Genomic DNA, 55,701 nt, shown 5'->3' with positions numbered 1-55,701 from the left:
GTCGCGAACCGACCGTGTGGGACCTGCCGCCGCACGTCAGCGAAGCCGTCTCCGTCCCCATGTGGGGCCCCGCGCCCGGGGGTTCGGCCCCGCGCGGGCGCCAGGAGCGACGTCTGATGGCCGCGTACGAACGCTTCCTCACCGCGCTGCTCGACCCCTCGGCGGAGAGCGGGTTCGGCCCCGCGCTCTACGAGCTGGCCCGGGCCGCCCGCGACGGGCAGCTCAGCCCCGCCCTGCGCGGCGACGCGGCGATACAGGTCATGACCGAGGTGTGGAACAGGCCCGGGCTCGCCGTGCGCGAGGCCCGGCCCACCCTGCACGACGCGGTCACCGCGACCGGGCTCCTGGAACACGCGCTGCGGCCGCTCGCCGCGATACCGCCGAGCCAGGGCGTGTCCCACGCCGTCAGCGGCGGCGTGGCCGTGCTTCCCGGGCTCGTCGGCGCCGAACTGCACGGCGTGCCGCTGCTGTTGACCGAGCACGGGGTCTATCTGCGCGAGCGCTACCTGGGTTACCGGACCGCCCCCTACCGCTGGCCGGTCAAGGCGGTGCTGCTCGGGTTCTTCCGGCTGCTCGCGGAGGAGACGTACCGGCGCGCCGCACTGATCACACCGGGCAATCAGTACAACCGGCTGTGGGAGGAGCAGGGCGGGGCCGACCCGGGGCTCATACGCACCGTGTACAACGGCGTCGACCCGGCGGCCTTCCCGCCGGCCGGGCCCGAGCCGGCCGCCCCGACCCTCAGCTGGGCCGGGCGGGTCGATCCCATCAAGGACCTGGAGACGCTGATCCGCGCCTTCGCCACGGTGCGCGGCGAACTCCCGGCGGCCACCCTGCGTCTGTTCGGCGGCACGCCCCGGGGCGGTGAGGCCTACCGTGAGCGCTGCGAAGCGCTCGCCGCCTCCCTCGGCCAGGGCGACGCGGTCACCTTCGAGGGCCGGGTCGAGGACATCAGGGACGCCTACGCCGCGGGCAACGTGGTGATGCTGTCCAGCATCAGCGAGGGCTTCCCCTTCACGCTGATCGAGGCCATGAGCTGTGGCCGGGCGACCGTCTCCACGGATGTGGGCGGGGTGCGCGAGGCGGTCGGCCCCACCGGGCTCGTGGTGCCGCCGCGCGATCCGGGCGCGATGGCCGCGGCCGCCCTCGAGCTGCTGGGTGACCCGGCGCGCCGGGCCGCGATGGGGGAAGCGGCGCGGCTTCGGGTGGTCGAGCAGTTCACCCTGCGCCAGACCGTGGACACCTTCCGGGCCATCTACCTCGAACTCTCCGTGCGCGGCGCGACCGTTCCCGCGCGGCGAAGCGGCGCCGCCGACACCACCACGGCCCTGCGCCTGGTGCCGGCCGGGCCGGGGCCCGACGAGCTGAGCCGGGTGGCCGGATGAGCGGGCCCATCCGCCTTGAGCCGCACGACGGCCGCGAGGACACGCTGACACTCCGGCTCGCCACCGAATCCACGGTGACGCTGCGCCTGCCGGGCCGGCGGGCCGCGCGGTGGGGCAAGGACGCCGCCGTGGACCGGCTCGCCGCCGAACTCGCCGAGCAGATAGGGCCCGCCGTCCACGCCTACGAAGTGGCGGCGGTCCTGGAGTCGGAGGGCCTGACGGCCCAGCAGATCGCGGACGAGTACGGGCACCGCAACCTGTTCTCGCTCGCCGAGGACCTGTACAAGCGGGTGCCGCGCAGCTTCCCCGAACCGCCGCTCGCCGCCGACCCGTGGGCGCCCGACCCGGTGCGCTGCGCGCTGCGCGGCGCGCTGTTCGCGCTGCCCGGCCTCGCCTACCCCCTGACCGCCCGGCTGTGGCAGAGCGAGCGCGCGGTGCTCGCCCTGATCGTGGCGGGCCTCATCTCCTGGGCCTGGGGGCAGGGTCTTGGCCACCGGGCCTATCTGCGGATGGCGTCCGGCCGGCGTGAGGCGGCCCGTACGCTGCTGGCCGGGGCGCCGCTCGGCGCGCTGCTCTCCGGCGTGACGGGACTGGCCATCGTGGGCCCGGGACCCGCCGACTTCTTCGTGGTGGGCCAGTCCTGCTATCTGGCGGCGGCCGGCATCCTGCTGGTCCTGGCGCGCGAGCGGCTGCTGCTCGCCGCGCTGTCCCCCTTGATCCTGGGAGCGGCGGTGCTGCCCTTCAGGGAGCCGGGACCGTTCCTTCGCGTCGGGCTCTCCTCGCTCGCCCTCGCCCTGGTGATCGGTGCGGTCGCGCACTGTCTGCGCGAGGTCCTCACACAGCCCGCGGCGACCGCGCCGGTGCGACCCCGGCTCGTGGCGTCGCTGCCGTACGGTCTGTTCGGCCTCGCCGCCGGGGTGCTCGTCGCTTTCGCGGGACAGCGCCATCCGCTCGCGGTGATCGCGCTGACGCTCAGCATGGGCCCGGCCGAGTGGCTGCTGTACCGCTTCCGCGGCCTGTCCGTCGCCGCGCTGCGGGCCACCGCCACCCCGGCGGCCTTCCGGTGGCGCTCGGCGGCCATCCTCACGGGCTGCCTCCTGGTCTATCTGCTGCCCCTGATCCCCGCGGCACTCCTCACCGGCGCCGAGCCCGCCCCGCTGCTCGCGCTCGCGGCCCTGCTGTGGACGGCGCTGCTGCTCCAGGCGTTCGGCATCGCCTGGCTGCCGGCCGCCGTCACCCTGTCGGCGGCGGCCGGTGTCGCCGCCCTGGGCCTGCCCGCGCAGCCGAGCCCGCTGGACCAGTACGTCTGCTGTACGGCCGCCGCGCTCGCTCTGACCGGCGCCACCCTGCACCTGCTCGGGCGGCCCACCGTCCACGCCTGACCCCCGCACCACGGCCCGAACGGCACCACCCGCACCACGGGCCTCACCGAACGCACCTGAACGATCACCGCACGTTTCGGCACTTCGATGTACCGAACCACCTTGGAAGGAGCGGAAGTTGACCTCCGCACCGCTTGTCGCCGTCACCGGAGCCGAAGGCTTCATCGGATCGCACCTCACCGAGGCCCTGGTCGCCTCCGGGCACCGGGTCCGCGCGATGGCCCAGTACAACTCCTTCTCCTCCTACGGCTGGCTCGAGACCCTGTCCGCCGACGTCCTGGACCAGGTGGAGATCGTCCTGGGCGATGTCCGCGACCCGGGCTCGGTGCGCGCCCTGGCCGAAGGCGCCGAGGCCGTCTACCACTTGGCGGCCCTCATCGCGATCCCGTACTCCTATCAGGCCCCGCACAGCTATGTGGACACCAACGTCACCGGCACCCTCAACGTCCTGGAGGCCGTCCGCGCCCTGGAGACGCCGCGCCTGGTGCACACCTCGACCAGCGAGACGTACGGCACCGCGCGGACCGTGCCGATCACCGAGGACCACCCCATCAACACCCAGTCGCCGTATGCCGCTTCGAAGGCGGGCGGAGACCGGCTCGCGGACAGCTACTACGCCAGCTTCGCCACCCCGGTCGTCACGCTGCGCCCCTTCAACACCTATGGCCCGCGCCAGTCGATGCGGGCGGTGATCCCCACCGTCATCGGCCAGGTCGCGGCGGGTTCGCGCACCATCACACTCGGCGACCTGCGCCCCACGCGTGACTTCACCTTCGCCGTCGACACCGCGCGGGCCTTCCTCGCCGTGGGCACCGCCCCCGCCGAGCGCGTGGTGGGGCGGACCTTCAACGCGGGGACCGGCACCGAGATATCGGTGGGCGACCTGGTGCGCCTGATCGGCAAGGTGATGGGCGCCGAACTCGACGTCCAGGAGGACGGACAGCGCATCAGGCCGGCCAACTCCGAGGTGATGCGGCTGGTCGCGGACGCGAGCCGGCTCACCGAAGCGACCGGCTGGCAGCCGGAGTTCAGCCTCGAAGCCGGCCTTGAGCGCACTGCGGAGTTCTTCCGCGACCCGGGCAACCTGGCCCGCTACAAGACCGGCATCTACAACATCTGACTTCGCGGTCCCCACTCTCAGGGAGGCACCCATGCATGTAGTGATACTCGCCGGAGGCAAGGGAGTCCGGCTGCGGCCGTACACCACGGCGCTGCCCAAACCTCTGGTCCCGATCGGCGACCAGCACGCGATCCTGGAGATCGTGCTGCGCCAGCTCGCGGCCGCCGGCTTCACCAGCTGCACCATCGCCATCGGCCATCTCGGCCACATCATCCGCGCCTACGTGGGTGACGGCGAACGCTGGGGTCTGAAGGTCGACTACAGCACCGAGGAGAGCCCGCTGGGCACCATCGGCCCGCTCCTGACGATGCGCGACCGGCTGCCCGAGTCCTTCCTCGTCATGAACGGGGACATCCTGACCGACCTCGACTACGCGGACGTGCTCACCCGCCACCGCGCCAGCGGCGCGCCGCTGACCATCGCCACCTACGCCCGCAAGGTGCACATCGACTTCGGGGTGCTGACCACCGACGACACCAAGGTCGTCGGCTTCACCGAGAAGCCCAGCATGGACTACCGGGTGTCGATGGGGGTCTACGGCCTCACCCGCGACACGCTCGCCGGCTACACCGAGGGGCTTCCGCTGGGCTTCGACGAGCTGGTCCTGGACCTCCTCAAGGCCAAGACCCCGCCGCACGCCTACGCCTTCGACGGCTATTGGCTCGACATAGGGCGCCCGGACGACTACGACCGGGCCAACGCGGAGTTCACGACGTACCGCTCGTTGCTCCTCAAGGGGGCCTGAGGCGTCCATGCGCATCCTCGTACTGGGCCACAGCGGCTACCTGGGCGGCCATGTCGCCCGGGAGCTGCGCGAGATGCCCGGTGTGCGGTTCCTCACCGGGGGGCGGGGGCCGCTGGCGGACCTCGCCGTGGACCTCGCCACCGTCACCCCGGGGCCGCTCGCCGAGCGGCTCTTCGCGCTCGCGCCCGACGCCGTGATCAACTGCGCCGGCGCGGTGGGCCCGCAGCCGGTGGCGCTGGCCGAGGTCAACGTCCGGGCGCCCGCCGTGCTGTGTGCGGCGCTGCGCGAGGCCGTGCCCGCCGTCCGGCTCGTCCATCTCGGCTCGGCGGCCGAGTACGGGCCGGCCGGCATCGGTGAGCGCGTCACCGAGCAGTCACCGGCCCGCCCGACAACGCTGTACGGCGCCACCAAACTGGCGGGCACCATGGCCGTCACCACCAGCGGCCTTGACGCCGTGGTGCTGCGGATCACCAACCCCGTCGGTCCCGGCGCGCCCGCCGCCGGTCTGCCGGGACGGCTCGCCCGGCAGCTGGGGGACCTCGGCCCCGACGCCGTGGTGCGCCTCGGTGACCTGTCCGCGCACCGTGACTTCGTCGACGCGCGGGACGTCGCCCACGCCGCCGTCCTGGCCGCGACCGGCGCGAGCCCGCTGCCGCCGGTGCTCAACATCGCCAGTGGACGGGCCGTTCCGGTACGGGAGTTGGTGGGTGAACTGGTCCGGGCCGCCGGATTCCGGGGCCGGATCGAGGAGGACGCCGGGGGCTCGGAGCGCTCCGCCGACGTGCCCTGGCAGTGCTCCGACCCGGGCGCCGCCCGCACCACGCTCGGCTGGTCGGCCCGGCGTTCGCTCGCCGACTCGGTGTCCGCGCTGTGGGCGGCCGTACGCTCGGGTCCCGACCGGGAACCGGTGCGCTGATGCTGCTCGTTCCGCTCTACGTCCACCCCGCCGAGGACCCGGTCGCCTGGCAGCGGCTCACCGAGGCGGCGGCCGGCCTCTACGGGGTGGTCCTGAACGCGGCGGACGGGCCCGGCGCCGTCCCCGACCCGGCGTTCGCGGGGCCGGTGGGAGCGCTGCGCGCGGCCGGCGTCCGGGTGCTCGGCTATGTCGACCTCGACTACGGCGCCCGGCCGCCGGCCGCCGTTCTGCGGGACATCGAGCGCCACCGCGACTGGTACGGGGCCGACGGGTTCTTCTTCGACCGCGCCCCCGCCGACCGCACCGGCCTGCCGTTCGTGCGGCAGGCCACCCGCGCGGCCCGGCGCTCCGGCGGGAGCGTCGTGGTGCTCAACCCCGGTGTGCATCCCGCGCCCGGATATCTGAAGGTCGCCGATCTCATCGTCACGTTCGAGGGACACTGGACGACGTATGTGTCCGCCTTCACGCGGCCCGGCTGGGCCGACCGTCAGCCACCGGAGCGTCTGTGCCATTTGGTGTACGGGGTGCCCGACGCGCTGCTCGCGCTCGCCCTGCGCACCACGGGCGAACGCGGCGCGGGTGTGTGCTGTGTCGTGGGGCGCGAACTACCCAATCCTTGGGCGGAGTTGCCGCCCGTGCTCCCCGGGAAGACGACATGAACCACTCCCCCGCGCGTTCCTCGAAGGCGCTGCTGTGCGCCGCCGCCGCGCTGCTGCTGCTCGCCACCGCTTGTTCGTCCGAGGCGTCCGACGACGACGCGGACGGCCCGGACGGGCCCACCCCCACCGCGCATGCGCCCACTCCCTCCGCCACCCGCGGCTCGCCTTCGCCCAGCGGGCCCGCCGCGTCCCCCTCCGCCGGCTCCCCCTCCGCGTCCGCCTCGCCGAGCGGTGGGGCCCCGGCGAAGATCTGGCAGCCCAAGCCGGGCACCGCCTGGCAGTGGCAGCTCAACGGCCGGGTGCAGGAGGGGCCCGATGTGCCGGTGTACGACATCGACGGGTTCGAGAACACCGCGGCCGACGTCGCCAAGCTGCACAGCCAGGGCCGCAAGGCGATCTGCTACATCAACGCCGGTGCCTGGGAGAACTTCCGGCCCGACAAGGAGTCCTTCCCGCGCGAGGTCCAGGGCGGGAGCAACGGGTGGGACGGTGAGCGCTGGCTCGACATCCGCAGGATCGACGTGCTGCGGCCGCTGATGGAGCGCCGTTTCGACATGTGCAAGGAGAAGGGCTTCGACGGCGTCGAGCCGGATCTCATGGACGGCTACCTCAACAAGACGGGGTTTCCGCTCAAGGCGGCGGACCAGCTGGCCTACAACCGTATGCTCGCCACGATCGCCCATGCCCGGGGCCTCTCGGTGGGGCTCAAGAACGATCTCCAGCAGATCCCGGAGCTGGTGGATTCCTTCGACTTCGCCGTCAACGAGCAGTGCGCGCAGTACGACGAGTGCGCCCAGCTGACCCCCTTCGTGAAGGCGGACAAGGCGGTGTTCCACGTCGAGTACGAGCTGCCCACCAAGGACTTCTGCGCCGAGTCCGACAAGCTCGGGCTCTCCTCGATGCGCAAGAACCTCAAGCTGGACGTCTGGCGCCAGCCCTGCTGACGCGGCGGCCGGTTCAGCCCAGAAGGACCGCGATCAAGGACAGGGACGCCATCGACAGGAGGGTCGAGAGCAGGACGGCGTCCCGGGGCAGCGCGGTGTCGAGGCGGTATTCGGAGGCGAAGATGAACGCGTTCTGCGCCGTGGGCAGCCCGGCGCAGAGCACCACCGCGAACAGATCGTGCCCGCCGAGCCCGAAGACCCACTTACCCAGGGCGTAGGCGAGCAGCGGCTGGACGGCGGTCTTCAGCGTGACGAGCAGGGCCCGCTCGGCCCGCTCCCCGGGGTCGGCCGCGGCCCGCGCGGTGAGCGACATACCGAGCGCGAACAGGGCCGCTGGGACCCCGGCGCCGCCCAGGATGGTCAGCGGCGAGGTCACCTCGTCGGGCAGGTGGAGCCCGAGCGCCGCGACGAGGACACCGGCGGCCGACGCCCCCACCACCGGGTTGCGGACGGGGAGTTGGAGCATCCGGAGCCGGCGGCCGCCCGTGTCGCGGCGTACGTCGAGTTCTATGAGGACCAGGATCAGGGGCGTGATGAACAGCATCTGGAACAGGGCGGCGGCGACGATGAACGACGTGTCGTGCAGGACGTGCACAGCGACCGGGATGCCGAGGTTCGCGGAGTTCACATAGGACGCGGCCATCGCGCCGATCGCCCGCTCGGCCTTCTTGCGCCGAAACAGCCGCCCGCTCGCGAACAGTCCCGCGGCGAAGACGGCGAGCAGGCTGATGGCGAAGACCGCCACCCCGGGCTGCGCGAGCTCGCCCGGCCGCGACTTCGCCATCGTCAGGAACAGCAGTGAGGGCATCGCGAAGGTGAACGCGAACCGTCCGAGCACCTGCCCGGCCTGATCGCCGAGCAGGTTGAACCGGCCGGCCGCCCAGCCGAACGCGGTGATGATCCAGATGGGCAGGAAACCGGATACGACCGAGTGCACCGGCTCAGGATGCCTGACGGGTGTCCGCCGCTCGCGCCCGGGGTCGCACGGTGGCGACGGCCCCGGCAGGCCCGGTCAGAAGGGGTGGTCCGCCGGTTCGCGGCGCACGGTGGTCCAGCGCAGTTCGGTGAAGGCGTCCAGATTGGCCGAACCGCCGAAGCGGGCTCCGGTCCCGGACGCCGCGACCCCGCCGAACGGCGCCACCGCCTCGTCGTTGACCGTCTGGTCGTTGATGTGGACGATCCCGGTGGGGATCCGGTCGGCGAGTTCCAGACCGAGCGCGGTGTCGCGCGTGACGATGCCGAGCGAGAGTCCGTAGGGACCGTCTGCCGCCAGGGCCGCGGCCTCGTCCAGGGTCGCGAAGGACCGTACCGGCGCGACGGGGCCGAAGACCTCCTCGGCGTAGGCGGGGGTGTCGTCGTCGACGTCGGCGAGCACGGTGGGGCGGTGGAAGAGGCCGCGGTGGGTGCCGCCTGCGGCGAGCCGGGCGCCGCGCGCGGTACTCGACTCCACCAGGCGCTCGATCTTGGCGAGTTGGGTGTGGTCGATGACGGGTCCGAGGTGGACCTGTTCGCGGTACGGGTCGCCCACGGCCAGCGCGTCCGCCCGGGCGGCAAGCCTCTCCACGTACTCGTCGTACAAGGAGTCGTGCACCAGGTGGCGCCCGGTGGTCATGCAGATCTGGCCCTGGTGGAAGAAGGAGCCCCAGGTGGCCTGGGCGAGCGCGCCCTCCAGGTCCGCGTCGGCCAGCACGATCAGCGCGGAATTGCCGCCCAACTCCAGGTGGGCGCGCTTGAGTTGACGCCCGGCCGCCTCCGCGACCCGGCGTCCGGCGGCGGTCGATCCGGTGAAGGAGATGACGGGGACGCGAGGATCGGCGACGAGGGCCTGTCCGGTCTCGGGGCCACCCGGCAGGATGTGCAGCAGGTGCTCGGGCAGCCCCGCCTCGGCGAAGACGGCCCCGAGCGCGAGCCCTCCGCACACGGCGGTGCGCGGGTCGGGCTTGAGCAGGACCGCGTTACCGAGTGCTAGCGCGGGGGCGACGGAACGGATGGAGAGAATGAGCGGGGCGTTGAACGGGGCTATCACGCCCGTCACGCCGACCGGCGCGCGGCGGGTGTAGGAGAGCCGTGGCTGCTCGCTGGACAGCACCTCGCCGAGCGGCCGCGAGGCCAGGGCCGCGGCCTCGTAGCACTCCTGCGCGGCGACGTGCAGCTCGAAGTCCGCCTTTCCCGGCACCGAGCCTGACTCGCGGACGAGCCAGGCGCGCAGTTCGTCGGCGTGCTCGGCGAAGAGGTCGCCGGCGCGGCGCAGGACGGCCGCGCGCACGACGTGCGGGGTGCGCGCCCAGGCGGTCTGGGCCCGGGCGGCGGCCCGGGCGGCGGCCTCCACGTCCTCACCTGCGGCCAGGGTGAGCGCGCCCAGCGACTCCCCGGTGGCGGGCTCCACGATCTCCCGCTCACCCCCGAAGAGCTGTGTGGGCTGCCACGCCTTGGGGTCGAGCAGGGCCATGGAACAACTCCAGTCACTCGGTCGTCCGAAGGGATCTCCCTCAGGGCGCAGAGTAGTGGGGGCGCGGTCGGCGCCGTCCACCGGCGGGGTCGCCGCATTCCGCCGGTGGAACCTCAATCGCCGTGACGGATGCGCCGGTTCAGCGTTCCAGGACGAGGGCGAGGCCCTGGCCCACGCCGATGCACAGGGCCGCGAGACCCGTGCCGGAACCGGCGGCGGCGAGCTGGTGGGCGACGGCTCCGGCGAGCCGGGCGCCGGACGCGCCGAGCGGGTGGCCGATCGCGATGGCGCCGCCGCGCGGGTTGACCACGGCGGGGTCGAGGTCGGGCCATGCCGCGAGGCAGCCGAGGGCCTGGGCGGCGAACGCCTCGTTCAGCTCGAAGGTGGTGAGGTCGCCGAAGCCCTTGCCCGCCTTGGCGAGCGCCTTGCGGACGGCCCCGACGGGGCCAAGACCGAAGAGCTGGGGTTCGATGCCGGTCACGGCGGAGCTGCGGATGCGGGCAAGCGGCTCGCGGCCGGTGGCGCGCAGCCCCTCCTCGTCGACGAGGAGCAGAGCCGCCGCTCCGTCGTTGAGCGGGGAGGCGTTGCCCGCGGTCACCGAACCGTCCGGGCGAAAGGCGGGCTTGAGCCGGGCCAGCGCCTCCAGGGACGAGGACTCTCGGACGCACTCGTCGCGGACGAGATCGACCCCTTCGTACGGGACGACCTCGCCGTCGTAGCTGCCCTTGGCCCACGCCTCGGCGGCCTTGCGGTGGCTGTCCAGCGCGAAGGCGTCCTGCTGGTCGCGGGTGATGCCGTGCCGGTCCGCGATGAGTTCGGCGCCCTCGCCGAGCGCGACCGTCCACTCGGCGGGCATCCTCGGGTTGGTCATGCGCCAGCCGAGCGTGGTCGAGTACATCTGCTGGTGGCCGGCGGGGAAGGCGCGCTCGGGTTTCTGGACGACGAAGGGGGCGCGCGACATCGATTCGACGCCGCCCGCCACCGCGATCGAGGCGTCACCGACAGCGATGGCACGGGCCGCCTGGATCACGGCTTCGAGGCCGGAGCCGCAGAGGCGGTTGACGGTGACACCGGGCACCGAGACGGGGAGCCCGGCGAGGAGCACCGCCATGCGGGCCACATCGCGGTTGTCCTCTCCCGCGCCGTTCGCGTCTCCGAAGTACACGTCGTCGATGCGGGCCGGGTCGAGTTCCGGGGCGCGCTCCACCAGAGACTTCACCACGTGCGCTGCGAGGTCGTCGGGCCGCACGGAGGCGAGCGCGCCCCCGAACTTGCCGATCGGGGTGCGGACGGCGTCGACGATGTACACGTCGCGGATGCTCATCGGGTCTCTCCCACGGATCTCTCCACCGCACGGGACCCGTCACAGCAGGGTTGTTCGCCCAGTGAAGTGATGTTCATGAATGGCTGCGCCCGAGTCTCTGCCCCCCACCGTCCGCTGTCAACGGGCCTCCAAAGGCCCCGGCCTCAGCCGTGCGCGGGGCCCGGGACCTCCCTGACCACCGCGGTCAGACCGATGTCGAGTTCGGAGCCGTCGACCAGCAGGGCCTCCACCGCGTGGGAGGCGGCGTCGATCTCGGCCTCGATGCCGTGCCCCGCGTACCGGGGGTACCCCGAGACCCCGCTCTCGCCGGTCGCCTCGACGACCGCGGACCGTACGGCGCTGTCCGCGACCGAGGCGCCGCCCCGGTCCTCGACGTGTTCGGGCACCAGGAAGATCTCGAAGCGCCGGGGGTGACGGCTCGTGTGCCACGGTTGAGTGCTCATGCTCCGACGCTAGACACCCGGGGCGCCCGGCGCACGCCATCCCGCACCTCATTCGCCCCACGCGCCACACCGGCCCCGATGACGTGACCCACGGGCGGGGACCGGCCGGTGGACGGTGCGGTAGCCGAGCGGGCCGGCGGCGCCCGGAGCTGCCGGGGCCCGCTCTCACCCGGGTCAGCGGCAGCGGCCTCGGGGTGTCGGTCAGCTCGATTCGCGCGGCAGCGCCCGCGCGCCCATCAGGTCGTGCCGCTCGGGGGCGCCGTCCGGGTCGCGGACGACGCGATCGACCAGTTCGGCCAGGTGCCGTCCGGTCACCATCTCCACGTGGACCGTGCTGAGCCGGGGACGCAGCAGCCTGCCGAGCAGCAGATCGTCGGCGCCGATCACGGCGGTGTCACCGGGGACACCGATGTCGGCGTCCTGGAGGGCGCGCATCAGGAGCATCGCGTACTCGTCGTTGTAGGCGAAGATCGCGTCGAGCCCCAACTCCCGCCAGCGGCCCGCCAGTTCGGCCGCGGATTCCTCCGTGTACGCCATCGTCACGGGCTCGACCGACGCGTCGGCGCCGCGCGCGGCCCTGCGGGCGCCGGCCAGGCGCGGTTCGGAGAAGAGTCCGAGGCCTGGCTCGGCGGGCATCAGCACGCCGACGCGGCGCCGCCCCCGCTCAAGGAGGTGGGCGACAGCGCTCTCGCCGATCTCGCGCTGGTCCATGACGAGCGAGTGGGCCCCCTCGACGCGCTGCGGACCCAGCGTTATGACCGCCCGGGCGCCCGAGCGCTTGAGGAGCTGTACGCCCTGGGCGGTCAGGGCGATCTCGCCGAGTGACACCACGGCGACGGGCCGCAGCTCGGCCCACGCGCGGGCCGCTTCCTCCGCGCCGAGACCGAGGCTGCCGTACTGCACGACCGTGTAACCGAGCCGGCGCAGCTCCCACTGGAGCTCGCTGAAGAACCGGCTGTAGAGCGGCCCCACCGGGATGTGCGCGGTAGGAAGCAGCACGATCCGGGTGTGTCCCGCGCGCAGGCTGCGGGCCGCGGCGTGCGGCACGTACCCCAGCTCCTCGGCGGCGGCGCGGACCCTGATCCGGGTGGGCTCGCTGATCCGCACGGCCGAGGTGTTGTTGAGCACGTAGCTCACGGTGGCCCGCGAGACCCCGGCCAGGCGGGCGACATCGGCGCTCGTCGGAACGGGACGGTCGGCGGGCTGCTTGGGTGTCTGGCTCATGGCGCTCGGCATCTTTCCAGACGCGTGCGGGCCAGGGGCTGGCGGATGGCCGGATTCCAGTGCTAGACAGTGCTCATACCCATACTTACACGTGTCACCACGGGAAAGGCAGGACCGTGCGGCTCCACACCCACACCTGGGGAGACGGCGAGCGCGTCGCGCTCCTGATTCACGGGATCATGTCCGACCACCGCACGTGGCGGAAGGTGGGCCCCGCGCTCGCCGCGCGGGGTTACCGGGTGCTCGCGGTGGACCTGCGCGGCCACGGAGCGAGCGGGCGCGGCGCGTACACCACGGAGCTCTTCGCCGCCGATCTCGTCGAGACCCTTCCGGCCGGTGCCGAGCTCGCGATCGGCCACTCGCTCGGCGGGCTCTGCCTCTCGCTCGCCGTCGACCGGCTCAGGCCGTCCCGCGCGGTGTACTCCGACCCGGCCTGGTCGGTCGACTCCCGCCGGAGCGGAGCCGGTTCAATATCCATCACTCCGGAGGTCTTCGCCCAGTTCAAGCCGGCCACCAGGGAGATGATCGCCGGGTTCAATCCGCGCTGGGAGCAGGAGGACGTCGAGATCGAATGTGAGACCCTGCGGCTCTGGGACGAGAACACCGCCCACGGCCTGGCCCCGATGTTCGGCGCGGATCTGGCGCCCGCCGAAGCCGTCGTCCCCTCGCTCGTCCAGTTCGCCGACGCGAGTTTCCTGTACGAGGCGGACGAGGTGGCCCGCCTGCGAGCGCGCGGCTTCGAGGTCCGAACCGTCAAGGGTGCGGGCCACACCATCCACCGCGACGACTTCGCGGGGTTCATGGCCTCGCTCGACGGCTGGATCTGACCCGCGTGGCCGACGGGCACCCGGGCCGCCGGCCCGCGGGGCCGCCGGTCTGAGTTCCGGCCGCCCGGAATTCAGACCGGCAGAGCGTCCACCGTGGGGAGGACCATGCCGAACAGGTCGGTGACCATCGTGAGCGCGGCCGCCCCGAGCGCGGCGGCGGACAGGACGGTGCCGTCGGGAGCCGCCAGCGCGCGGGTGGCGGTGGCCTCGGCGACGACGGTGGGCCGGTAGCCGAGGTTGAAGGCGCCCTGCGCGGTGTAGTTGACGCACATGTGGGTCATGAACCCGGCGATGACCAGGTCCTTCCCGCTGCCCGGCGCGGCGCCGAGACCGATCAGGGTCTTCGCGAGGGCGGTCTGGTGGAAGGAGTCGGGGAACTGCTTGACCACCACGGGCTCGCCGTCCCTCGGGGCGACCTCATCGCTGATGGCGCCGATGTGGGCGCGGATGTCGTACGGGGTGTTCTCGCCCCCGTCGTTGATGATGTGCACGACAGGGGCGCCGGCGTCCCTGGCCCGCTCCAGGAGCCGCGCTCCGGCCGCCAGGGCCTGCTCTGCGCCGTCCAGGGCCATCACGCCCGTGCGGTAGGTGTTCTGGAAGTCGATCATGACCAGGACGGATTCGCTCAGCTTCGCAGGCCGGCCGTCCAAGCCCACGACCTCGCGCAGGGTGGCGGAGGGAACGGGAACGGGAACGGGAACGGGAACGGAGGGAACGTTCGCGGAAGGCTGCTGGGTGCTCATCGGGGGCCTCTCGTAAGGGAGTTGGGGGCGGGCGGGCAAGAGATGCGGTTCGACGGGGTGGAAAGGTGTGCCGGACTTCAGGGCAGGGCGGAGCCGTCCAGCCCGACGGCGCGGATGAGGTCCGGGGTGCGGGCGGAGGGCCGGGCCGTGCGGGCGAAGGGCCGTGTGTGCGCGGCCGGGCTCAGGGCCGTGCGGGCTCAGGGCCGTGCGGCATGCGGGCGGGCGGGCGAAGGGCCGTGCGGGCGGAGAACCGGGTCGTGCGGGCGGAGGACCGGTGTGTGGGCGGAGGACCGGGTCGTGCGGGCGAAGGACCGGGTCGTGCGGGCGAAGGGCCATGCGGGCTCAGGGCCGTGCGGCGCGGCCGGGCGGTGTCAGGCGGCCTGGGCGCGGAAGCGTCTGCGGTAGGCGGCCGGTGTGGTGGTGAGCCGGCGCCTGAACGCCCGGTGCAGCGTCTCGACCGAGCCGAGCCCGGCGCCCTCCGCCACCTCGTCGAGCGGGGCGTCGGTGGTCTCCAGGAGCCGGCGGGCCATCTCGACCCGCGCGGCCTCGACATAGGCGGCGGGGCCGACGCCGGTCTCCTGGGTGAAGACGCGGGCGAAGTGCCGCTCGCTCAGGCACATCCGCGCGGCGAGCGCCCGCGCCGAAAGGTCCTCGTCGAGGTGGTCGGTGATCCACAGGCACAGCTCGTCGAGGTCGCGCCGGGACGTCGCGGGCCGGCTGAGCGGCACGGAGAACTGGCTCTGGCCGCCCTGCCGTCTCAGGTACATCACCAGCTGCCTGGCCACCGCGAGCGCGGTGTCCTCGCCCTGGTCCTCGGCCACGAGCGCGAGGGCGAGGTCGAGACAGGCGCTGATTCCGGCGCCGGTCCACAGCCGCCCCCGGTCCGTCCGCACGAAGATCGGGTCCGGGTCGACCGTGACGGCGGGGTGTTCGGCGGCCAGTTGGGCGGCGGTCGACCAGTGTGTGGTCGCCGTCCGCCCGTCGAGCAGTCCCGCCGCCGCGAGCACATGGGCGCCCACACACACCGACGCCACCCGCCTGGCGTGCGGGGCGGTTTCCTTCACCCAGGCCACCACGTCCTGGTCGACGCGGGCGACGGGCCCGGCGTCGGTCAGGTCCACCGCGCCGGGGACGAGCAGGGTGTCCACCCGCGCGCCGGCCTCGGCGAAGGACAGATCGGCGACCAGCCGCACACCGGCCGATGTGCGCACCTCGCCGCCGTCCGGTCCTGCCAGCCGGACCTCGTATCCGGCGCGGCCCGAGGTCACCCGGTTGGCCAGGGCGAAGACCTCGGCCGGCCCGGTGACGTCGAGGAGGTCGACATCGGGGAAGACCGCGATGACGACCCGGTGTGAAGGGGACATGCCCCCATCCTCACCGCCGCGTCCGGGGGGCCGCAATGACGATTCCCTGTCACATCCGGACATGGGCCGGGGTTCCCGGGCGAGGCCGGTCCTTCGTCGGTCAGGCGGTGACTTCCTCCGGTGGCGTCGGCTCCAGGTACTCCTCGTGGATCTCGCGCGGCCCGAACGGCCACACCTTTTCGAGGCGTGCCCACACGGCGAAGGCGAGAACGCCGAGCGCCAGCCAGGCCAGCGACCACTCGATGGGGTGGCGGCCCGGCGAGTTCTTGTCGGAGTAGCCGTAGATGGTGAGCCAGCCGATGAGGGCGACGAGGCTGGGCAGCGGGTAGAGCCACATCCGGTAGGGGCGGCGCAGGTCCGGCTGGCGCTTGCGCAGCACGGTGACGGCGAGGATCTGCGCGAGCGCCTGGACGATGACCATCACCGTGGTCAGGAGCTGGATGAGCGTGGTCAGATCGGTACGACGGCCGATCATGAACCCGACGGCGGTGATGACGCCCATGGTGGCGAGGCCCAGCATCGGGAAGCGGTGGCGGGGGTGCAGCTTGGCGTAGGGACTGAAGAACACCCGGTCGCGCGCGGCGTCGTAGGGGACGCGTGAGCCGCCGAGCAGTCCGGCGAAGACGGAGGCGAACGCGGTGACCAGGATGAGCACGGTCACCACATCGGCGGCGCCCTTGCCCCATGCCTTCTCAAGGACGGCGGATGCGACCGAGGACGAGGCGATGTCACCCGGGTCCAGCATCCGGTGGTAGTCGATCACGCCGAGGGTGCCGATCTGGAGCAGTAGGTAGATCGCCATGATGCCGAAGATGGAGTAGATGATGGAGCGCGGCAGGGTGCGTCCGGGGTCTTTGATCTCGGCGCCCATGTAGGCGGTGGTGTTGTAGCCGAGATAGTCGTAGATGCCGATGGTCAGGCCGCCCGCGAAGCCGATCCAGAACTGACTGCTCGTCAACTCGAAGGCTCCTGACGGGTAGTCGAAGGCGAGGTGCGGGCTGAAGTCGGTGGCGGCGGCGATGATGACGAGCCCCACCGAGGCGATCATCACGGCCCACATGACGGCGGTGATCCTGGCGATGTTCTCGATGCCGCGCCAGAGCAGCAGGATCACCAGGGCGATCATGCCGAGCCCGATCAGGTCGCCCGCGCCGCGCCCGAGCCCCGGCGCCAGATAGCCGAGGTACTGCACGAAGCCCACGACGCCGGTGGACATGGCCAGCGGGATGAAGAGCATCGCCGTCCACACGAACAGGAACGGCATGAGACGGCCCGTACGGTACTGGAACGCCTGGCGCAGATACACGTAACTGCCGCCGGATCCGGGCAGCGAGGCCCCGAGTTCGGCCCAGATCAGACCGTCGGCCAGCGCCAGGATCGCGCCGGCGACGAAGCCGAGCACGGCTTGGGGACCCCCGAAGGCGGCGACCATCAGCGGGATGGTGACGAACGGTCCGATGCCGCACATCTGGCTCATGTTGATGGCGGTGGCCTGGAAGAGCCCGATCCGGCGGACGAAGCCGCCGACGGGCGGTGGGGTTGCGGACACGGGGTCCTCCCTGGGCTGGTGTCGGGGAATGGAAGCTACTGCCGACGCACCGGCGGGGGGACTCCCTCGGCGGGGGCGTGATTAAGTTAGGTACCTTTACTTTCAGGGTCAAGGGGTCATCGCCTTCAGGGTCAAGGGGGCATCGCCTTCAGGGTCAAGGGGTCGTCGGTGAGATCCGGAGACCCATGCGTGACAATGAGGCGATGAGCAGCAGCGACGAGGGCGGCGATCTGCCCTGGAACCCGCAGCGGCAGCGCAGTTCCAACGAACGTCTGCTGCTCGACCGGCTGCGCGCCCAGGGGCCCGCCTCCCGGGCCCAACTGGCGCGTGACACCGGCCTGTCCAAGCCCACCGTGTCCAGCGCCCTCGCCTCGCTCGAAGGTGCGGGTCTGGTCCGCGAGGCGGGCACGGTCGTGCCCGGGCGCGGCCGGGCCGCCGTGCTGTACGCCCCCGACCCGACCGCCGGTTACGCCCTCGGCATCGACATCGGCCGGGCCTGGCTGCGGATCGCCCTGGCCGACCTGGACGGCTCGGTGGTGGCGCGCGCCGAGGTCCGCAACCACGCCCGCACCTCGGCCGCCCTGGCCTCTCTCGTCGTCGCCGGCGCGCACGGGCTCGTCGAGGAGTCGGGGGTCGACGCGGGCCGGGTCGCCCAGGCGGTGGTGGGCACGCCGGGCGTCTTCGACGCCGACAAGCGCCGTGTGCGCTACGCCCAGCACCTGCCGGGCTGGGGCAGGCCCGGCCTGTTCGACCAGATGCGGGAACGGCTCGGCATGCCGCTCGCGGTGCACAACGACGCCAACCTCGCCGCGCTCGGCGAGTACACCTTCGGCGCCGGCGCCGGCAGCCGGCTCTTCGTGTACGTCATGATCGGCACGGGGCTCGGCATGGGGGTGGTGAGCGAGGGCCGGCTCTTCACCGGCGCGCACGGCGGCGCCGGTGAGATCGGTTTCCTGCCGTGGCCCGGGCGCCAGAAGCCGGACACGCTTGAGGACGCGGTCTCCGGCGACGCGGTCGTGGAAGCGGCCCGCTCGCTGGGCATGGCGGGCCCGCTCACCGCCAAGGACGTCTTCGACGCGGCGCGGGCCGGAACGCGCCCGGCGGTCGCGGCGGTCCAGCTGGAGGGCGAGCGGATCGCGCACACCGTCGCGGTGGTCGCCGCCGTCCTCGACCCCGACCTCGTGGTGCTCGGCGGCGGCGTGGGCCGAGGCGCCGACCTGCTCCTTCGTCCCGTACGCGAGACGCTGCGCACGCTCACCCCGCTCCGCCCCAAGGTGGCCCCGAGTTCCCTCGGCGAGGACGCGGTGCTGCTCGGCGCGGTGGCGACGGCCCTGGGCACGGCGCGGGATGTCGCCTTCGAGCGGCGCTCGGCGCGCTGACCGCGACGCGCCGGACCGGCCTCCTACGTTTGACGCGTGGACCTGACCAGGGTGCAGGAGGAGACCCCGTGGACAGCAAGACCTTCGTGTACACCACCTACATCCGCGCCACGCCCGAGCAGGTCTGGCGGGCGCTGACCGATCCCGCCCTCACCGAGCGGTACTGGGGCGTGCGCCTGGAGAGCGACTGGACCCAGGAATCGCCCCTGGCGTGGACGCAGGCGGGGGTCACGGTGGCCGGCCCGGAGCAGATCGTCCTCGCCGCCGTTCCCGGCCGCCGGCTCGCCTACACCTGGCACACGTTCACCGAGCGGTGGGCGGAGTCGGTCGGCCTCGGCGAGGACGTGCGGGCGGCGATCGCGGCCGAGCGCCGCTCCTCGGTGACGTTCACCATCGAACCCCTCAACGGCCAGGTGAAGCTGACGGTCACCCATGACTTCGATCCTGCGGGCCGGGTGTACGCCCTGTGCGAGGATGGCTGGCCGACCGTCCTGTCCAGCCTCAAGTCCCTCCTGGAGACGGGCGAGCCCCTGCCCGCGCCTTGAACGGGAGCGCTCGCGTCGGCCCTCACACCCGGGCGAGCACCGGCCACAGCCCCGGGTCCTCGAAGTTGAGGGCCCACAGCGCCGTGTCGCGGATGCCGTAGCGGCGCAGCACCGGCAGGTCCGCCGCCACGCCCGTGGCGTCCTGGTACCAGACCTGCCGGACGCTGTCGCCCTCCTCGTACGTGAAATGGGGTGTCTGCGAGACGGGGTCCAGCTGGTAGGGGACGCCCTTGGCCGCGCGCAGTGCCTCGGCCTCCTTCCAGGTGACGTGGCGGGTCGTGCCGCCCGGCACCCAGTCCCAGCCGTAGGCGGGCAGGCCCATCTCCAGTTTCGCGGCGGGGATCAGCGCGGTGGCCCGGCGCATGATCTCCTCGTACCACTGCGGGGTGGCGAGCGGGCCGGGGTCGCCGCCCCGCCAGTGGAGGTCGTACCCCATCACGCGGACCTTGTCGGCGGCCCGGCCGAGCGCCGGGTAGTCCCAGACGCGGCCGGTCCGAGCGGTCTGCGGGGAGACGGTGAGTACGCAGGTCTTGCCCAACTCGCGCAATTTCGCGCACAGTTGGGTGGCGAAGGCGGCGTAGGCGGCGCGCACCGCGACATACGCGGCGTCGCCGGTGGGGGCGATGGACTCGTAGTCGATGTCGAGCCCGTCGTACGTCCGGGCGCGTACGACACCCAGCAGGGTCTCGACGTGGGTGGCGCGCGCGGCCGGGTCGGTCAGGATCGCGGCGAGCTCGCCGGGTTTCATCGTCTCCATGACGGTCGGTACGACCTTGATGCCGGCGGCGTGCAGTCCGTCGATGACGCGCGCGTCGCCCGCGCCCGGGTGGCCCTCGATCCGGTCGGACGCCGCCGCCCGGTACCAGAACGGGCTGACGGTGTGGAGCTGCGCGGCGTGGCGCAGCGCGTCCTGGTAGGCGCCTTCCTGGTCCCAGTACGGGAGCCAGCCGGAGACCGTGCGCGCGGGGGGCGCGTCGGCCAGGGCCCGGGGCGGCGCGAGGGCGGCGAGCAGGACCGTGGCAAGGCACAGCGCGGACAGGCGTACCAGTGCGGCGAAGCGTTGGATCATGGTCCTGAGCCTGCGGCGCGCTCGCCCGGCCCGCCCCACGAGCTGGGCCGTACAGGGGGCCGGTGGTCGCGCCGGGACGCTGTGGCCGGGCGGCGCGGGGGGACGGTCAGGTCGTCGCGCAGGCGGCGCGAGGCGTGCGCCCGGGACCTGCCGCGCTCCACGCCGGTCAGGGACCGGCCACGGCAGCGCTATGGCCGGCGCTCGGCGTCCGGGAGGCGCGTGTGGTTCCTGAACGCGTCCGCGAAGGCGCCGCGTGTGGTCAGGTCACGGGTGCGGTCCAGGACCGCGAAGACCACCTCGTCGAAGTGGCCCGCGAACCGGCCGTCCCCGGTGAGGTGCCCGTGGAAGGCCTCGGCCACCCGGGCCGGGTCGTTGCAAAAGACGCCACAGCCCCACGCGCCGAGCACCAGGCGCCGGTAGCCGCACCGGGCGGCGGTCTCCAGGACGCGTTCGGCGCGCGCGTCGAGCACCGGGCCGACGCGGTGGGCCTGATGGGGCGTGCGGCTCCTGATGACCCCGGCGTTCGGCGCGGGCGAGGTCAGGAACCCGGCGAGGAACGGCTCGTCGAGGAGCCGGCCCCGGTCGTCACGGAGGACGGGGACCCCGGGCGAGTGGATGACCCGGTCGGTGTAGAACACATCGCGCTCGGCGCGGTGGTGGGCGTAGAACTCCGGCACGCGCAGCAACGTGGCGTACAGCGCGGATGACCGGCACAGCGCTTCCTCCTGGGCCTGGGCGCCGTTGAGGAAGCCGCCGCCGGGGTTGCGGGCCGAGGCGAAGGTGAGGACGGCGACGTCACCGGGGGCCGCGCCCACCATGCGGCGCGCGGCTTCGAGGCTGCTCTCGCCGGTGACCGTGATGTGCGTCACCCGGTCCCGGTCTACAGTGACGGTGAGGGGCGCCGGGCCGAACAGGGCGGTGCCCGCGAGTGCGGCGGCCACCTGAGCTTCGATCGAGACGTGGCGGCCGGCGTGGCTCTCGTACCTGCCGTTGGCGGTGATCGCGGTGGTCTGGCGCGCGATGTCGCGCAGTCGTGCACTCATGCCGGTCAGCATGATCGTCGGCGGCAGGCGGCCGCAATCGGATATCCCGGCCGTGAAGGCGCTCTTGTGCGACGCGGCGCCGAAGACTTAGGTGGGACGGCATGTGTATCAGGACCTTGAGAAAGGTGCGCTTTCGCCCATGACCGCACGTGAGTTGACCGAGACGGCAGCCGACGACCTGCTGCGATGTATCTGCTTCAAGACGGGCCCGCCACGCTCCGTCGGCGTGGAGCTGGAATGGCTCGTCCACGATGGGGCCCGGCCCGGGCTCCGTGTCCCGCACGACCGTCTGGAATCCGCTTTCGCCGCGTTGCGCACTCTGCCGCTTCGCTCGGCGCTCACCTTCGAACCCGGCGGCCAGCTGGAGCTCAGCTCGCTGCCCGCCGCATCCCTCATGGAGTGTGTCTCAGGCGTCTCGGCCGACCTGGTCGCGGTGCGCGCCGCGCTGCGCGAGCGTGGGCTCACGCTCGTCGGCGCAGGTCAGGACCCCGTGCATCCCCCGCGCCGCATGCTGCGTCAGGCTCGGTACGACGCGATGGAGGCGCATCTGGACCGGACGGGTCCTGCCGGCCGGGCCATGATGTGTTCCTCCGCGTCCGTGCAGGTCTGCGTCGACGCCGGATATGAGGAGCCCGGTCCGCTCGGCTACGGGCGGCGCTGGCTGATGGCGCACCTTCTGGGCGCCGTCCTGGTCGCCGCGTTCGCCAACTCCCCCGCCAGTGAAGGACGGTTGACCGGATGGCGGTCGACCCGACAGGCCAACTGGGCCGCTCTCGACCCGGTGTGCGCGCTGGCCCCCGCTCTCGACGCGGCGCCGCGTGCGGCCTGGGCCGCGCATGTGCTGGACGCCCCGGTCATGTGCGTACGCGCCGACCACGGCCCCTGGTCGGCTCCGCCGGGGCTCACCTTCCGGCAGTGGCTGCGCACCGGGCTGCCGCGGCCCCCGACCCGCGCCGATCTCGACTACCACCTCACCACCCTCTTCCCGCCCGTGCGGCCGCGCGGGCATCTGGAACTGCGCATGATCGACGCGCAGCCCGGCGACGACGGCTGGAGTGTGCCGCTCGCCGTGACCAGCGCGCTCTTCGACGATCCCCAGGCGGCCGAGATGGCCTATCGCACCGTCAAACCCCTTGCGGAGCGCGCGGGTTCGCTGCCAGCCCCGCGCAATCCGCTGTGGCGGTCGGCCGCCAGGGACGGCCTGGCCGATCCCGAGCTGCGCGAGGCGGCCACGGCCTGCTTCGCCGCGGCGCTCGACGCGCTCCCCCGCCTCGGCGCGTCCCGCGAGCTCCAGGACCGGGTCGCCGCCTTCGCCGAGCACTACGTCCTGCTGGGCCGGTGCCCCGCCGACGACGCCCCCTCACCCGCCGCACCGAAGGACCTCCTGCCATGACCGACCCGGAGCTGCTGAGGGAACGCGCCCTGGTGGCGCTGACCGCCGCACGCGCCCGTACCGGTGTGCTCACCTCCAGCGTCGACGACCACGAACTGACCGCCCAGCACTCGCCGTTGATGTCACCGCTCGTCTGGGACCTCGCCCACATCGGCAACCAGGAGGAGCAGTGGCTGCTGCGCGCCGTCGCGGGCCAGGACGCGATCCGCCCCGAGATCGACTCCCTGTACGACGCCTTCGAGCATCCGCGCGCCGCCCGCCCCTCCCTGCCGTTGCTCGCCCCCGCCGAGGCGCGCCGTTACGCGGCCGATGTGCGTTCCAAAGCGCTCGACGTCCTGGAGCACACCCCGTTGCGCGGCGGGCCCCTGACCGACGCCGCGTTCGCCTTCGGGATGATCGCCCAGCATGAACAGCAGCACGACGAGACCATGCTGATCACGCATCAGCTCAGGAGCGGTCCCGCCGCGCTCACCGCGCCCGATCCGGACCCCGCCGACACCGAGGGACTTCCCGCCGAAGTCCTCGTACCCGGCGGCCCGTTCACCATGGGAACCTCGGCCGAGCCCTGGGCGCTCGACAACGAACGTCCCGCACACCATCGCATCGTGCCCGCCTTCCATCTGGACACCACCCCCGTGACGTGCGGCGCCTATCTGCGCTTCATCGACGACGGCGGGTACCGCGACAGCCGCTGGTGGGAGCCGGCCGGCTGGGAGATGGTCCGCGAGCACGAGCTGACCGCGCCGTTGTTCTGGCGGCGCGAGGGCGGCCAGTGGCTGCGCAGGCGGTTCGGGGTGACCGAGCCCGTGCCCGCCGACGAGCCGGTCCTGCACGTCAGCTGGTACGAGGCCGACGCGTACGCGCGCTGGGCCGGGCGCCGCCTTCCGAGCGAGGCGGAGTGGGAGAAGGCGGCCCGCCACGACCCGGTGTCGGGCCGCTCACGCCGCTACCCATGGGGGGACGCCGACCCCACCCCCGCCCGCGCCAACCTCGGCCAGCGCCATCTGCGCCCCGCGCCCGCCGGGGCCTGTCCCGAGGGCCAATCTCCCCTGGGCATACGGCAGTTGATCGGCGACGTGTGGGAGTGGACGTCGAGCGACTTCCTGCCCTACCCGGGGTTCGTGGCCTTCCCCTACCGGGAGTATTCGCAAGTCTTCTTCGGGCCCGGACACAAGGTGCTGCGCGGGGGCGCGTTCTCCGTGGCGGAGGTCGCGTGCCGCGGCACGTTCCGCAACTGGGACCTGCCGGTGCGCCGTCAGATCTTCGCGGGCTTCCGCACGGCGCGGGATGCGACCTGATGTGCCGTCATATCGCCTTCGTGGGCGAGGAGTCCGCGCTCGAGGACGTGTTGGTGCGGCCGGTGTCCGGGCTGTACCGGCAGGCGTGGGCGCCGCGCCGGCAGCGTCACGGGACGGTCAACGCCGACGGCTTCGGTGTCGGCTGGTACGTGCCGGGGGATCCGGTGCCGGCTCGCTACCGGCGCGCAGGGCCGATCTGGGCGGACCCCAACTTCGCCGATCTGGCCCGCGTGGTGCGCACCCGGGCGCTGCTCGCCGCGGTCAGGGACGCGACCGAGGCCGGCGCGGACGGTGAGGCGGCGGCCGCGCCGTTCGCCTCGGGGCGCCGGCTCTTCAGCCACAACGGCGCCCTGCGGGACTGGCCGGACTGCGCGGCGGAACTCGCCGCGAGCCTGCCCGCACGAGTGCTGCTCGGCCTTGAGGCCCGGTGCGACTCCGCATTCGTGTGGGCGCTGCTCGCGCACCGCCTCGACCGCGGCGACGAAGCGGGGCCCGCGATGGCGGACACGGTCACCGAACTGGCCGCCGCCGCGCCCGGCTCACGCCTGAACCTCCTGCTCACCGACGGAGAGACGATCACCGCGACGGCGTGGGGCGACACCCTGTGGTACCTCCACACCCCGGGCCGCTTCGCCGTCGTCGCCTCCGAACCGTACGACGACGATCCCCGCTGGCGCGAAGTGCCCGACCGGACCCTGGTCGCCGCGGACCGCGCCGATGTCCTGCTCACCCCCCTCAAGGAGCCCCAGTAGTGCGCCCGTTCCAGTTGACCCGCACCCTGCCCGAGGACGCCACCGGGGCCGCACTGCGCGCCGATGTGCTGCACGGGCTCACCCGGACACCCAAGTCCCTTCCTCCCAAGTGGTTCTACGACGCGCGCGGCAGCGAGCTGTTCGAGGAGATCACCCGGCTGCCCGACTACTACCCGACCCGGGCCGAACGCGAGATCCTGCGCGATCGCGCTCCTGAGATAGCCGCCGCGACCGGGGCGCGCACCCTGGTCGAGCTGGGTTCCGGCTCGTCGGAGAAGACCCGGCTGCTCCTGGACGCGCTGACCGGGCCGCTCACGTACCTCCCGGTGGATGTCAGTGAGAGCGCCCTCACCGGCGCGGCGCACGGGCTGCTCGCCGACCACCCCGGTCTGCGCGTCCACGCGCTCATCGCGGACTTCACGCAGGTGCTCGAACTGCCCGAGGCGCCCGGGCCCCGGCTCGTGGCGTTCCTCGGCGGCACCATCGGCAACCTGCTGCCCGCGCAGCGAGCCGAATTCCTCATCTCGGTGCGGAAGTTGATGGCACCGGGCGATTTCCTGCTGATCGGTACCGACCTGGTGAAGGAGGAGAGCGCCCTGGTCCGCGCCTACGACGACGCGACGGGGGTGACGGCGGCCTTCAACAAGAACGTACTCCGTGTCATCGACCGCGAGCTCGGCGCGGACTTCGATCCGGACGACTTCGACCACGTGGCGCTGTGGAACCGCGAGGAGGAGTGGATCGAGATGCGGCTGCGGGCCCGGCGCGAGCTGACCGTCAAGATTCCCGGCCTCGATCTGGCGGTCTCCTTCACGGCGGGTGAGGAGATGCGCACCGAGGTGTCCGCGAAGTTCCGTGAGGACGGCGTGCGGAAGGAGCTGAGCGCCGCGGGGTTCGTGCCCTCGCGCTGGTGGACGGACGCCGCCGGACGGTTCGCGCTCTCGCTCGCGACGGCGGGCTGAGCGGCCGGGCGGGGCTCCGGCGTCGGGGACGCGCCGGGCCGGGCCCCGCCCTGAAGGCCGTCAGTGGCCTCCGGGTACCGCTTCCAGGACGAACACCGGGATCTCGCGGTCCGTCTTCTTCTGGTACTCCGCGTAGTCCGGCCACGCCTCGACGGCCCGCGCCCACCACTGCGCCTTCTCCTCGCCCGTCACCTCACGGGCCCTCATGTCCTGGCGCACGGAGCCGTCCTGGAGCTCGACGCGCGGGTCGGCGACGACGTTGTGGTACCAGACGGGGTGCTCGGGCGCGCCGCCCTTGGAGGCGACCACCGCGTAGCGCCCGGAGTGCTCGACGCGCATCAGCGGCGTCTTGCGGATCTTGCCGCTCTTGGCGCCGCGCGTGATCAGCAGGACGACGGGCCTGTCGCGCATCGTCATCCCTTCCGAGCCGCCGGATCGCTCGATGGTCTCGACCTGGTCACGCACCCATTTGTCGGTACTCGGCTCGTACTCGCCCTCGAGAGGCATGGTGGAGGGTCCTTTCGTCGGTGACTCGCGGGCCGGCCCGGGTGCGGCCGGCCTCAGGTACAACGCCGGTGTCTGCTCCCGGAACAACGCCGGTGCCTTCTGTCATCTTCCCCTCCGGTGATCGCTCACGCGCCGGGGGGCACGGCCGTACGGAGCAGGACGACCGGATCCGGACGCTTGTCCGGGCCCGGGCCGGGCAGTGGACCGGGTGCCCTGCCCCACGTCGGACGATCGTCCGCATACTCCTTCGAGGACGTGCCGCCGATGGCGACTCCACCTGGTTCCCCCGCCGGTCCCCCGGCCTCTTCCCCTGCCTCTCCCCCGGCTTCTTCGCAGCCCGGGCGAACCCCTTCCCTGCGCGCCCGCTCTGCCTGGTCGGGCGTCCTCATCGGGGTCGGCTTCGCCGCGTTCGTCGACGAGACGGTCTTCCACCAGCTGCTGCACTGGCACCACTTCTACGACCGCTCCACGCCGGAGGTGGGCCTGGTCTCCGACGGGCTCTTCCACGCCTTCGGCTGGTTCGCCGTGGTCATCGGCCTGTTCATGGTCGCCGATCTGCGCCACCGCGCGGCGCTCGCGGGGCGCGCCTTGGCCGGGGGCGTCCTGACCGGCCTTGGGGCCTTCCAGCTGTACGACGGCACCGTCCAGCACAAGCTGATGAAGCTGCACCAGATCCGCTACCACGTCGACCTCGTCCCCTACGACCTGACCTGGAACATCCTCGCCGTGGTGTTCCTGGCGAGCGGGGTGCTGCTGCTCCGGTCCGCGCGACGGCCCAAAGCGCGGTGAACGCTTATGAGTTGGCACCGCATCAGCACGGCGCCGGGCAACCGGGTGCGGCCGCGCTCCTCGCGGCCGCCGGCGCGCTCGGCGGCGCGGTGGCCTATCTGCTCGCGGCGGTCCGGCTGCGCCGCCGGGGCGACCGCTGGCCGCCCGCCCGGGACGCCGCCTTCGTGGCGGGCGCGGCGGCGCTCATGGCGGCGGCGCTCGCCCCGCCGCCCGGCGGCCCCTTCACGGCCCACATGGCGCGGCACCTCACCACCGGCATGGCGGCGCCGCTGCTGCTCGCCCTGGCCCGCCCCATCACGCTCACCTTGCGCTCTCTGCCTCCGCTCCCCCGCCGCCGGCTCCTGGCCGTGCTGGGCTCGCGGCCGGTCGCGTTCGTGGCGAACCCGGCGGTGGCCGCGCTGCTCGACGTCGGCGGGCTGTGGCTCCTCTACCGCACCCCGCTGTTCGCGGCCGCACACGAGCGACCCTGGCTCTCGGTCCTGATCCCGCTCCACGTGTTCGCGGCCGGGCTGCTGTTCTCGGTCTCGGTGTGCTCGCTCGACCCGCTGCCGTGCCGGCACGGGACAGCGCTGCGGGCGGCCGCGCTCATCGGCGCGGGCGCGGCCCACTCCGTCCTCGCCAAGACCCTCTACGCCGCTCCCCCGCCCGGCACCCGGGGCGCGCCGGGCGACCTCGCGAGGGCCGCCGAGGTCATGTATTACGGCGGCGACCTGGTGGAGATCGCCCTCGCGGTGGTCATCGGACTCCAGTGGTACACGGCCGGCGCCCGCCGCCTCGCCCATGAGGTCCGCAGGGCGGCGGCGCGGGCCGGGCAGCCCGCGCCTCAGGCCGCGCCCGGCCCCGCCGGATCAGCCCCGTACGGTCAGTGAGGCGGTGTGCGAGCGGACCTCTTCGGGGGTGAGGTAGGCGTCGGTGTACTCGAAGTCCTTGAGCGTGGCGGGCTTTTGGGCCTGGAAGCCGGTGCGGACGAAGTCGTCGCCCGCGACCGCGTTCAGCATCCAGTTGGTCAGGACGCGGGTCTTGGCGACATTGGTGCGCAGGGCAGACCAGTGGTAGCCACGGGCCACCGCCTGGGCGGGCAGGCCGCGCAGTTCGATGCCGAGCGGCTTGGACACGGCGTCACGGCCGCCGAGGTCGACGACCAGACCGAGGTCCTTGTGGACGTAGGGCACCAGCGGCTCGCCGCGCAGCGCGGCGACGACGTTGTCGGCGGCCTTGGGGCCCTGGCGCATGGCGTGCTGCGCGGTGGGCGGGCAGAAGGCGCCGTCGCCCTTGGCGAGGTCGGGCACGGCGGCGGCGTCACCGAGCGCGAACACCCCGTCGAGCTCCGGCACGGTCATCTCGGGGGTGACCAGGAGGCGGCCGCGTTCGGTCTCGGCCTCCAGGGTGCCCACGAGCGGACTCGCGGCGACGCCCGCCGTCCAGATGAGGGTGCGGCAGGGCAGGACGCGGCCGTCGGTGAAGGTCACCTTGTCGGCGCCCGCCTCGGCGATGGACACACCGAGCGAGACCTCGATGCCGCGCTTGCGCAGGATCTCCAGGGCCACCTTGCCGAGCTTGTCGCCCAGTTCGGGCATGAGCTTGGGCGCGATGTCGATGAGGTGCCACTTGATCTGGCGCGGGTCGAGGCGGGGGTACTTCTTGATCGCGTGCTGGGTGATCCGTTGCAGGCATGCCGCGGTCTCGGTGCCCGCGTAGCCGCCGCCGACCACGACGAAGCGCAGCCGGGACGCCCGCTCGTCCTCGTCCTCGCTCGCGTCGGCGAGGTCGAGCTGGGAGATGACGTGGTCGCGGATGTAGGCGGCCTCGGCGAGCGTCTTCATGCCACGGGCGTTCTCGACAAGGCCGGGGATGTCGAAGGTGCGGGTCACGCTGCCCGGGGCCAGCACGATGTAGTCGTACGGCTGGTCGAGTGTTTCGCCGGTGATCTTGCGGATCACGCAGATCTTCGCCTTGGGGTCCACTCCGATGGCGCCGCCCGGGATGATGCGGGTGCGGTGCTTGGCGCTGCGCCGCAGGGACACCGCCACCGACTGCGGGGTGAGCACCCCGGCCGCGACCTGCGGCAGCAGCGGCAGATACAGCTGGTAGGAGAACGGCGTGACCAGGGAGATCTCCGCTTCTCCCGGGGTGAGGCGGCGTTCCAGGCGCCGTACGCATTCGACTCCGGCGAAGCCGGCGCCTACGACGAGAATCCTCGGTCGTGCCACGGTGTGCGTCCTTTCCCTGGGGACCCCCGAAGGGGGACGAGTACGGGGCCGTCCACTGCCCGAGTGCCCCTGACCGGCGTTCGTCAACATCTCCATAGTGATCAACGGAGCACCGCCGCACCACCGCATGCCCCGGCCCGGACACATGAAACGGCGCCATCTCGCCGGGTGGGACCGGGAAGATGGCGCCGTTCGTGTGGTGGGGTGCGTCAGGCGACGACGCCGCTCTCGCTGATGACGACGGCGGCGCGGGGGGCGCCGCTGCGGGTGCCGAGGGCCTCGATCTGCTTGACCAGGTCCTGGCCCTCGACGACCTCGCCGAAGACGACGTGCTTGCCGTCGAGCCAGTCGGTGACGACGGTCGTCACGAAGAACTGCGAGCCGTTGGTGTTCGGGCCGCGGTTGGCCATGGAGAGCAGGAACGGCCGGTCGTGCTTGAGGGAGAAGTTCTCGTCGGCGAACGTGGCGCCGAAGATGCTCTTGCCGCCGGTGCCGTTGCCGTCGGTGAAGTCGCCGCCCTGGAGCATGAAGTCCGGGATGACGCGGTGGAAGGAGGAACCGGCGTAGCCGTAGCCGTTCTGTCCGGTGGCGAGCTCGCGGAAGTTGCGGGCCGTCTCCGGGACGACGTCGTCGAAGAGCCGGAAGACGATGCGGCCGGCCTTCTCGCCGCCAATGGTGATGTCGAAGTAAACATTCTGCATGCCCCCCATCCTGGCATCCCGCCTTCCGTGACCCGATCCCGGCTCACCCCTTGGCCCTGCCCGGCGCCGCGAGGCGGGCCGCAGCTCACGGGAAGAGCAGCGTCGTGATCCGGTCGGACGCGGTCTTCGCGGCCTTCTTCGGGTCGTCTCCTGCGAGCACGGCCGTCATGTACGGCTTGATGGGGTTGTCCGCCTCGACGGCCGCCCACTGGGGCGAATTGGGGGTGGCGCGGCCCTGGGCCGCGCCCTTGGCCATGGCCGCGGTGCCCACCTGGGCCTCGACGGCGGGGGCCAGGCGGGACTTGTTGGGTACGTAGTTCATGGTCAGGGCCAGATCGGTCTGCCACTTCTGCCCGGTCAGCGCCGCGACCACCTGGACCGCCTGGGCTCGGTGCCCGGTCCTGCGCGGAATGATCAAGTCGGAGCCGCCGGTGAAGACCGCGCCCGGCTTCGCGTCCGTGGGGCCCGGGATCGGGAAGTAGCCGAGCTTGTCGGCGAGCTTCGGGTTCGCCTTCTGGATGGCCTTCGCGGCCCCGGGCACCGCGATCATCTGGGCGACGTCGCCCCGCGCGAAGACGCCGGCCTGCGGCGGCGTCTCCTCGTCCGCGTTCTTCGGGCCGCGCCCGAGCGCCTGGAGCTGCTTGTAGAAGTCCATGCCGCGCAGCGCGGCCGGGCTGTCGAGCGCGCCCTTCCAGTCGCCGGTGTCCTCCTGGGCGAGCTCCCCGCCCTCGTCCCAGACGAATCCGGCCAGGGTGTACCAATCCTGGCCCGCGAGGTAAATCCCTTGCCTGGAGCCGGAGTTGAGCTTCTTGGTGTCGGCCAGCCACTCCGCGCGGTCCTTGGGCGGCTTGCTGATGCCGGCCTCGGCGAAGAGGTCCTTGTTGTAGATCACGACGCGGTTGGCGGCGTACCACGGTATGCCGTACTGCATGCCGTCCACGTTGCCGGGCTGGGCGAGGCCGGGGAGCCAGTCGTCGCTGCCCCAGTCACGCAGTGACTCCAGGGTCATGTCGAGCAGGCCGCCGCTCGCCGCGTACTGGGGCACCTGGGTGTTGCCGACCTCGATGACGTCCGGCACGTCGCCGTCCTTCAGCGCGGCCGTGATCTTCTGGTTGATCCCGGTCCACTCCTGGATCCGGACGTCGAGCTCGACGCCGTCGTGCTCCTTCTCGAAGCCCTTCTTGAAACGCTGCACGAAGTCGTCGGACGCGCTGTCCTTCATGAGCCAGACGGTCACCTTGGTGGTGTTCCCGCCGAAGCCCGGCAGTGCGCCGCAGCCACTGAGGGCGCAGACCGAGGCGAGCGCTACGGAGCAGGCGAGAGTACGGCGGATCATCACGAAAGGTCACCTTCTGCGTGTGGGCAAGCAGTCATGACCCGACGTGGGGCAAGCGCGCTGTGGCTTGTTCGGGTGCGGTTCGTGAGTTTGGTATGGACCAATGAGGCGGTCAAGTCCCGGCGGGAGCGAACTTTTCCGGCCATGGCCCGGGCCGGCGCCGAGGGGCGGCCCGCCGCGTGGCCCGCCGCGTGGGTCGGCCGCCCCGGCCCGCTGTCTCGCGGAGCGCGGCCGGGTGGGGCACGGTGGAGTAACGCTACGAGAGGAGAGCACGTCCATGACCCACCACACGTACCGCGTCAGCGAGATCGTCGGCACCTCCCACGAGGGCGTGGACCAGGCCATCCGCAACGGGGTCGCCCGCGCGTCCCAGACCCTGCGCAACCTGGACTGGTTCGAAGTGACCCAAGTACGCGGCCACATCGAGAACGGCGTGATCGAGCATTACCAGGTCGGGCTCAAGGTCGGCTTCCGACTGGACGACGACGCGGAGGTCTGAGACCCGCCGCGCCGCACGGCCGCGAGGGCCGGATCGGCCGACTGCGACCACTGAGCTGGCGGGCTGCGGCGGGTGGGGTGCGGTAACCGGGCTGCGGCGGCTCGCTTTCCGCTGCCCGGATGCGGCCGCCCGACTGCGGGCGCAGGGCTCCGCGGGGCTTCTGCGGTCGCTCGGCTGCGGTGGCAGGGCTCGGCGCCGGTCGCAGGGGCACGACTCCGCTCGGCTGCGGAGCGCAGGGCTGCGCACCGCGCGGCTGCGGGCTCGGCTGCGACCCCTCGGCCCCGGTCGGGGAGTGCTCTGCGACCGCTCGGCTTCAGGCTCGGCGGCGGTCGCTCGACGCTGGTCGCTCGGCAGCGGTGGCAGGACTCCGCACCGCTCGGCGCCGGGCGCAGGGCTCGACCGCTCGGCTGCGGGCCCGGCGTCGGCCGCTCGGCCTCGGTCGCAGGGCTCGACACCGCTCGGGTGCAGGCTCGGACGCGGTCACCGGGCTCCGCGCCGCTCGGCCATGACGGCTGGGCTCCGTGCCGCTCGGCGCCGGTCAGCCCGGCTTCGGCCGCCGACTTCGGCCGCTCGGCTGCGGTCGCCCGGCTTCGGCCGCTCGGTTCCGTGCCGCTCGGCTGCGGGCTCGGAGGCGGCCGCTCAACGCCGGGCGCAAGCCTCCGTATCGCTCCGCTGCGGTCAGCTCGGCGTCAGCCAAGTCTCACCCTGGACCTCAGCTTCAGACCTGCGCGTCGGGGCGGCCGGGAGCGGGGGCGCGTGCGGTCGGGCCGCGGCGCCGTAGGTGGCTGAGGCCGGGCCGGGGCTGGGGATGTCCGTCCTACGCGTGGGCGGTGGCGGTGGCGGTGGCGGCCGGGGCCGACAATCAATGCCCGCTCTGCGCGTGGACGGTGGTGGCCGGGCCACTCTCAGGTGCGGCCCTCGCGTTCCTGCGCGTCCTTCAGCGCCTCGCTCGCGTTGGTCCAGCGCGCCCGTACGACTGGGAATCCGGCCCGCTCCGCGGCGTCGCACACCAGCTCGTCGTCATCCACCAGCATGCGGATCTCGCGGCCCCGGCCGAGCTCGCGCAGGAGCTCCATCTTCGTGGCGCGGGCCGGCCGCCGGTCGTTGTCGCGGCGCATGTGCAGGGCGCCGGACGGGAGGTCCTGGTCGTCGAGCCAGTCCAGGGTGTCCCTGCGGCACCGCTCGGGACGCCCGGTGAGGTAGACGATCTCGCACTCCCCGGCCACCTCACGGCACAGTTCCACACCCTCCACGAGCGGGGGGTCGGCGGGAGCCGCCGCGAAGAACGCGTCCCAGTCGCGCGGCGAGCGCTCGAGGAAGCGCTGGCGGTGGGAGCTGTCGGCGAGCGTGCCGTCCAGGTCGAAGACGGCCAGGGGCCGGGTTCTGTCGATCACACCCCCAGGCTAGGCGGGCCGGATGCGCCATGGACCCCGGGGCCGGGAATCACCGCGTGCCGCAGGCGTTGAAGCGAGGGTGAGCCCAGTAATCGCGACGACCCGTCTCTCCGTACTCGACCGCTCGCGCGTGCGCGCCGGGCACGACGGACCGCAGGCGCTGCGGGACACCGTGGCCCTGGCCCGCGAGGCCGAACGGCTCGGGTACCACCGCTTCTGGGTCTCGGAGCACCATTCCGTGCCCGGCGTCGCGGGCTCCGCGCCGACCGTGCTGGCGGCGGCGGTGGCCTCGGCCACTTCGACGATCCGGGTCGGCACCGGCGGTGTGATGCTGCCCAACCACCAGCCCCTCGTCGTGGCCGAGCAGTTCGGCGTCCTGGAATCGCTCTTCCCCGGGCGGATCGACATGGGGCTCGGGCGTTCCGTGGGCTTCACCGACGGGATCCGCAAGGCCCTCGGCCGTGGCAAGGAGGATGCCGACGACTTCGGCGCGCAGCTGGCCGAACTGCTCGGCTACTTCGACGGGACCCAGCGCGCCCACCCCCAGGTCCACGCCCACCCCGCCGAGGGCCTGACTGTGCCGGCGTTCGTCCTCGCCACGGGCAAGGGCGCCCGCGTCGCAGCCGAGGCCGGGCTCGCGCTGGTCATCGCCGACGTACGCGGCCAGGAGGCGATGCTGCGGGCCATTGACGACTACCGGGCCGCCTTCCGCCCCTCCCCGCACCTGGAGCACCCGTACGTGGTGGTGTCGGGCGCGGTCGCCGTGGCGGACACCACCGAGGCGGCCCGCCGGCTCCTGCTTCCGGAGGCCTGGTCGACGGCGTACTCCCGCACCCGAGGCGCCTTCCCGCCGCTCTCCCCACCCAAGGAGGTCGCCGCGCTGGACATGACCGAACGCGAGCGGGCCCTGTTCGACGAGGCCCTGCGCGGGCAGCTGTACGGAACGGACGAGGAGGTGGCGGACGCGCTCGGCACGCTCCTGGGGCGCAGCGGCGCGGACGAATTCCTCGTCACGACGAGCACGTACGACCGTGCGGCCCTGTTCGGCTCCTACCGCGCGCTGGCCCGGCTGTCGGGACTGCCCGCGCCGGCGGGGGCCTGACCGGCACGGCACCGGACGGCACGGTGCGCACGGCAGGGGGCGCACGGCACGGTGCGCACGGCACGGTGCGCACGGCACGGTGCGCACGGCAGGGGGCGCACGGCAGGGGGCGCACGGCACGGTGCGCACGGCAGGGGGCGCTGTCCACGCGAGCGGCGCGGGGCCCCGGGCGTGAAGATCGCGCGGCGACGGCGCCCCCGTAGGATTCCGGTATGCAAAGTCCCTCTGACCCGTTCGTCCGTGTCCGTGGCGCCCGCGAACACAATCTGCGCGGGGTGGACGTCGACATCCCGCGTGACTGTCTCGCCGTGTTCACGGGTGTCTCGGGGTCGGGGAAGTCCTCGCTCGCGTTCGGCACGATCTACGCCGAGGCGCAGCGGCGCTACTTCGAGTCGGTCGCGCCCTACGCGCGGCGCCTGATCCACCAGGTGGGCGCGCCCGCCGTCGGCGAGATCTCCGGTCTGCCGCCGGCTGTCTCCCTCGAGCAGCGCCGTTCTGCGCCCTCCTCGCGCTCGTCGGTCGGCACGGTCACCATGCTGTCCAACTCGCTGCGCATGCTGTTCTCCCGGGCGGGCGAGTATCCCCCGGGCGCGGAGCGCCTGGATTCGGACTCCTTCTCGCCCAACACCGCGGTGGGCGCCTGCCCCGAGTGCCAGGGACTCGGCCGCGTCCACCGCACCAGCGAGAAGCTGCTCGTCCCCGATCCCTCCCTGTCGATCCGCGAGGGCGCGATCGCCGCCTGGCCGGGCGCGTGGCAGGGCAAGAACTTGCGGGACGTGCTGGACACGCTCGGGTACGACGTGGACCGGCCCTGGCGCGAGCTCGACCCGAAGGACCGGGACTGGATCCTGTTCACCGAGGAGCAGCCGGTCGTGACGGTGCATCCGGTGCGGGAGGCCGGCCGTATCCAACGCCCGTACCAGGGAACGTACTTCAGTGCCCGGCGCTATGTGATGAAGACGTTCGCCCAGAGCAAGAGCCAGACGCTGCGGGCCAAGGCCGAGCGGTTTTTGACCGCCGCCGACTGCCCGGTCTGCAAGGGCACGAGGCTGCGGCCCGAAGCGCTGGCCGTCACCTTCGCGGGCCGTACCATCGCCGAACTCGTGGCGCTTCCGCTGACCGCGCTCGACCGGCTGCTCCGGGACACGGCCGGCGGGCCGACCGCCGCCGCCGTCACCGGCGACCTCCTCTCCCGCATCGGCCCGGTCATCGAGCTGGGGCTCGGCTATCTGAGCCTGGACCGCACCGCGCCCACACTCTCGGCGGGTGAGCTCCAACGCCTGCGGCTCGCCACCCAGCTGCGGTCGGGGCTCTTCGGCGTGGTGTACGTCCTGGACGAGCCGTCGGCGGGACTTCACCCGGCCGACACCGAGGCGCTGCTCACGGTGCTCGGCCGACTGAAGGCGGCGGGCAACTCGGTCTTCGTGGTCGAGCACCATCTGGAGGTGATGCGCAACGCGGACTGGCTCATCGACGTGGGCCCGCTGGCCGGCGAGCACGGCGGCCGGGTGCTGCACAGCGGCCCCCCGCAGGATCTGGCCCACGTCGAGGAGTCGGCGACCCGGCGCTACCTCTTCGACCGCTCCCCCACGCCGCGTCGTGCCGTGCGCGAGCCGCGCGCCTGGCTGGAACTGACCGGCGTCACGCGACACAATCTGCGCGGCGTCGACGCGGCGTTCCCACTGGGGGTGTTCACGGCGGTGACCGGCGTCTCGGGCTCCGGCAAGTCCACCCTGGTCGACGAGTTGCACGACCAACTGCCGGGCGTGGGACGGCTGGTGAGGGTGGATCAGAAGCCGATCGGCCGCACCCCGCGTTCCAATCTGGCGACGTACACGGGCCTGTTCGACGTCGTGCGCAAGCTGTTCGCCGAGACCGAGGAGGCGAGGGCACGCGGTTACAAGGCGGGCCGGTTCTCCTTCAATGTGGCGGGCGGCCGCTGCGAGACCTGCCAGGGCGAGGGATTCGTATCGGTGGAACTCCTCTTCCTGCCCAGCACGTACGCGCCCTGCCCGGACTGCCACGGCGCGCGCTACAACCCCCGGACCCTGGAGGTCACCCTGGGCGGCCGCACCATCGCCGAGGTGTTGGACCTCACGGTGGAGGCCGCCGCCGAGGTCTTCGCCGCGACCCCGTCCGCCGTGCGCAGCCTGGCCGCCCTGCTCGACGTCGGCCTCGGCTATCTGCGCCTGGGCCAGCCCGCAACGGAGCTGTCGGGCGGCGAGGCCCAACGCAGCAAACTGGCCACGGAGTTGCAGCGCACCCACCGCGACCACACCCTGTACGTCCTGGACGAGCCGACGACGGGACTGCACCCGGCCGACGTCGACATCCTGCTGCGCCAACTGCACGGCCTGGTGGACGCGGGCCACTCGGTCATCGTGGTGGAGCACGACATGACGGTGGTCGCGGGCGCGGACTGGATGCTGGACCTCGGCCCCGGCGGCGGCGACGAGGGCGGCCGGATCGTAGCGGCGGGCCCTCCGGCCGAGGTGGCCAACACGGGCCTCGGCCGCACGGCGCCGTATCTGGCCAGAGCACTGGCGTGAGGGAGCGGCCCGGGCGCCGGGAGCGAGCGCCGTTCTCCTAAAGCGGGTGTCGCGGGTTCGGATCCGGCACGGGCTCAGGGCCGCGGAGCGCCGGCGCGCCCACGCGGCCCGGGCCTGAACGTGCCCAGGGCGTTCCCCGCGGCTCAGCGGCAGAGGTCGTCCAGGTCGGCGGCGAACGTCGCGAACTCGGTGCGGGCTTCGGTGATGATGTCGCGGGCCGGGCGGCGCGGGGTGGTCGCGTGCTGTTCGGCCAGTGCGGTCAGGGCCGCGTCCGGTCGGGGTTCGCGGCCCTCGTCCCGGACGGCCTCCGCCGGGCCGAAGCCGTCCGCGAGGACCCAGAGGAAGTCGGACAGGTTGCCGGCGACCACCCCGCACTCGCCTTCCGAGCCCATGAACGCCACCGGCTGCTCCGCGAGGGGCCGACCCGGGCGCACGTGCCACAGGGCAGCGAGGCCACCCGCACCGTCCTGTCCGAAGACCCGATAGGCGTCGCCGTCCAGGTCCTGGTTTCCGGTCCACTGACGCAGCCAGTCGGTGGTCTCCTCGGCGGAGTCGAAGCCTTCGTACGGTTCGAAGTCGATGCCCTCGCCCTCCTCGCCGTAGTCGAAAGCGACCCCGGCGACAGCGGCGAGGGCAGGCGGGAAGTGACGGTCGTCAGTGGTCGTCTCGATCATGCCGACAGGCTATCGGGGCTCACTGACAGCGCCCGGTCCCCTTTCCTTCCGGGGGCGTCATTGGCGCGTGCGGTCGCCGACTCCCTTGCTCCGCAACACAGTTGGACGCACGGAAAAACACGCGGAATTAATTGGCCTAGACCCTTGACCGGGTGCTGGTCCAGACCAATCATGGGGCGTCCGCACCCTTCTCTCACCCCCGTCGGAGAGCCCCGATGAGACGTCCGAGATCCGTTCGCGCCCTGCTCGCCACGCTCAGTACTGTCGCCGCCTCCGCCGGCCTCGTTCTCGGGGCCGGGGGCGCGGCGCACGCCGCCACTCCGTTGCCCGCCCACATCTTCGCGCCCTACTTCGAGGCCTACTCCTCCGACAGCCCCGCCGACATCGCGCAGAAGTCGGGCGCCAAATACCTGACGATGGCGTTCGTGCAGACCGAGGCGAAGGGGTCGTGCACCCCGTACTGGAACGGCTCCACCAGTCAGCCGATCTCGTCGTCCGTGTTCGGCGCGGACATCACCACCATCCGCTCGCGCGGCGGCGACGTCATCCCGTCCTTCGGCGGGTACGCGGCCGACAACGGCGGCACCGAGATCGCCGACAGCTGCACCAGCGTGGACTCGATAGCCGCCGCGTACGAGAAGGTCATCACCACCTACGACCTGTCCCGACTGGACATGGACATCGAGGACAATTCGCTGACCAACAAGGCCGGCGTCGACCGCCGCAACCAGGCCATCAAGAAGGTGCAGGACTGGGCGGCGGCCAACGGGCGCTCCGTGCAGATCTCCTACACCCTGCCTACCACCACGAGCGGTCTCGCCGACAGCGGTCTCGCCGTGCTCAAGAGCGCGGTCAAGTACGGCGCCAAGGTCGATGTCGTGAACCTCATGACCTTCGACTACTACGACGGCGCCACGCACAACATGGCGAACGACACCCAGACCGCGGCCACCGGCCTCCACGACCAACTGGCCTCGCTCTACCCGGGCACGTCGTCCGCCCAGCTGTGGGGGATGATCGGTGTCACCGAGATGCCCGGCATCGACGACTACGGCGCCGCCGAGACGTTCACCACGGCGGACGCCACCGCCGTCTACAACTGGGCCGTCTCCAAGGGCATCAACACGCTGTCCTTCTGGGCCCTCCAGCGGGACAACGGCGGCTGCCCCGGCACCGGTGGCTCGGACACCTGCTCCGGCATCGCCCAGGACACGTGGTACTTCAGCCACACCTTCGAGCCGTTCACCGGGGGCGGCGGACCCGTCCAGGACGACTTCTCGGTGGGTGTCACCCCCGGTTCGGCCTCGGTCGCGCCCGGCGGCTCCACCACCGCGACGGTGAGCACCGCCGTCACCTCGGGCAACGCCAAGTCCCTCACCCTGACCGCTGCCGGCGCGCCCGCGGGCGTCACGGCGACGCTCAGCCCGGGTTCGGTCACCGCGGGCGGATCGGCCCAGCTCACCCTCGCCGCGTCGGCCTCGGCGGCGCCCGGAACGTACCCGATCACCATCACCGGCACGTCCGGCACCCTGACCCACTCGGCCACCTTCACGCTCACCGTCTCGGGCCCCGGCGGCAACACCGGCGCGCTCGTGAACGGCGGCTTCGAGAGCGGGTCCCTCACGCCGTGGACCTGTGACAGCGGCGCCGCCGTGGTCTCCAGCCCGGTGCACGGCGGCTCGTACGCCCTGAAGACCGTGCCCACCTCCGCGCAGACCGGTGAGTGCGCGCAGACGCTCACCCTGTCCCCCAACACCCAGTACACGCTGAGCGGTTGGGCGCAAGGCAGCTACGCCTACCTCGGGGTGCGCGGCGGCGCCACCGGCAGCGCCTGGACCAGCTCCAACGGCTGGACCAAGCTGTCCGTGCCCTTCACCACCGGCGCCTCGGGCACCGTCACCGTCTATCTGCACGGCTGGTACGGGCAGGGCGCGGTGTACGGGGACGATCTCTCCGTCGCTTAGACCAACTGTCCCGGCCCGTACGTGAGTTGAGCGCGCGGACGCGCCCTCGGGTAACCCCCGGGGGCGCGTCCGCGCGTGTCAGCGGCCCGCCTTGCGTGCCTTCCTCGTCGCGCGCAGCCACTCCTTGTTCATGGCGGCGATCGACGGGAGCGGGATGCCCTTGGGGCACGCCGTCGCGCACTCACCGGTCAGGGTGCAGCCGCCGAAGCCCTCGGCGTCCATCTGCTCCACCATGTCCAGGACCCGCGTCTCGCGCTCGGGCGCGCCCTGCGGCAGCACGTTCAGGTGGTTGATCTTCGCCGAGGTGAACAGCATCGCCGAGCCGTTGGGGCAGGCCGCCACGCACGCGCCGCAGCCGATGCACTCGGCGTGCTCGAAGGCGAAGTCGGCGTCCGGCTTGGGCACGGGGGTGGCGTGCGCCTCGGGGGCGGCGCCGGTCGGCACGCTGATGTAGCCGCCGGCCCGAATGATCCGGTCGAACGCCGAGCGGTCCACCACCAGGTCCTTGACCACCGGGAACGCCGAGGCGCGCCACGGCTCGACGTCGATGGTGTCGCCGTCCTTGAACGAGCGCATGTGGAGCTGGCAGGCGGTGGTCCTCTCGGGGCCGTGGGCGTCGCCGTTGATGACGAGGGAGCAGGCTCCGCAGATGCCTTCGCGGCAGTCGTGGTCGAAGGCGACCGGCTCCTCGCCCTTGAGGGTGAGTTCTTCGTTGAGCGTGTCGAGCATTTCGAGGAAGGACATGTCCGCCGAGATGTCCTCGACGTCGTAAGTCGCCATGGCGCCGGGCGAGTTGGCGTTCTGCTGGCGCCAGACGCGCAGGGTGAGCCTCATGCGTAACTCCGCTGGGTGGGGTGGACGTACTCGAAGACGAGGTCTTCCTTGTGCAGGACCGGGGCCTCGCCGGTGCCGGTGAACTCCCAGGCGGCCGCGTAGGAGAACTCCTCGTCGCGGCGCCGTGCCTCGCCGTCGGGGGTCTGGAACTCCTCGCGGAAGTGGCCGCCGCAGGATTCGGCGCGGTGCAGGGCGTCGAGACACATGAGCTCGGCGAGCTCCAGGTAGTCGGCGATCCGGTTGGCCCGCTCCAGGGACTGGTTGAACTCCGCGCCGCTGCCCGGCACTTTGATCCGGCGCCAGAACTCCGCGCGGATGGCCGGGATCCGGTCGAGGGCCTTGCGCAGGCCCTGCTCGGTGCGGGCCATTCCACAGTACTCCCACATGAGTTCGCCGATCTCGCGGTGGAAGGAGTCCGGTGTGCGGTCGCCGTCGATCGCGAGGAGCAGGTTGAGGCGGTCCTCGGTCTCGGCGACCGCTTCGGCGACCGCCGGGTGCGCGTCGGTGACGGGCTCCTGGTGCGGGTTGCGGGCGAGATAGTCGTTGATGGTGGCGGGCAGGACGAAGTAGCCGTCGGCCAGGCCCTGCATGAGGGCGGAGGCGCCGAGCCGGTTGGCCCCGTGGTCGGAGAAGTTGGCCTCGCCGATCGCGAAGAGGCCCGGGATCGTGGTCTGGAGGTCGTAGTCGACCCAGAGCCCGCCCATCGTGTAGTGCACGGCGGGGTAGATCCGCATGGGGGTCTCGTACGGGTCCTCGGCGGTGATCCGCGCGTACATGTCGAAGAGGTTGCCGTACTTCGCCTCGACGGCGGGCCGGCCCATGCGGGCGATGGCGTCGGCGAAGTCGAGGTAGACGCCCTCCCGTCGCCCGCCACCACCCTCAACCGATGAGCCTTCGGCTCCACGCCTCTGATCCTGCCCGCCGGGGCCGACGCCGCGCCCTTCGTCGCAGACGTTCTTGGCGGCGCGCGAGGCGATGTCGCGCGGGACGAGGTTGCCGAAGGCGGGGTAGATCCGCTCCAGGTAGTAGTCGCGCTCGTCCTCGGGGATCTCGGCCGCCGGGCGCGTGTCGCCCTTGGCCTTGGGCACCCAGATGCGGCCGTCGTTGCGCAGCGACTCGCTCATCAAAGTGAGCTTGGACTGGTGCTCGCCGGAGCGCGGGATGCAGGTGGGGTGGATCTGCGTGAAGCAGGGGTTGGCGAAGTAGGCACCGCGCCGGTGGGCCCGCCAGATCGCGGTGGCGTTGGAGTTCATGGCGTTGGTGGAGAGGTGGAAGACGTTGCCGTAGCCGCCGCTGGCGAGGACCACCGCGTCCGCGAAGTACGTGTCGATCTTCCCGGTGACGAGGTCGCGGGCCACGATGCCGCGCGCTTGGCCGTCCACCACGATCAGGTCCAGCATTTCGGTGCGGGCGTGCAACTCCACGTTGCCGGCCGCGATTTGGCGCGAGAGCGCCTGGTAGGCGCCGAGCAGGAGCTGCTGGCCCGTCTGGCCACGGGCGTAGAAGGTGCGCGAGACCTGGACGCCGCCGAAGGAGCGCGTGTCGAGGAGGCCGCCGTACTCGCGGGCGAACGGCACGCCCTGGGCCACGCACTGGTCGATGATCTCGACGGAGATCTGTGCGAGGCGGTGGACATTGGACTCGCGGGCCCGGAAGTCGCCGCCCTTGACGGTGTCGTAGAAGAGCCGGTGCACGGAGTCGCCGTCGTTGCGGTAGTTCTTCGCGGCGTTGATGCCGCCCTGCGCGGCGATGGAGTGGGCGCGGCGCGGGGAGTCCTGGAAGCAGAACTGGACGACGCGGTAGCCCTGTTCGGCGAGGGTGGCCCCGGCCGAGCCTCCCGCGAGGCCGGTGCCGACCACGATGACGGTGCGTCCCCGGCGGTTGGCCGGGTTGACCAGCTTGGCCTCGAAGCGGCGGGTGTCCCAGCGCTCGGCGATCGGGCCGCCGGGCGCCCGGCCGTCGGTGACGGGGCCGCCCGGTGTGTAGTGGGTGTAGGAGGTCATGTCAGCTCACCACTTTGGTCATGACGGCGACGGGTACGGAGACGAATCCGGCGAACAGCAGCACGGCGAAGAGGTTGGCCAGGGCTTTCAGGGCGCGGTCGCGGCGCGCGTTGCCCGCCCCGAGCGTCTGGGCCGCGCTCCACAGGCCGTGCTGGACGTGGAGCGCGAGCGCGCCCACGGCCACGATGTAGATCGCGTTCCCGTACCAGGTGGAGAAGGTGTCCACGACGTTCTGGTAGGGGTGGCCGGGCCGGAATCCCGGGTGCACGGTGCCCGTCGTCAGGTCCAGGATGTGCCAGAGGATGAACAGGGCGAGGATGACGCCGCCCCAGCGCATCGTGCGGGTGGCGTAGCCGGCGCGGGCCCGCTTGTGGACGTATCCCTGGGGCCGCGCCCTCAGGTCACGCCGGCTGAGCTGGTAGGCGCAGACCGCGTGGCCCACGACGGCGGCCACCAGGACCACCCGGATGAGCCACAGCGCCCACTCGTAGTGCAGGAAGGGCTCACCGATCGTGCGCAGCCAGTGGGCGTAGGCGTTGAACTGGCCCGCCCCGAAGAAGATCTTCAAGTTGCCCATCATGTGGGCGACCAGGTAGGACAGCATGATCAGACCGCTCACGGCCATGACCGTCTTCTTGCCGACGGTCGAGTCCCAGAGGGTGCGCGTCATGGACGGCCGTTTGTCCGTCCGCGTTGCCAGAGCCATGTTCATGACGCTAGAGGCGCAGGACCCAAGAGGTCCAAGACATGGTTCGGCTCATCTCCATAGATATGACCTATCGTAGGGGCATGCAGTTCCAGCAGCTCCTCTACTTCGTGGCGGTCGCCGAGACGCGCCACTTCACGCGCGCCGCCGAACGCGTGCACGTCTCGCAGCCCTCGCTCTCCCAGCAGATCAAGGCGCTGGAGAACGAGCTGGGCGCCGAGCTGTTCAGCCGCGCGCGCGGCAACATCGCGCTCACCGACGCGGGCGAGGCACTGCTTCCGCTGGCCCGGCGCATCCTGGCGGACGCGGACACCGCCCGCATCGAGGTCCAGGAGCTGGCCCAGCTCAGGCGCGGGCGGGTACGCCTTGGGGCGACGCCGAGTCTGTGCACGGGCCTGCTGCCCGATGTGCTGCGCGCCTTCCACGCCAGCCATCCCGGCATCCAGTTGCTCATCGAGGAGGGCGGCTCGCACGATCTCGTACGTGAACTGGCGCGCGGCGCACTGGACTTGGCGCTGATCGTGCTGCCGCTGCCGACGGGGTCACCCGCGCTGACCACGATCGAGCTGCTGCGGGAGGACCTGGTGGTCGTCTCGTCGGCGGACGAGGAGCCGCCCGGCTCCGGGTCCCGCGTGCGGATCGCGGAGCTGCGCGACGCGCCGCTCGTGATGTTCCGGCACGGCTACGACCTGCGGGAGCTGACGGTGGCGGCCTGCCGCGCCGAGGGCTTCGAGCCGTCCTTCACGGTGGAGGGCGGCGAGATGGACGCGGTGCTCGGCTTCGTGCGGGCCGGCCTGGGGCTCGCCGTGGTGCCGAGCATGGTGGCCGCGCGCTCGCGGGACCTGCGGGTGACTCCGCTGGCCCGCCCGGGGCTGCGCCGTACGATCGCGCTCGCCCATCGCAGCGACGTCGACCCGCCGCGCGCGGCGCGGGAGTTGCAGCGGGTCCTGCTCGGCATCGGGGGCGGGGCGAGCCAGCGCCAGGAGGGCTGACGTCTCGTACGCGGGCCGCCAGGGAGGTGGCGCGGGCGGGAGGCGAAGGCGGGCGGCGCGGCCGGAAGGCGGGCGGCGCGGCCGGAAGGCGGGCGGCGCGGCCGGAAGGCGGGCGGCGCGGCCGGAAGGCGGGCGGCGCGGCCGGAAGGCGTGTTCCGCGAGCGGGGCGGGCGGGGTGCTTCCCGGCCGCCCCGTCAGGTCACACCGCGTCCACGAGCGCCAGGGAGTGGATGCGGTCCGGCGCTCCGGGCCGGGCGTAGTACCAGCCCTGCGCCGTGTCGCAGCCCAGCTCCTTCAGCTGCTCGGCCTGGGCGCCCGTCTCCACGCCCTCCACCGTCACCGCGAGCGACAGGCTGTGGGCCAGCGACACGATCCCCTCGACGATCTTGATGTCGACGGGGTCGGCGGGCAGCTGCTGCATGGACTGGGTGAAGGACCGGTCCAGCTTGAGCACGCTCACCGGCAGGCGGCGCAGATTGGCGAGGTTGGAGTAGCCCGTGCCGAAGTCGTCCAGGGCTATGTCGACCCCCATGTCGGCGAGCTGGCGCAGCGGCTTGAGGAGGTCGTCGTCGGCGCCGATGAGCGCGGACTCGGTGACTTCGAGGCAGAGCGCGCCCGGGGCGAGCCCGGTGCGCTCCAGCATCTCGACGGTGTCGGCGACCAGACCGGGATGGTAGAGCTGCGTCGGCGACAGGTTGACGTTGATGCGCAGCGGGCCGCCGTCGGTGGCGCCCGGGTGGGCTTCCTGCCAGGCCCGGGCCTGGCGGACCGACTCCTGCATCACCCAGCGCCCCAGCGGCACGATGAGCCCGGTGTGTTCGGCGAGCGGGATGAACCGGTCGGGTCCGAGCACACCGTGCTGCGGATGGGACCAGCGCACCAGCGCCTCCGCGCCGTGCACGCTGCCGTCGCCCAGGTGCACGAGCGGCTGGTACTCGATGAAGAACTCGCCGCGCTCGAGCGCCGCGGGCAGCGCGTTGGTGAGGCCGTGCCGGGTGATCGCCCGGGCGTCGGCCTCGGCGTCGGCCCACTCGAAGCGGTTGCCGCCCGCGGACTTGGCCCGGTACATCGTGATGTCCGCGCTGCGCAGCACCTCCGCCGCACTGCGCTCGCCGGCCGGACCCTCGACCACGCCGATCGAGCCACGCACGGTCAGCTCGCGGCCCTCGATGCGGATCGGGGTGGCGAGCGTGCTCAGGATGCGGCAGGCCAGCTCGTCCGCCTCGAACTCGGTGTCGGGGCCCGTGGTGAGCGCCACGAATTCATCGCCGCCGAGCCGGGCCACCATCTCACCGGGCCCGGTGGCGCAGCTCTGCAACCGGTCGGCGACCTCCACCAGGAGCCGGTCGCCCGCCGAGTGGCCCAGGCTGTCGTTGACCGCCTTGAACCCGTCGAGGTCCAGGTAGCACAGGCCGAAGCGCTTGCCCTCGCCCGGGGCGAGCGCCTTTTCCAGACGCTCGAAGAACAGGGTGCGGTTGGGCAGTCCGGTGAGCGCGTCGTGGGTGGCCTCGTAGCGCAGCCGCAGATTGAGCAGCCGGCGCTCGGTGGTGTCCTCCATGAGGGCCAGCTGGTACTTCGGGCGGCCCTCGGCGTCGCGCAGGAGCGAGACGGTGAGGTTGGTCCACAGCACGGTTCCGTCGCCCCGGTAGTAGGGCTTCTCGACCCGGTAGTGGTCGCGCTCGCCCCGCACGAGCTCGTCGTACAGGCGCCAGACCTGCGGGGCGTCCTCGGGGTGCACCCACTCGCTGACGTTGCGGCTGCGGATCTGGCCCTCTATGCCGCCGAACATCCGGGTGAGGGTTTCGTTGACTTCCAGGACGCGGCCCTCGAGGTCCGCGATGCCGATGCCGATCGCGGCGCCCTCGAAAACGGCGCGAAAACGTGTCTCGGTGGCGTGCAGGGCTTCAAGGGCGGCGCTGCGCGCGGACATCGCGGAGCGGGCGATGGCCTCCTGCTCGGAGCGGGTGCGCTCGCGCAGGGCGGCGGCGAAACCGGCGGCGAGCGCGTGCTGGAGCCGGGCGCAGCGGGCACGCGCCTCTTCCAGGGTGAGCTCGGATCCGGTCCCGCAGTACAGGACGAGGTAGGACTCGACCACGCCGAGGCTGCGGCTGAGGGCGTCCGGGTCGGTGCAGTGCGCGTCGACCAGGGCGGCGCCCGCCTCCTGGGCGGGCGCGGGGTCGAAGTGCCGGCCGTGCAGGGCTTTGATGAGGCGGCGGGCCAGCGGCACGAGGTGCTGCTCGAACTCGGGCCGGGTCAGCGAGGTCGCCGTCACCGGGAAGATCGCCCGGCTCCAGATCGTCGCGAACCGTCTGAGCCGGTCCTCGGGGCTGTCCGGCGTCATGTCCAGAGCGGGCGCGTGGGGCGGGGTGCTCACGCCTTGCGCCCCACACCGGCATAGCCGGAGAAGGCGTACGGATCTTCCTGGTCCATCTCGTTCTCCGGGCGCCACAGCGGCATCGAGACGAGCCCGGGTTCCACCACGTCGAACCCGTCGAAGAACGTCGCGATCTCTTCGCGCGAGCGCATGACCAGCGGGTTCTTGATGTCGCGGTACACGCCCACCGTGCCGCCTGCCTCCTCCTCGCTGAGCGGGATGCCCTCGTAGGAGGCGTGGGTGAGGACGAGGAGGCTGCCGGGAGCCAGCGCGTCGCGCAGCGCGGCGACCGCGGCGCGCGGGTCGTCCTGGTCCTCGACGAAGTGCAGGACCGCGACCAGGAGGAGCGCCACCGGCCGTGACAGGTCGATGAGTTGGGCCAGTTCGGGGGCGCCCAGGATGTCGTGCGGCTTGCGCAGGTCGGCGGCCACTATCCCGGCGAGCTCGTTGCCCTCCAGGACGGCACGGCTGTGGGCGACGGCGACCGAGTCGTGGTCGACGTAGAGGACGCGGGCCTCGGGGCTGGCGGCCTGGGCGACTTCGTGCACGTTCCCGAAGGTCGGGATGCCGGATCCGATGTCGAGGAATTGCGTGATCCCCTCAGCTACGGCGAAGCGTACGGCGCGGCGCATGAAAGCGCGGTTGGCCTGCATGACCTTGGGGAGCCCCGGCATGAACCGCATGGCCTCGCGCGCGGCTTCCCGGTCCACCTCGAAATTGTGCGAACCGCCCAGGTAGTAGTCGTATATGCGGGACACGCTCGGCACCGAGATGTCGATGCCCTGGGGGGCCCAGGCGGGACGCTCCATCAATGTCTCCAACAAGTCGCCGCAGGAGGCCATGACCATGACCATTGTTTGCGCCTGAGGCTACTGATCGTCCGCCGGGAGAGCGAGTAAAAACGGAAAATGCTCGTCCGTTCTTGGTCACAGGCCCAGGGCATGTGCGCCACATCGTACGGGCAGCCGTGGCGACCGGCGCAAGCGTACCGGTGGGTGGACACACGCGTAGGCCCGGCACCGCGCGGGGGTCGCGGTGCCGGGCGAACGAGCGTCGACGAGGGGGAACCCAGGGCTACTTGGGCGCGCCGACGAGCTTTCCCTCGGGCGACACGGCGTACCAGGTGCCGCCCATGCCCTGGCCGTTGGTGTCGCCGGGCTTGGTGTCGCCGGAGAAGGTGTAGACGGGCCAGCAGGTGATGGACTGCTGCTTGACGCCGTCGGGCCGGTCGAAGGTCACGAAGCCTTTGAGGGCGATGCCCTGGGTGTTCTTCTTCTCCACCGGCGCCACCGCCGGCCACTTCCGCAGACAGGCGTCGACGCAGGCCGACTTCATGGGCCAGGCGGAGTCCTTCTTGAACCGGTAGACGGTCATGCCCCTGCCGTCCACGATGACGTCCCCGAGCGTGGGGTCCTTGCGGACCGAGAGACCGGGCAGGTCCTGGGACGCGGCGGGTGACGCGGCAGGTGACGCTGCGGGCGCCGCGGCCGACGCGGCAGGCGCTGCGGGCACAGCGGCCGACGCCTTCTTGCCGTCGGGCGCCGCCGCGTGCCAAGTGCCGCCCACATTCTGCCCGTTGGTGTCGCCCGGATTGGTGTCCTTGGCGTAGCGGTACATCGGCCAGCCCCCGATGGTGAGCTGTTTGGTCCCGTCGGCGCGGGTGAGCGAGCCGAGCTCGGACTGGCCGGTGCCGGGCGCTGCGGTGACACCGTCGGCGGGCACCGCCGGCCAGGTCTTGGCGCAGTCGCCGTCGCACCGGGAGGCGGGAGGACTCGCGGTGTCCTTGTCGAAGCGGTAGAGGGTGAACCCGGCGTTGTCGGTGACGACCTTGCCGAGGTCCTTGGTGTCGGTGACGGTCAGCTGCCCGGCCTGTTTGGCGGCGGACACCGCGCCGCCCGCCTGCCCGTAGGCGCCGGCCGATCCGTAGCCGTCGCCCGCCGAGGCCGTGGCGCTGCCCGCGTTGGCGACCGGCTGTCCGCCGCCGCTGCCGTAGGCGCTGCCCTTGTCCTGGCCGCAGGCCGTCGCGGTCAGTGCCAGTACTGCTGCCGCCGCTGCCGCGAGCGCCGCGCTGCGCCAGGTGGTCATGTCAACTCCTGTTGTCCGTAAGGATGTTGGGGCGCCGGTGGCACCGGTTGATGGCCTTGAGTACGGGCGGCGGGTGGCGGTGTGCTCAACGCGGGGCCGGAAATTTTCGCGACGAACCCGAACAGCCGGTCAACGTGGTGACCGGGGAGAGCCGGTAACTCCTTCCATCAGGCGAATCGGTCCGCCTGCCCCACGGAGCGGGCCCCGATGGCCCGATGATCACCGAGTGCAAGGACGACACCCAGCCGGGCGGCTGTTCGCCGCCATGGCCTTCACCGCGCTCCTGGCCGCACCGGCACCGGCCGCGCGGGCCGACGCCTGTGCGTACGCCTCCGTCTCGCAGGGCAGCGCGGGTGGCTCGCCCTGGGCGGTCGCGGGCTCGGGCCACGCCCACTGCCCCTTCCCGCCCTGGCCGCGCCACCCCAGGCCCTCGCCCACCCGGGTGCCCGCGCCTCCGCCGCCCGTGACCCCGCCACCGCCGCCGGTACCGCCCGCGCCCCGGCCCACGCCGCCGCGCCCCGTGCCGCCCGTCCCCGCCCCGCCCCCGGTGGTCCACCGGCCGGCCACGCCCGCGCCTGCGGCTCCCCCCGCGCCACCGTCGGCGCCGGCCGTGCCACCAGCCCCGCCCGCGCCCTCCGCGGTGCCGCGCCCGGGGCCGCCTGCTCCCCACCGGCTGACCCCGCGCGCCTACCGGATGCCGCCGCGCATGAAGCCCGCGCCCCAGCTCTCCCCCGTCACCCTGACGCTGCTCATCACCGCGCCCGCCGTGCTCGGCGCGGCCCTGCTGCGCACCCGCTCCGGCTCCCGCTCGCGCTGAGCCCCCGCATTTTCTGAGAGGCCCCCCTTGTCCGACTGGCTCGTCCTGGTCATCGCGATGGCCGCCGCATGTGCGGTCGTGCTCACCATCACTCTGTTCAGCAACCGCCGGGTCGACCCGGACAACGACGACCGCTCCGACACCCCGGACGTCATCGAGTACATGACGATGATGATCGGCGTGGTGTACGCCATCGTCCTCGGCCTCGCCATCGCGGGCGTCTGGGAGGGGCGCGGGGCCGCGCAGGCCGATGTGCAGCAGGAGGCGCAGGCCCTGCACGAGATCAGCCAGCGCGTCCAGGTGTACCCGGCGCCGGTGCGCGACAAGACGCGGGCCGACGTCGAGGCGTACGCCTCCTATGTGGTGCACACCGAGTGGAACCACATGGCCAAGCACGGCGATCTCACCGACGAGAGCGCGCAGAAGCTGGAGACCATCCGCCGCGACGTGACGGACTATCACCCCGCGAACGACTACGAGAATCAGGCCTACCAGCCGCTGGTCGACCAGGTGGGCGCCGTGGACGCCGCCCGCACCGCCCGAGGCCAGGGGGCCGGGGCCACCATGCCCGGGGTCGTCTGGTTCGGATTGATCACCGGGGCGCTCGTCACCGTCGGCCTGATCTTCACCCTGAAGATCAGGCGCAGCTGGCGGGAAATGCTCCTGGCCGGGCTCTTCAGTGCCCTGATCGCGTTCCTGCTCTTCTTGATCTGGGATTTCGACGCCCCCTTCGGACGGGGCATCTCGGCCACGGCGGGGCCCTTCCTCGATCTGTTCCCCGGTATCGGCTGACCCGGCATCGGCCGACCGTCGGCGACGGACCCGCTCGGCCGGGCGGGGGACCTCGATGCCCCATTCGCCGGACAGCGATCGCGACACACCGGGTCGCCTCCTAGCGTTTCGGGCATCGAGGTGCATCACCCCCCATGTGGAATCAGGTTCCGCAGTGCTCCTCGGGGACCGGAGGACCGACCATGGGCGCGATACGCATCGCATCCGCCGCACTCATCGGCGCCGGCGCGCTGACGCTCGCCCCGTCCACCGCCGTGGCCGCCACCGGCGCCACCGCGCCGCCCGCCTTCAGCGTGACCCCGTCGGTGATCGCGCCCGGCGGGCAGGTCACCCTCAACGCCATCGGCTGCTCGGGCGACGCCACCGCCTCCTCCGGTGTCTTCGACACCGTGATCATCCCCAAGGACAGTTCGAGGAACGCGACGGTCGACCCGGGCGCCAGACGGGGCGCCTCCTACACCGTGACGTTCTCCTGCGACAGCGTGCGCGCCACCACGCAGCTCACGATCGCCGGTGGCGCGCCGACCACCAGCTCCACCGTGCGACCGACCGTGCGACCGACCGTCCGGCCCACCATCACCTCCCCGCTCGGCGTCAGAGGCGGGCTCGGCGGCAGCGCGGGCGGCGAGCTCGACACGGTCCAACTCACGGTCGGCGCCTGCCTGATCGCGCTGGCCGGCGGCGGCGCCTTCTACGCGCTGCGCCGGCGCTCCACCGGACGGCGGCACTGAGCACCGCGACGCTCCAGGACCCGTGGGCGCGGCACCCGGGAAACCCCTCGCCCCCGAGTCCTGGCCAGGACTCGGGGGCGAGGGGCCGCGGGATCCTTCCGGGAGGTTCGTCCGGTCAGACCCCTACGCCCATGCGCCGGCGGCGGGCGACGAACAGCGTGCCGCCGATCGCGGCCGTACCGGCGAGCGCGCCGCCGACCGCCATCTCGGTGTCGGTCGGGCCCGCGGCGCCGCCGAGTCCGCCGTCGGCGCCCCGGCCTTCGAGGACCCGGAAACTGCGCGTCGCCACGCGGTCGTTGTCGTTGCACTTGACCGCGAGGCTGTAGGTGCCCGGCGTCGTGTGGTCGTGGATCCGGGCGGTCGCGTAGTTGATGTCGCCCGACGACAGGTGGACCTCGTCGAAGGCGTTCGAGCTGACTCTGCCGCCGTTCTGGCAGCCCCTTGCGGTGATCCTGAGGGTGGCGCCCTGGTGGACCGCGGAGGGGTCGACCTCGACACTGGTCGGACCGCCGGACGACGGGCCCCCTGCGACGGCCACCGGGGCGGCGAAGGCGATCGCGGCGCCCGCCGCGAGCGCCACCGTGAGAGCGCGTGAAGCACGCATCGTTGAACCTCCATGGGAGGACGCCCCGGAGCCGTGCCCCGGGATGATCGACGAGTACGCCTCCCATGTCGAACCCTCGCCGCCGGTCATACAAGCCGCATTTCGGCGCTCATCCACCCTGGTGAACCGCGTGACCCCCGTTCGGCCCCGGGATCTGACGGACCCGCAGGTCACAGGGCGTCAGATCATTTTCGGCGCCGCGTTACCCGGATGGGTCAGGCCCGCTGGACGTGCACCCGTTCGCCGCCCTCCGATCGCCGGGCGGCCGAGGCGCCCTTACGGTGCTCGGAGGCGCGCTGAGGGTGGACGGCGAAGGAGTTGACGAAGAGACGATGGCGCATGAAGACAGCGGCATGGAGCGTCGCAGGCGTTCCCCGTGGGGGGCTCTGGCCCTGGTGATGCTGACCGGCATCGCGCTGATGAAGAACGGCGCGGATGTGACGATGGGCCCGCCGCAGCCGGCCGCGGCGGCGGCGCTGACCAGCAGTTCCAGGAGCGGCGGCCCCGCGCCCGCGGCGGCGGGCACGGTTGAACCGCTCCCCTTCGCCCCGGCCTCCCGGGTGCGGATCGAGGCGATCAACGTGGACGCGCCGCTGATGGACGTCGGCACCGACGCGCAGGGCTGGGTACAGGCGCCCCCGCCGCAGGACCCGAACCTGGCCGGCTGGTACCAGAACGGCGTGGCTCCGGGCATGCGCGGCACATCGGTGATCGTCGGCCACGTCGACAACATGAAGGGCCCGGCCGTCTTCTACGGGCTCGGCTCGCTCCAGAAGGGCAACCACATCGACGTGGCCCGCTTCGACGGCCGCACCGCAGTGTTCGAGGTCTACGGCGTCGAGGTCTTCTCCAAGGAGACCTTCCCGGGCGCCCGGGTGTACGGCGACACCGGGCACCCGGAGCTGCGGGTGATCACCTGCGGCGGGGGCTTCTCGCGGGCCCGGGGGTACGACGGGAACGTCGTGGCCTTCGCCCGCCTCGTGTCCGTCAAGTAGAGCCGGCGCGTAGGCCGCGTCACGTGGGCCCGGCACGCACGTGGGTCCCGGCGGCCGGGCGGCGCCTTCGTGGCTGCCGCCCGGGCGTTCACCTGCGGCGCGGCGGAACCTTCAACGCATAGCCCTGGGACAGGAGTTGGGGCAGATACGTGCGCAGCGCCGCCACGCTCTGCGAGCGGTCGCCGCCCGCGTCGTGCGAGAGCACCACGACGCCGGGCGCCGCGCCGTCCAGGACCCGGCGGATGATGGCGGCGGTGCCGGGGGTGGTCCAGTCCAGGGTGTCGACGGTCCAGGCGAGCGGTTCCATGCCCATCTCGGCCTGGATCTCGAACACGTTGCGGTTCCACGCCCCGTACGGCGCGCGGAACCACTGCGGCGCCTCGCCGGTGGCCTGCTCGATGACCTCGCTGGTGCGGCCGATCTCGGAGCGGATCGCGGCGGGGGCCGTCAGGTTGAGCTGGGGGTGGGTCCAGGTGTGGTTGCCGATGACGTGCCCGTCGTCACGCATCTCGCGCAGCAGGTCCCGGTTGTCGGTCGCCATCTCGCCGCACAGGAAGAACACCGCGCGCACGTCGTGCTCGCGCAGGGTCTTGAGGATGCCGGGGGTGTAGCGCGGGTCGGGCCCGTCGTCGAAGGTGAGCACCATCGAGCGCTCCCCCAGCTGGGGCATGCTCAGAAACGGTCTGGAGCGCACCGGCGGCAGCGCGGTGTGGTAGCGCGGCGGCGTGTAGGCGGTCATGGGCTCCAGGCGGTACGCGCTGGCGCGTGGACGGGCCGCGGCGGCCGGGGGGCCGCCGGCGGGGGCGGCCCGGGGTGTGGGCGGCGGGGCCGGTGCGTCCTCGGGCGTGAGCAGGCGTACCGCCGCGGCGGCGCCGAGACAGGCGGTGACGCGGAGCAGTGTCCGCCGACTGGGGACCATCTGATCCCTTTTCATGACATACGTCTTTTGTTCGTCATGGCGGCACATTAGGCCGTTCCGGCCGTGGCGGGGCCCGCGAAACGTCAGCACTCCCGCCACACCGGCACGAATGGAGTCATCCGGCGGTACTGCTCGCGCGGCCCCCCGGGTACGGCGCCGCCCGGGCACGCTCAGGTGCGGCGCACCAGCGGGAAGGGCAGGGTCTCGCGGATGGTGAGGCCGGTGAGGAACATGACGAGCCGGTCCACGCCGATGCCGAGGCCACCGGTGGGCGGCATCGCGTATTCGAGCGCGTCCAGGAAGTCCTCGTCGATCTCCATCGCCTCCGGGTCGCCGCCCGCCGCGAGCAGCGACTGCGCGGTCAGTCTGCGGCGCTGCTCGAGCGGATCGGTCAACTCCGAGTAGGCGGTGCCCAGTTCGGTGCCGAAGGCGACGAGGTCCCAGCGTTCGGCGAGCCTCGGGTCGGTGCGGTGCTGGCGGGTCAGCGGGGAGACCTCGGTGGGAAAGTCCTTGTAGAAGGTGGGCAGCTGGGTCCTCTCCTCGACCAGCCGCTCATACATTTCGAGCACGACGTCGCCTCGTGTCGCGTCCGGGGTGTGCGGCACCCCGGCCCGGTCGCAGAGCCGGCGCAGCTCCCCCTCACCGGTGTCGGCGTCGATCTCCTCGCCCAAAGCCTCCGACACGGCCCCGTAGAGCGTCTTGACGGGCCAGGGTCCGGAGATGTCGTACTCGACGACCTTTCCGTCGGGGCCCTGCTTGCGGGCGATCGGGGAGCCGAAGGCGGCGGTGGCGGCGCCCTGGATCAGTTCGCGGGTGAGGTCGAGCATCACGTCGTAGTCGGCGTACGCCTGGTAGGCCTCCAGCATCGTGAACTCGGGGTTGTGCTTGTAGGAGACGCCTTCGTTGCGGAAGGTGCGGCCCATCTCGAAGACCTTCTCGACGCCGCCGACGCAGAGCCGCTTGAGGTACAGCTCGGGCGCGATGCGCAAGTACAGGTCGAGGTCGTAGGCGTTGATGTGGGTGGTGAAGGGGCGGGCGTTGGCGCCGCCGTGGATCTGCTGGAGCATCGGCGTCTCGACTTCCAGATAGCCGCGCTCCAGCAGGCCCTGGCGCAGGGCCTGGACGGCGGTGGAACGGGCCCTGACGACCTCGCGGGCCTCGGGGGCGGCCACCAGGTCGAGGTAGCGCCGGCGCACTCGGGCCTCGGGGTCAGCAAGGCCGCGCCGCTTGTCGGGCAGCGGACGCAGGCATTTGGCGGTCATCTGCCAGCCGGTGGCGAAGAGGGAGAACTCGCCCTTGTCCGTACGGGCGGTGGTGCCGCTCGCGCTGATGTGGTCGCCGAGGTCGATGTCGTGGGTGAACCGGTCCAGGACGGGTGCGCCGGCGCCTTCGCGGGTGAGGACCACCTGGAGGTCGCCGGACCAGTCGCGCAGGACGGCGAAGACGACGCCGCCGAAGTCGCGTACGGCCATGACGCGCCCGGCCACGGTGGCGACCGCGCCCTCGCCCTCGGCCCTGAGGCCGGCCAGGGTGTGTGTGCGGGCCTTGATGACGACGGGGTAGGGGTCGGTCCCCTCCGACCGCAGCCGCTCCAGCTTGCGGTGGCGCACCCTTACCTGGTCGGAGAGTTGACGCTCCGTCACCTGCGGGGTGCCGGGTCCGGCCAGGCCGAGCGCTTCGATGGAGGGCAGGCCCGCCGTGGTGACCGGCGTGGTGACGCCCCGATGGTGGCCCTTGCCCCAGAGCTTGCGCAGGCTCGGTACGGAGACGAAGCCCTCGGCGATGCCGGAGGCGAGGCCGACGCGGGCGAGCGAGCCCGCGTCGCCGTAGCACAAGAAGCGCGGGAACCACTGCGGCTGGTACTTCACATTGGAGCGGTAGAGGGCTTCGAGCTGCCACCACTTGGAGAAGAAGAGCAGCAGCCGGCGCCACAGCCGCAGTACGGGGCCCGCGCCGATGCGGGCGCCCTCCTCGAAGGCCGAGCGGAACACCGCGAAGTTGAGCGAGATCCGGCGCACGCCCAACTTGCCCACGGTGGCGCACAGTTCGGCCACCATGAACTCCATGACGCCGTTGGGCGCGCTGCGGTCGCGCCGCATCAGGTCGAGCGAGATGCCGTCGTTGCCCCAGGGCACGAAGGAGAGCAGCGCGATCAGATGGCCGTCGGCGTCGAAGGCCTCGACGAGCAGGCAGTCGCCGTCGGCGGGATCACCAAGGCGGTCCAGCGCCATGGAGAAGCCGCGCTCGGTCTCGGTGTCGCGCCAGGCGTCGGCGCGGTCGATGATCTGCTGCATCTCCTCGTCGGTGAGCGCCGAGTGGCGCCGGACGCGCGTGGTGGCGCCGCTGCGCGCGACCCGGCGCACGGCCTGACGGGTGACGCGCATGTCGCGGCCGTCGAGGTCGAACTTGGCGACGTTCAAGATCGCCTCGTCGCCGAGCTGGATGGCTCCGAGCCCGTGCCGGGCGTAGGCGGTCGCGCCGTCCACGGAGGCGCCCATCACGGCGGGCGCCCAGGCGTACTTGCGGGCGATGTCGAGCCAGGCGTCGATGGCCGGGCCCCAGGCGCCGGTGTCGCCGACCGGGTCGCCGCTGGCGAGGGCCACGCCCGC

General features: G+C 72.3%; 51 protein-coding genes and 1 tRNA gene (2 of these 52 only partly in view). 26 read left to right on the top strand and 26 right to left on the bottom strand.

Translation table 11 applies throughout. From position 1 onward, the window contains the following. The 7 genes from pelF to ABR738_RS34365 form a co-directional block, all read left to right on the top strand. A protein-coding gene (gene pelF / locus ABR738_RS34395) for a GT4 family glycosyltransferase PelF (RefSeq protein WP_350233866.1) crosses the window boundary here: on the top strand, nucleotides 1-1,385 show its 3' portion. The gene continues 163 nt to the left of window position 1, outside the view; only the last 1,385 of its 1,548 coding nucleotides appear in the window; its start codon lies off the left edge, out of view; the stop codon is at nucleotides 1,383-1,385. Beyond that, on the top strand, nucleotides 1,382-2,767 hold the full coding sequence (locus ABR738_RS34390) for a hypothetical protein (RefSeq protein WP_350233865.1): 1,386 nt from the start codon (nucleotides 1,382-1,384) through the stop codon (nucleotides 2,765-2,767). Before pelF ends, ABR738_RS34390 begins: the two co-directional genes overlap by 4 nt. Before the next feature lie 118 nt (nucleotides 2,768-2,885). Next, the gene (locus tag ABR738_RS34385) at nucleotides 2,886-3,887 is read left to right on the top strand and encodes an SDR family NAD(P)-dependent oxidoreductase (RefSeq protein ID WP_350233864.1); all 1,002 of its coding nucleotides are present in this window, start codon (nucleotides 2,886-2,888) and stop codon (nucleotides 3,885-3,887) included. A 31-nt stretch (nucleotides 3,888-3,918) separates the two neighbouring features. Further along, nucleotides 3,919-4,632 (top strand): nucleotidyltransferase family protein, encoded by a 714-nt coding sequence (locus ABR738_RS34380; protein WP_350233862.1) that lies wholly within the window; start codon nucleotides 3,919-3,921, stop codon nucleotides 4,630-4,632. Nucleotides 4,633-4,639: 7 nt separating this feature from the next. Next, nucleotides 4,640-5,548, top strand: a complete 909-nt coding sequence (locus tag ABR738_RS34375) for an NAD-dependent epimerase/dehydratase family protein (protein ID WP_350233861.1) — start codon at nucleotides 4,640-4,642, stop codon at nucleotides 5,546-5,548. Continuing rightward, nucleotides 5,545-6,207, top strand: coding sequence for a spherulation-specific family 4 protein (locus tag ABR738_RS34370; RefSeq protein WP_350234870.1), 663 nt, complete (start codon nucleotides 5,545-5,547; stop codon nucleotides 6,205-6,207). The genes ABR738_RS34375 and ABR738_RS34370 overlap by 4 nt, the downstream gene beginning before the upstream one ends. Beyond that, entirely contained in the window at nucleotides 6,204-7,151 is a 948-nt protein-coding gene (locus ABR738_RS34365; protein WP_350233859.1) for an endo alpha-1,4 polygalactosaminidase, read from the top strand. Before ABR738_RS34370 ends, ABR738_RS34365 begins: the two co-directional genes overlap by 4 nt. A gap of 13 nt (nucleotides 7,152-7,164) precedes the next feature. On the opposite strand, the gene ABR738_RS34360 is transcribed toward ABR738_RS34365, so the two are convergent. From ABR738_RS34360 to ABR738_RS34340, 5 genes are all read right to left on the bottom strand, one after another. Next, nucleotides 7,165-8,088, bottom strand: a complete 924-nt coding sequence (locus ABR738_RS34360) for an AEC family transporter (protein ID WP_350233857.1) — start codon at nucleotides 8,086-8,088, stop codon at nucleotides 7,165-7,167. 75 nt (nucleotides 8,089-8,163) lie between these two features. Further along, complete coding sequence (locus tag ABR738_RS34355; protein ID WP_350233855.1) at nucleotides 8,164-9,600, bottom strand: aldehyde dehydrogenase family protein; 1,437 nt, start codon at nucleotides 9,598-9,600, stop codon at nucleotides 8,164-8,166. Between the two features lie 139 nt (nucleotides 9,601-9,739). Next, complete coding sequence (locus ABR738_RS34350; protein WP_350233854.1) at nucleotides 9,740-10,924, bottom strand: thiolase family protein; 1,185 nt, start codon at nucleotides 10,922-10,924, stop codon at nucleotides 9,740-9,742. A 143-nt stretch (nucleotides 10,925-11,067) separates the two neighbouring features. After that, a complete protein-coding gene (locus ABR738_RS34345) occupies nucleotides 11,068-11,367 on the bottom strand; it encodes a hypothetical protein (protein WP_350233852.1) in 300 nt (99 codons plus the stop codon). A 201-nt stretch (nucleotides 11,368-11,568) separates the two neighbouring features. Then, nucleotides 11,569-12,591, bottom strand: coding sequence for a LacI family DNA-binding transcriptional regulator (locus ABR738_RS34340; RefSeq protein WP_350233851.1), 1,023 nt, complete (start codon nucleotides 12,589-12,591; stop codon nucleotides 11,569-11,571). 116 nt (nucleotides 12,592-12,707) lie between these two features. Between ABR738_RS34340 and ABR738_RS34335 the strand changes: the two genes are divergently transcribed. Next, nucleotides 12,708-13,418, top strand: coding sequence for an alpha/beta fold hydrolase (locus ABR738_RS34335; protein WP_350233849.1), 711 nt, complete (start codon nucleotides 12,708-12,710; stop codon nucleotides 13,416-13,418). Nucleotides 13,419-13,489: 71 nt separating this feature from the next. Here ABR738_RS34335 and ABR738_RS34330 read toward each other — a convergent pair whose 3' ends face one another. The 3 genes from ABR738_RS34330 to ABR738_RS34320 all read right to left on the bottom strand — a co-directional run bounded on the left by ABR738_RS34330 (nucleotide 13,490) and on the right by ABR738_RS34320 (nucleotide 17,074). Next, entirely contained in the window at nucleotides 13,490-14,161 is a 672-nt protein-coding gene (locus tag ABR738_RS34330) for a cysteine hydrolase family protein (protein WP_350233847.1), read from the bottom strand. Between the two features lie 371 nt (nucleotides 14,162-14,532). Beyond that, on the bottom strand, nucleotides 14,533-15,525 hold the full coding sequence (locus ABR738_RS34325; RefSeq protein WP_350233846.1) for a GlxA family transcriptional regulator: 993 nt from the start codon (nucleotides 15,523-15,525) through the stop codon (nucleotides 14,533-14,535). 100 nt (nucleotides 15,526-15,625) lie between these two features. After that, nucleotides 15,626-17,074, bottom strand: coding sequence for an APC family permease (locus tag ABR738_RS34320; protein WP_350233844.1), 1,449 nt, complete (start codon nucleotides 17,072-17,074; stop codon nucleotides 15,626-15,628). 203 nt (nucleotides 17,075-17,277) lie between these two features. On the opposite strand from ABR738_RS34320, the gene ABR738_RS34315 reads away from it, so the two are divergent. Beyond that, nucleotides 17,278-18,453 (top strand): ROK family transcriptional regulator, encoded by a 1,176-nt coding sequence (locus ABR738_RS34315; protein ID WP_350233842.1) that lies wholly within the window; start codon nucleotides 17,278-17,280, stop codon nucleotides 18,451-18,453. Nucleotides 18,454-18,521: 68 nt separating this feature from the next. Then, entirely contained in the window at nucleotides 18,522-18,998 is a 477-nt protein-coding gene (locus tag ABR738_RS34310; RefSeq protein WP_350233840.1) for an SRPBCC family protein, read from the top strand. A gap of 22 nt (nucleotides 18,999-19,020) precedes the next feature. Here the strand turns inward: ABR738_RS34310 and ABR738_RS34305 are convergent, their stop codons facing one another. Further along, the gene (locus tag ABR738_RS34305) at nucleotides 19,021-20,067 is read right to left on the bottom strand and encodes a glycosyl hydrolase family 18 protein (protein WP_350233839.1); all 1,047 of its coding nucleotides are present in this window, start codon (nucleotides 20,065-20,067) and stop codon (nucleotides 19,021-19,023) included. A 188-nt stretch (nucleotides 20,068-20,255) separates the two neighbouring features. Then, on the bottom strand, nucleotides 20,256-21,110 hold the full coding sequence (locus ABR738_RS34300; protein ID WP_350233837.1) for a TIGR02452 family protein: 855 nt from the start codon (nucleotides 21,108-21,110) through the stop codon (nucleotides 20,256-20,258). 139 nt (nucleotides 21,111-21,249) lie between these two features. Here ABR738_RS34300 and egtA point away from each other — a divergent pair, with 139 nt between their 5' ends. Genes egtA through egtD form a run of 4 tightly spaced genes read left to right on the top strand, consistent with a single transcriptional unit; the run spans nucleotide 21,250 to nucleotide 25,515 of the window. After that, nucleotides 21,250-22,503, top strand: a complete 1,254-nt coding sequence (gene egtA, locus ABR738_RS34295) for an ergothioneine biosynthesis glutamate--cysteine ligase EgtA (RefSeq protein WP_350233835.1) — start codon at nucleotides 21,250-21,252, stop codon at nucleotides 22,501-22,503. Beyond that, nucleotides 22,500-23,801, top strand: coding sequence for an ergothioneine biosynthesis protein EgtB (gene egtB, locus ABR738_RS34290; protein WP_350233833.1), 1,302 nt, complete (start codon nucleotides 22,500-22,502; stop codon nucleotides 23,799-23,801). Before egtA ends, egtB begins: the two co-directional genes overlap by 4 nt. Continuing rightward, entirely contained in the window at nucleotides 23,801-24,553 is a 753-nt protein-coding gene (gene egtC / locus ABR738_RS34285) for an ergothioneine biosynthesis protein EgtC (RefSeq protein ID WP_350233831.1), read from the top strand. The genes egtB and egtC overlap by 1 nt, the downstream gene beginning before the upstream one ends. Next, complete coding sequence (gene egtD / locus ABR738_RS34280; protein ID WP_350233829.1) at nucleotides 24,553-25,515, top strand: L-histidine N(alpha)-methyltransferase; 963 nt, start codon at nucleotides 24,553-24,555, stop codon at nucleotides 25,513-25,515. The genes egtC and egtD overlap by 1 nt, the downstream gene beginning before the upstream one ends. Nucleotides 25,516-25,575: 60 nt before the next feature. Here the strand turns inward: egtD and ABR738_RS34275 are convergent, their stop codons facing one another. Further along, nucleotides 25,576-26,022 carry a nitroreductase family deazaflavin-dependent oxidoreductase gene (locus tag ABR738_RS34275; protein ID WP_350233827.1) on the bottom strand — a complete coding sequence of 149 codons (447 nt, stop codon included), beginning with the start codon at nucleotides 26,020-26,022 and terminating at the stop codon, nucleotides 25,576-25,578. Between the two features lie 264 nt (nucleotides 26,023-26,286). Here ABR738_RS34275 and ABR738_RS34270 point away from each other — a divergent pair, with 264 nt between their 5' ends. Together ABR738_RS34270 and ABR738_RS34265 are read left to right on the top strand one after the other, a co-directional pair. Then, entirely contained in the window at nucleotides 26,287-26,811 is a 525-nt protein-coding gene (locus ABR738_RS34270; RefSeq protein WP_350233826.1) for a DUF2243 domain-containing protein, read from the top strand. A gap of 11 nt (nucleotides 26,812-26,822) precedes the next feature. Further along, a complete protein-coding gene (locus tag ABR738_RS34265; RefSeq protein ID WP_350233824.1) occupies nucleotides 26,823-27,680 on the top strand; it encodes a cytochrome c oxidase assembly protein in 858 nt (285 codons plus the stop codon). On the opposite strand, the gene ABR738_RS34260 is transcribed toward ABR738_RS34265, so the two are convergent. From ABR738_RS34260 to ABR738_RS34250, 3 genes are all read right to left on the bottom strand, one after another. Next, nucleotides 27,660-29,021, bottom strand: coding sequence for an NAD(P)/FAD-dependent oxidoreductase (locus ABR738_RS34260; RefSeq protein ID WP_350233822.1), 1,362 nt, complete (start codon nucleotides 29,019-29,021; stop codon nucleotides 27,660-27,662). The two genes, ABR738_RS34265 and ABR738_RS34260, sit on opposite strands and share 21 nt — an antisense overlap. 209 nt (nucleotides 29,022-29,230) lie before the next feature. After that, nucleotides 29,231-29,722 (bottom strand): peptidylprolyl isomerase, encoded by a 492-nt coding sequence (locus ABR738_RS34255; protein ID WP_350233821.1) that lies wholly within the window; start codon nucleotides 29,720-29,722, stop codon nucleotides 29,231-29,233. Nucleotides 29,723-29,807: 85 nt separating this feature from the next. After that, nucleotides 29,808-31,058, bottom strand: coding sequence for an extracellular solute-binding protein (locus ABR738_RS34250; RefSeq protein WP_350233819.1), 1,251 nt, complete (start codon nucleotides 31,056-31,058; stop codon nucleotides 29,808-29,810). A 277-nt stretch (nucleotides 31,059-31,335) separates the two neighbouring features. Between ABR738_RS34250 and ABR738_RS34245 the strand changes: the two genes are divergently transcribed. Continuing rightward, on the top strand, nucleotides 31,336-31,557 hold the full coding sequence (locus ABR738_RS34245; protein ID WP_350233818.1) for a dodecin: 222 nt from the start codon (nucleotides 31,336-31,338) through the stop codon (nucleotides 31,555-31,557). A 905-nt stretch (nucleotides 31,558-32,462) separates the two neighbouring features. Here ABR738_RS34245 and ABR738_RS34240 read toward each other — a convergent pair. Beyond that, entirely contained in the window at nucleotides 32,463-32,951 is a 489-nt protein-coding gene (locus tag ABR738_RS34240) for a phosphatase domain-containing protein (RefSeq protein ID WP_350233816.1), read from the bottom strand. 79 nt (nucleotides 32,952-33,030) lie between these two features. Here ABR738_RS34240 and ABR738_RS34235 point away from each other — a divergent pair, with 79 nt between their 5' ends. The 3 genes from ABR738_RS34235 (at nucleotide 33,031) to ABR738_RS34225 (ending at nucleotide 36,677) form a co-directional block, all read left to right on the top strand. Beyond that, entirely contained in the window at nucleotides 33,031-34,053 is a 1,023-nt protein-coding gene (locus ABR738_RS34235; RefSeq protein ID WP_350233814.1) for an MsnO8 family LLM class oxidoreductase, read from the top strand. 212 nt (nucleotides 34,054-34,265) lie between these two features. Next, the gene (locus ABR738_RS34230; RefSeq protein WP_350233813.1) at nucleotides 34,266-36,602 is read left to right on the top strand and encodes an ATP-binding cassette domain-containing protein; all 2,337 of its coding nucleotides are present in this window, start codon (nucleotides 34,266-34,268) and stop codon (nucleotides 36,600-36,602) included. Nucleotides 36,603-36,609: 7 nt separating this feature from the next. Then, nucleotides 36,610-36,677 (top strand) — tRNA-Arg (locus ABR738_RS34225). Nucleotides 36,678-36,745: 68 nt separating this feature from the next. On the opposite strand, the gene ABR738_RS34220 is transcribed toward ABR738_RS34225, so the two are convergent. Next, nucleotides 36,746-37,276 (bottom strand): SMI1/KNR4 family protein, encoded by a 531-nt coding sequence (locus ABR738_RS34220; RefSeq protein ID WP_350233812.1) that lies wholly within the window; start codon nucleotides 37,274-37,276, stop codon nucleotides 36,746-36,748. 215 nt (nucleotides 37,277-37,491) lie between these two features. Between ABR738_RS34220 and ABR738_RS34215 the strand changes: the two genes are divergently transcribed. After that, nucleotides 37,492-39,240 carry a carbohydrate binding domain-containing protein gene (locus ABR738_RS34215; protein WP_350233811.1) on the top strand — a complete coding sequence of 583 codons (1,749 nt, stop codon included), beginning with the start codon at nucleotides 37,492-37,494 and terminating at the stop codon, nucleotides 39,238-39,240. Between the two features lie 78 nt (nucleotides 39,241-39,318). Here the strand turns inward: ABR738_RS34215 and ABR738_RS34210 are convergent, their stop codons facing one another. Genes ABR738_RS34210 through ABR738_RS34200 form a run of 3 tightly spaced genes read right to left on the bottom strand, consistent with a single transcriptional unit; the run spans nucleotide 39,319 to nucleotide 42,783 of the window. Continuing rightward, the gene (locus ABR738_RS34210; protein WP_350233810.1) at nucleotides 39,319-40,074 is read right to left on the bottom strand and encodes a succinate dehydrogenase/fumarate reductase iron-sulfur subunit; all 756 of its coding nucleotides are present in this window, start codon (nucleotides 40,072-40,074) and stop codon (nucleotides 39,319-39,321) included. Then, the gene (locus ABR738_RS34205) at nucleotides 40,071-42,077 is read right to left on the bottom strand and encodes a fumarate reductase/succinate dehydrogenase flavoprotein subunit (protein ID WP_350233809.1); all 2,007 of its coding nucleotides are present in this window, start codon (nucleotides 42,075-42,077) and stop codon (nucleotides 40,071-40,073) included. Before ABR738_RS34205 ends, ABR738_RS34210 begins: the two co-directional genes overlap by 4 nt. Nucleotide 42,078: 1 nt before the next feature. Then, complete coding sequence (locus ABR738_RS34200; protein ID WP_350233808.1) at nucleotides 42,079-42,783, bottom strand: succinate dehydrogenase; 705 nt, start codon at nucleotides 42,781-42,783, stop codon at nucleotides 42,079-42,081. Nucleotides 42,784-42,866: 83 nt separating this feature from the next. On the opposite strand from ABR738_RS34200, the gene ABR738_RS34195 reads away from it, so the two are divergent. Further along, complete coding sequence (locus ABR738_RS34195) at nucleotides 42,867-43,775, top strand: LysR family transcriptional regulator (RefSeq protein WP_350233807.1); 909 nt, start codon at nucleotides 42,867-42,869, stop codon at nucleotides 43,773-43,775. A 199-nt stretch (nucleotides 43,776-43,974) separates the two neighbouring features. Here ABR738_RS34195 and ABR738_RS34190 read toward each other — a convergent pair whose 3' ends face one another. From ABR738_RS34190 to ABR738_RS34180, 3 genes are all read right to left on the bottom strand, one after another. Further along, nucleotides 43,975-46,116, bottom strand: a complete 2,142-nt coding sequence (locus ABR738_RS34190) for a putative bifunctional diguanylate cyclase/phosphodiesterase (protein WP_350234869.1) — start codon at nucleotides 46,114-46,116, stop codon at nucleotides 43,975-43,977. Between the two features lie 29 nt (nucleotides 46,117-46,145). Next, entirely contained in the window at nucleotides 46,146-46,958 is an 813-nt protein-coding gene (locus tag ABR738_RS34185) for an SAM-dependent methyltransferase (protein WP_350233806.1), read from the bottom strand. 265 nt (nucleotides 46,959-47,223) lie between these two features. Continuing rightward, nucleotides 47,224-48,234: an SCO0930 family lipoprotein gene (locus ABR738_RS34180; protein ID WP_350233805.1), complete on the bottom strand. Its 1,011-nt coding sequence runs from the start codon at nucleotides 48,232-48,234 to the stop codon at nucleotides 47,224-47,226. Between the two features lie 226 nt (nucleotides 48,235-48,460). Here ABR738_RS34180 and ABR738_RS34175 point away from each other — a divergent pair, with 226 nt between their 5' ends. From ABR738_RS34175 to ABR738_RS34165, 3 genes are all read left to right on the top strand, one after another. Beyond that, nucleotides 48,461-49,051 (top strand): hypothetical protein, encoded by a 591-nt coding sequence (locus tag ABR738_RS34175; RefSeq protein WP_350233804.1) that lies wholly within the window; start codon nucleotides 48,461-48,463, stop codon nucleotides 49,049-49,051. A gap of 27 nt (nucleotides 49,052-49,078) precedes the next feature. Further along, complete coding sequence (locus ABR738_RS34170) at nucleotides 49,079-49,843, top strand: bestrophin-like domain (RefSeq protein WP_350233802.1); 765 nt, start codon at nucleotides 49,079-49,081, stop codon at nucleotides 49,841-49,843. A gap of 182 nt (nucleotides 49,844-50,025) precedes the next feature. Beyond that, the gene (locus tag ABR738_RS34165) at nucleotides 50,026-50,574 is read left to right on the top strand and encodes a hypothetical protein (protein ID WP_350233801.1); all 549 of its coding nucleotides are present in this window, start codon (nucleotides 50,026-50,028) and stop codon (nucleotides 50,572-50,574) included. A gap of 115 nt (nucleotides 50,575-50,689) precedes the next feature. Here ABR738_RS34165 and ABR738_RS34160 read toward each other — a convergent pair whose 3' ends face one another. Beyond that, a complete protein-coding gene (locus ABR738_RS34160; protein ID WP_350233800.1) occupies nucleotides 50,690-51,178 on the bottom strand; it encodes a hypothetical protein in 489 nt (162 codons plus the stop codon). Nucleotides 51,179-51,393: 215 nt separating this feature from the next. Next, on the bottom strand, nucleotides 51,394-51,519 hold the full coding sequence (locus ABR738_RS34155) for a hypothetical protein (protein WP_350233799.1): 126 nt from the start codon (nucleotides 51,517-51,519) through the stop codon (nucleotides 51,394-51,396). On the opposite strand from ABR738_RS34155, the gene ABR738_RS34150 reads away from it, so the two are divergent. Next, entirely contained in the window at nucleotides 51,511-52,173 is a 663-nt protein-coding gene (locus ABR738_RS34150) for a class F sortase (protein ID WP_350233798.1), read from the top strand. The genes ABR738_RS34155 and ABR738_RS34150 overlap by 9 nt on opposite strands. Before the next feature lie 88 nt (nucleotides 52,174-52,261). Here the strand turns inward: ABR738_RS34150 and ABR738_RS34145 are convergent, their stop codons facing one another. Together ABR738_RS34145 and lysX are read right to left on the bottom strand one after the other, a co-directional pair. Further along, on the bottom strand, nucleotides 52,262-53,107 hold the full coding sequence (locus ABR738_RS34145; protein WP_350233797.1) for a polysaccharide deacetylase family protein: 846 nt from the start codon (nucleotides 53,105-53,107) through the stop codon (nucleotides 52,262-52,264). Between the two features lie 155 nt (nucleotides 53,108-53,262). Then, nucleotides 53,263-55,701 carry the 3' portion of a bifunctional lysylphosphatidylglycerol synthetase/lysine--tRNA ligase LysX gene (lysX, locus tag ABR738_RS34140; RefSeq protein ID WP_350233796.1) on the bottom strand. The gene runs 831 nt beyond the window's last position, so only the last 2,439 of its 3,270 coding nucleotides appear in the window; the start codon falls outside the window, past its right edge — the gene reads right to left on this strand; its stop codon occupies nucleotides 53,263-53,265.

The organism is Streptomyces sp. Edi4, assembly GCF_040253615.1.
In the GTDB taxonomy this organism is placed as follows: Bacteria; Actinomycetota; Actinomycetes; order Streptomycetales; family Streptomycetaceae; genus Streptomyces.
This window is presented reverse-complemented; position numbering and strand designations above follow the sequence as displayed.

What these genes read in the sequence shown, in the direction of transcription:
- ABR738_RS34365 (WP_350233859.1), top strand. Translation starts at nt 6,204, where the DNA reads ATGAACCACTCCCCCGCGCGTTCCTCGAAGGCGCTGCTGTGCGCCGCC.
- ABR738_RS34330 (WP_350233847.1), bottom strand. Translation starts at nt 14,161, where the DNA reads ATGAGCACCCAGCAGCCTTCCGCGAACGTTCCCTCCGTTCCCGTTCCC.
- ABR738_RS34210 (WP_350233810.1), bottom strand. Translation starts at nt 40,074, where the DNA reads ATGAGGCTCACCCTGCGCGTCTGGCGCCAGCAGAACGCCAACTCGCCC.
- ABR738_RS34255 (WP_350233821.1), bottom strand. Translation starts at nt 29,722, where the DNA reads ATGCAGAATGTTTACTTCGACATCACCATTGGCGGCGAGAAGGCCGGC.
- ABR738_RS34340 (WP_350233851.1), bottom strand. Translation starts at nt 12,591, where the DNA reads ATGAGCCAGACACCCAAGCAGCCCGCCGACCGTCCCGTTCCGACGAGC.
- ABR738_RS34300 (WP_350233837.1), bottom strand. Translation starts at nt 21,110, where the DNA reads ATGAGTGCACGACTGCGCGACATCGCGCGCCAGACCACCGCGATCACC.
- ABR738_RS34200 (WP_350233808.1), bottom strand. Translation starts at nt 42,783, where the DNA reads ATGGCTCTGGCAACGCGGACGGACAAACGGCCGTCCATGACGCGCACC.
- egtC (WP_350233831.1), top strand. Translation starts at nt 23,801, where the DNA reads ATGTGCCGTCATATCGCCTTCGTGGGCGAGGAGTCCGCGCTCGAGGAC.
- ABR738_RS34195 (WP_350233807.1), top strand. Translation starts at nt 42,867, where the DNA reads ATGCAGTTCCAGCAGCTCCTCTACTTCGTGGCGGTCGCCGAGACGCGC.
- ABR738_RS34220 (WP_350233812.1), bottom strand. Translation starts at nt 37,276, where the DNA reads ATGATCGAGACGACCACTGACGACCGTCACTTCCCGCCTGCCCTCGCC.
- ABR738_RS34350 (WP_350233854.1), bottom strand. Translation starts at nt 10,924, where the DNA reads ATGAGCATCCGCGACGTGTACATCGTCGACGCCGTCCGCACCCCGATC.
- ABR738_RS34185 (WP_350233806.1), bottom strand. Translation starts at nt 46,958, where the DNA reads ATGGAGCGTCCCGCCTGGGCCCCCCAGGGCATCGACATCTCGGTGCCG.
- ABR738_RS34180 (WP_350233805.1), bottom strand. Translation starts at nt 48,234, where the DNA reads ATGACCACCTGGCGCAGCGCGGCGCTCGCGGCAGCGGCGGCAGCAGTA.
- ABR738_RS34230 (WP_350233813.1), top strand. Translation starts at nt 34,266, where the DNA reads ATGCAAAGTCCCTCTGACCCGTTCGTCCGTGTCCGTGGCGCCCGCGAA.
- ABR738_RS34165 (WP_350233801.1), top strand. Translation starts at nt 50,026, where the DNA reads ATGGGCGCGATACGCATCGCATCCGCCGCACTCATCGGCGCCGGCGCG.
- ABR738_RS34160 (WP_350233800.1), bottom strand. Translation starts at nt 51,178, where the DNA reads ATGCGTGCTTCACGCGCTCTCACGGTGGCGCTCGCGGCGGGCGCCGCG.
- ABR738_RS34205 (WP_350233809.1), bottom strand. Translation starts at nt 42,077, where the DNA reads ATGACCTCCTACACCCACTACACACCGGGCGGCCCCGTCACCGACGGC.
- ABR738_RS34390 (WP_350233865.1), top strand. Translation starts at nt 1,382, where the DNA reads ATGAGCGGGCCCATCCGCCTTGAGCCGCACGACGGCCGCGAGGACACG.
- egtA (WP_350233835.1), top strand. Translation starts at nt 21,250, where the DNA reads ATGACCGCACGTGAGTTGACCGAGACGGCAGCCGACGACCTGCTGCGA.
- ABR738_RS34315 (WP_350233842.1), top strand. Translation starts at nt 17,278, where the DNA reads ATGAGCAGCAGCGACGAGGGCGGCGATCTGCCCTGGAACCCGCAGCGG.
- ABR738_RS34245 (WP_350233818.1), top strand. Translation starts at nt 31,336, where the DNA reads ATGACCCACCACACGTACCGCGTCAGCGAGATCGTCGGCACCTCCCAC.
- ABR738_RS34215 (WP_350233811.1), top strand. Translation starts at nt 37,492, where the DNA reads ATGAGACGTCCGAGATCCGTTCGCGCCCTGCTCGCCACGCTCAGTACT.
- ABR738_RS34250 (WP_350233819.1), bottom strand. Translation starts at nt 31,058, where the DNA reads ATGATCCGCCGTACTCTCGCCTGCTCCGTAGCGCTCGCCTCGGTCTGC.
- ABR738_RS34155 (WP_350233799.1), bottom strand. Translation starts at nt 51,519, where the DNA reads ATGCGCCATCGTCTCTTCGTCAACTCCTTCGCCGTCCACCCTCAGCGC.
- egtB (WP_350233833.1), top strand. Translation starts at nt 22,500, where the DNA reads ATGACCGACCCGGAGCTGCTGAGGGAACGCGCCCTGGTGGCGCTGACC.
- ABR738_RS34375 (WP_350233861.1), top strand. Translation starts at nt 4,640, where the DNA reads ATGCGCATCCTCGTACTGGGCCACAGCGGCTACCTGGGCGGCCATGTC.
- ABR738_RS34275 (WP_350233827.1), bottom strand. Translation starts at nt 26,022, where the DNA reads ATGCCTCTCGAGGGCGAGTACGAGCCGAGTACCGACAAATGGGTGCGT.
- ABR738_RS34150 (WP_350233798.1), top strand. Translation starts at nt 51,511, where the DNA reads ATGGCGCATGAAGACAGCGGCATGGAGCGTCGCAGGCGTTCCCCGTGG.
- ABR738_RS34380 (WP_350233862.1), top strand. Translation starts at nt 3,919, where the DNA reads ATGCATGTAGTGATACTCGCCGGAGGCAAGGGAGTCCGGCTGCGGCCG.
- ABR738_RS34345 (WP_350233852.1), bottom strand. Translation starts at nt 11,367, where the DNA reads ATGAGCACTCAACCGTGGCACACGAGCCGTCACCCCCGGCGCTTCGAG.
- ABR738_RS34270 (WP_350233826.1), top strand. Translation starts at nt 26,287, where the DNA reads ATGGCGACTCCACCTGGTTCCCCCGCCGGTCCCCCGGCCTCTTCCCCT.
- ABR738_RS34305 (WP_350233839.1), bottom strand. Translation starts at nt 20,067, where the DNA reads ATGATCCAACGCTTCGCCGCACTGGTACGCCTGTCCGCGCTGTGCCTT.
- ABR738_RS34145 (WP_350233797.1), bottom strand. Translation starts at nt 53,107, where the DNA reads ATGAAAAGGGATCAGATGGTCCCCAGTCGGCGGACACTGCTCCGCGTC.
- ABR738_RS34325 (WP_350233846.1), bottom strand. Translation starts at nt 15,525, where the DNA reads ATGTCCCCTTCACACCGGGTCGTCATCGCGGTCTTCCCCGATGTCGAC.
- ABR738_RS34355 (WP_350233855.1), bottom strand. Translation starts at nt 9,600, where the DNA reads ATGGCCCTGCTCGACCCCAAGGCGTGGCAGCCCACACAGCTCTTCGGG.
- ABR738_RS34190 (WP_350234869.1), bottom strand. Translation starts at nt 46,116, where the DNA reads ATGACGCCGGACAGCCCCGAGGACCGGCTCAGACGGTTCGCGACGATC.